The organism is Trinickia camelliae (genome assembly GCF_053525655.1).
Window position 1 is genome coordinate 1 of the sequence record NZ_JBCHAA010000026.1, and the last position, 54,961, is coordinate 54,961.

Here is a 54,961-nt window from a genome sequence, read left to right on the forward strand (position 1 = left end):
TTGCGTGCAGGGTGTGCAGGAAACCTTCGAAGGCAAGAAGGTGTCGGCGCATGGGTCGAGGTAGCCGGGTGACGGATGGTTCGATGCTGGCCGCTGGTATGGCAATCGGCGGCCGTCTCGCCCCAAAGCCCCGCTGAATGCCCGTGACGCTCTTCCGTCGCATTGGGCGGCAGGCGGCCATGAAGGGACACTCGTTCGTCGCACCTTGATCGTTGACAATTGTTGAGCACTGGTTGAAACGCCGGCATTGCCTGTCACCGAGCGCACACAACTGCAGCCTGTCGTGGGGCGCCGCTTTAGCACGAGTGGCGCGCGGCGGCACGCGCCAACGTTGGGGTGACGAAAAAAGGCGCGTCAAGCTGATCGCACAGCGTGACGCGCCAACCTGGTGCCACTACTGCAATTGGACTATCGAACCAGAAATCCGTAAGTCAGTGGATCGCGTTCATCCAGGATCCAGTTGGCAAAGCCGCAGACAAAGGCGTTGCCTTCGACCTCCGGGATGACAGCCTTGAAGTCACCCACGGTCGTTTCGCTCAGAACGCGCCCCTTGAACACGGTGCCAATGATGGACTCGTTCACCAGCGTCTCGTCCTTCCCCAGCTCTCCACGCAGGTACAACTGCGCCACGCGACCACCTGTTCCAGAGCCAGTCGGAGACCTGTCGACCTCACGGTCGGCAAAGACGCAGCAATTGGCTTGCGTCGAACCGGGGTGTCGCGGCGCGTCGGCAATGATGGTTCCGTAGATGTGGTTGATTTCAGGAATATACGGGTGTTCAACCGGGAACGCCTTGTTAGCAGCCGCCTTCACCTCCGCACCGAACCGGATGAGCTCTTCGACTGAGGACTCCCGCACTTCGAGACCGTGCGGCTGGCCGTCAGTGTAAAAATAGAACGCCCCACCGAACGCGATGTCGCCGGTAACCGGCCCGAAAGACGGCGTCTCCACCGTGACGTCCCTCTTCCAGATAAAGGACGGCACGTTGACGAACCGGACATTGCCCGCGTGCTCACCGTCCCACTGCACGAATGCTTCGATGAACCCGCATGGCGCATCGATACCGACGCGCGTTTCGGGTGTCTGACGTTGCACCCATCCCAACTCGACTGCTGCCGTCGACAACGCAATAACACCGTGCCCGCAGTGATCGCTATACCCTTCGTTGTGCAGGAAGATGATGCCGAAATCTGCGTTCGGGCTAACCGGTTCTGTCAGGTAACCACCGTACATATCTGCATGGCCGCGGGGCTCGAACATTAGGGCCTTGCGGATATCGTCGGCATTCTCCTTCAGCCATGCGCGCCGCTTAACGATGGTATCGCCAGGAAGACGCGGTAGACCACTGGTCACGATGCGGAATGCTTCACCGCCGGTGTGGACTTCAACAGTCGAGATGGTGCGTGAGATTTTCATGTTTACTTCGGTGAAGTCAGTGAGGCTCGTGCTTTACTCGCCGTACGGAACCGGCAAACCACTCTTGATGGTGTACACGGTGGTCGGTGCACCCTTGAGGTCGCCATACTCGTCAAATGAGTATGTCCCGGCGACGCCCTTGTAGTTTTCCTTCGCGAGTTGAGCGGTCAGTTTCGCCTTGTCGGTCGTCGTCCCTGCTTTCACCATTGCATCGGCGAGCATCTTCACACCGTCGTAATAGCTGACGGCGTAGACTTGCGTATCGGTGTTGTAGGCCGCCTTGTACTTCTGCAGGAACTCGCGGCCGGCAGCCGACTTCTCGAGCGCGATACCGCCCTGGGCGCAGTAGACGATGGATGCTGCATCGCCAGCAACCTTACCCATGTCAGCCGAACAGATGCCGTCGCCGCCCAGCAGTTTGGCGCGCAGTCCACGCTCGCGCATCTGCTTGGCCATCGGCGCGCCCTGCGCTGCATAGCCTCCGAAGAAGATCACGTCAGGATTCTTGGCCTTGATGTTCGTGAGAATCCCGAGGAAGTCCGTTGCCGCTGAATTGGTGAACTCCTGGTCGACAATCTGGATACCGTTTGCTTTGGCAACCTTGATGAACTGCTCGGCGACGCCTTGGCCGTAAGCGGTGCGGTCGTCAATAACAGCCGCCGTTTTAGCCTTCAGCGTTTTTGCTGCAAACTGACCCATCGTGCCGCCGAGCTGCTCATCGCTCGCGCCGATCCGGAAAATGTTCTTGAAACCCTGCTTCGTCAGTGCCGGATTAGACGCAACCGGCAAGATGGGAACGCCTCCGGTGTTGAAGACGTGCGACGCCGGAATTGCGACCCCCGAGTTGTACGGCCCAACGACGGCGATCACCCCGCTGTCGACTAGCTTCTGCGCAACCTGCACGCCGATTTTTGGATCGGCCTGGTCGTCTTCCGAGTCCAGTTTGAAAGTCACCTTTTGTCCCGCAACGGTGATGACAGTCTTGTTCAACTCGTCGACGGCAAGACGCGCGCCGTTCTCGTTGTCCTTGCCGTTCGGCGCTTGCGGACCGGTGAGCGGAGCCGAATGACCGATGGTTACAACGACTTGAGCACTTGCAGACAGGGTGAAACCAGCGGCCATCAAGGCGGCCATTGTTGTTACGAGACGGCGCATACCAAACTCCAAGTGGACCAAAGGAGAAACCAGATTAGTAGAAAGTGGGTTGAAACTCAATCAATTTCAAAAATAATCTGAACTTTTTGGTCCTATAAAAACCAATGTACGCGAACGTGGCCCATAGACGGTCAGTGAGCGCTGCGCGGCTGTCTCTTTTAAGAGTCGGCAAGCGCCAGGCGTGCGACCCGGCAAGCAGCCAGATCCCACGCAGCACACCCGACACTTTTGAAGAGGATCGGTGCATTGGGTCTCAATTCCCCAGCAAGTGCATTGGCAAGCGGCGAAACCGAGTTCCAGTCGACCTTCGCCTGGATTAGGTCTCCTGCTTCGTGCCGCGCGCCAACCGGGTCGTCTACGACCACGAAGCTGCCATCCACCGTTACCTTTGCGATTTCTGCCGCGTCCGGCGTGAATGCGCCGACGCCGACGACCAGGCGACCCGGCCACGCCGGTTCCGTGTAGACCGGCGACTTGCTGGTCGTAAGCGTAATGACCACGTCGAAGCTGTCCGGGATTCCATCGCCGACAAGAGCAGCCAGATTCGGTGCCACCGGGCGAGTCCGTTCCACAAATTCTTCTGTTTCTGCCTGCGAGACGCCTTTGGCGAAAAGTTTGGCTTCCGGGAAAGTCACCGCGAGCGCCTCGGCGTGATTCGTCGCCTGCTTGCCAGTGCCGATGATGAGGATTTCGCGCGGCGCTGTAACGTGAAGCGTCTGGATACCCAGCGCGGTAACCGCCGCAGTGCGCCTTCCTGTGACGGTCGGCCCGTCGAGAACGAACAGCATTTCGCCGGTGTGCGCGTCACATGCGATCACCTGACCGTGGATAGTCGGCAACTGACGCCTTCCGTTCGAAGGGCATACGTTCACCAGTTTGTGGATAGCGATGTCTTCCGCGCTGGATGGCATGGACAACATGAGCCCCCCATCCTGCATCGGAATGGACAGGCGTTCGGGACTCACGATTCGCCCGGCACCGTACTCGATGATGGTCTCGCGAAGTACGTGCATCAACTGTGGATAGCCAAGCAGGGCGGCGGTTGCTTGAGCATCAAAGTTTCGGGTGGTGAGAGAAGTCATTGCTGGCTCGACTATGGAGGTAAGGGATCAGGGATACGCGCTTGCGGCACGATCTAATTGGATGAAAGACAAGCCACTCTGAACTGGACTCCACTTGAGCAGTTCGACACAGGGGCGTCTCAAGTGGATCAAATTTATACCAATAAAACGATGCGTACAATCAAAATTCTCGATCTCTCAGCTAATTCTGGCCACTTAAACACCACTTAGGCGTACATTCGGCGCTAACTAGTCGCAAAATGAGGCCAATTTCGGTGCCACTCATGTGGGGTCGCGAAGGGCGTACCTTCACCCAGTCAAGCGAGGCGGCAGATAGCTGGCGCTCAAGTGGTATATTGGGGAACCACATAGCATCCCCGAGAACGACGATGGCTTCCACCCGCATTGAGTTTGAAAGCGACTTCCGACCGTTGCAGATTTACGAACAGGTCTCGGAAAAAATCCGTGCGGAAATCCGTTCGGGCCGATTTCTTCCTGACGCGCGCCTGCCATCCGAGCGCGAACTGGCTGCGCTTTTTGGCGTCGGGCGGCCGGCGGTTCGTGAAGCGATCGGGGCTCTGCAAAACGAGGGGCTCGTCACGACAAAACGAAACTCGGGAACGTATGTCGCCTCGACAGCCACTCAGATACTGGCTGCAGCGTCACCGGCAGAAATGGCCGAGTCCGGCCTGGCTTCCGATTTCAGTCCCTCCGCGACCTTGGACGTAAGGCTAATCCTCGAGCCCGCCATTGCCCGCCGCGCGGCAGCATATAAGAAGCGCGATCTCCAGGCGGAGTACTACCTGTCGCAGATGGAAACGCTAACCGACGTAGCGGATGCGGAAGAACGCGCGCTGTGGAACAACAGCGACCGTCTCTTTCATCGGCAACTCGCGGTGATGACGGGCGACGCATTGCTGATCAAGATTGCAGAGGAAATCGCTGCAACGATGGACCAGTCGCTCTGGAAGCGACTTAAAGATGACGGTATCTATGACCCAACCCGAATTCGTCTTTATGTAGCTGAACACCGCCTGATTTACGAGGCTATTGTCACGGGCAACGCCGATGCGGCAGCGTTCTACGTGGAGCAGCACATTCATCGGGTTCAGCGGGACATCGCGCCGCAATAGAAGCACGCCGATATGTGTAACTGAGGAAGACAGGAGCACTGAGCGTCCGTTTCAGGATGCTCAGACTGTCTCCTTCGGGTCGACTACGGCCTGCCTCATCAGTCCGTTCGACCAACTGCGAAAGCTCGTTAACGCACTCCCAATATGCCCCCATTCCCCTCGGGAATGACAGCTATCGCCTCGCACCCTCTACTGCACATCAACGCTCGCCGCCAACATAGCGCCATCCAACACCCTTTGAGGATGACGCAATGAGCAAGCTCTTCAGTCAGACAAAAGTCGGACATTTCGATCTGCAACACCGTGTGGTTCTCGCACCGCTTACGAGAATGCGTACCGAGCCGGGCAACGTCCCGGGCGATCTCATGGTGGACTACTACACACAGCGTGCAACGGACGGCGGCCTGCTGATTACCGACGCGACGGCCGTATCCCAGCTCGGCATCGCTTACGTCGATGCGCCCGGGATCTACACCGAGGAACAAGTCAAGGGCTGGAAGCGCGTGATCGATGCCGTTCACGCCAAGGGCGCACGCATCTTCCTGCAGATGTGGCACGCGGGCCGCCAGGCGCATCCTGCCAACACCGGCGGCGTCACACCCGTCGCCCCGTCGGCGCTGCGTTCGCTCGAGCATGCTGCGATTCGCGACGAAAGCGGCGAGGTTACCGAGGCCGAACTGGTCGTGCCTCGCCCGCTCGAGACCGCGGAAATCCCCGTTATCGTCGAGCAATTCCGTCGCGGCGCCGAACTCGCGAAGCAGGCCGGCTTCGACGGCGTTGAGCTCCACGCCGCCAATGGCTACTTGTTCGAGCAATTCCTGCTCGACGGCACGAACCATCGCAATGACGAGTACGGCGGGTCGATCGAGAACCGCGCGCGCTTCCTGTTCGATACGCTCGACGCAGTCGTTTCCGTGTGGGGTCCCGCTCGCGTGGCCGTCCGTCTTTCGCCGAGCGGCACTTACGGCACCATGTCCGATAGCAATCCGCATGCGACGTTCGGCTATGTGGCGGGCCGGCTCAATCAGTACGACCTCGCCTACGTCCACGTGATCGAACCGCGCATTCGCGGCATTGTGGAGAAGGAGAGCACCGACGCGGACGTCTCTTCGAAGGACATTCGCCGCATCTACAAGGGCACGATCATTGCTGCCGGCGGCTTCAACGGCCAGAGCGCGGAGCAGATCGTTGTCGATGGCCATGCCGATCTCGTCGCCTTCGGCCGGATGTTCATTGCGAACCCCGATCTTCCGGAGCGACTGCGTACCGGCGCGCCGCTCAATCGATACGATCGCTCGACGTTCTACGGTGGCGACGCGCGGGGCTACACCGACTACACATCGCTGTCGGAAGAAGCCGCAGCCTGAACGTTTTGCAGGCCAAGGGCGGCGCAGTGGTCGTTGACCCCGTCGCCCTTGACGGTCGTCGCGCCCAGCTGCGCCGTTATATTCCGAAACCAAATAAAAATGGGATCTCAATCCTGCACCGCTTCGAATCACCAGTCGTCTTTAGACCCCTCTGCATGAATGCGGCCGTGTTCGTCGAGCCCGGCCGTCCAGCGCGGCATTGCCCGCTGGAATGAATCTTATGCCTCGCCCGGCACTACCTCGCTGATCTTCCCCTCGCTAGCATGTTCTGCATCGACTCAGGGCCGCATTCCAACGGCAGAGGCCTGGAACGGCTAGCACACTCGGAGGAACGATGAAGATCAGCGCAATGAATATGGGCTTTGGTGCGCACGTCGAGGAGGCCGATCTGACCTCGTTGACGCACGACGATGTGGATCGGTTACGTACGGCGCTACTCGAGCACGGCTTGCTGGTCATCCGGAATCAGAAGCTTTCGCCTGCCGAGCAGGTCAGGATGTCGGAGGTCTTTGGCGCGCTCGAGACATTTCCGCCCGGCGAGGGACAGTTGGCCGACTATCCGCAAATCTTTCGCGTGGCCAGCCGCCCCGCGCAAGGTCATACGAACGTTGGCCGCTACTGGCATTCTGACGGCTCCTTCCGTGCAGAGGCCACGCCTATCTCGATCTGGTATCTGGTTGCGCAACCGGCGATTGGCGGCGAGACGCTTTTTGCCGATCTGCGGGAGGCGTACAGGGCCTTGCCGGATGAGAGGAAGCCAGCAATCGATGGTCTTATCACGCTGCATCGAAACGGGATAAAACATCCGCTCGTCATACGGCATCCATCGACGCGCGAGCCGTCGCTCTACTTCAATGTCGGCCTAACCGGTGGCGTCGTGGGCTATACGCCCGAACAGTTCATGGCATTGCGGACCGATCTGAACGATCACCTTTCCCGCGCAGGCGCCGCTTATGTCCACCACTGGCGCGAAGGCGACGTCATCATTGCCGACAACTTCCGGGTTGCTCACCGCGCTACGCCGATCTCGGTGGATCAGCATCGCGTTCTGGATCGAACGACGATACGGGCTGATGGCGTGTACTGGGGCAAGGCGCAGAACTGAAGGCCCGTGGCTCGGGCTTGCTGCCCGAGCGATGTCGTTATTTATTGCGCGGGCTTTTCGGCAAACAGAAACCGGCTGAGTGCGAGCAGCGGGAACAGCATGCCGGCGACCGCGACCCAAGTCCAGCCACCGTGCTTGTACAGCGTGCTTGCGATGGCGGAGCCGACGGCCCCGCCGACGAAGACGCTTGTCATGTAGATCGAATTCAGACGGTTGCGGCTGTTCGGATCGAGTTGGTAAATCTCGCGCTGGCCCAGGACCAAGTTCATCTGCACCGCGAAGTCGAGCAACAGGCCGGTGCCGACGAGCCCGAACACGCCGAGGCTGGGAACCAGCATGGCCGGCAGATAGCCGATCGCCGCCAGCGCGAGCGCGAACGCCGTGGCGCGATGCGTGTGACCCGCATCGGCGAGGCGCCCGGCGATGGGGGCAGACGTCGCGCCCATCGCGCCGACCAGCGAGAACACGGCGACCGCCGTCTGCGACAGATGGTAGTGGTTCGTCAGCTCGATCGGCACCGCGGTCCAGAAGAGACTAAATGAGCCGAACAACAGTCCTTGGTACAGCGAGCGCTGGCGTAGCACCGGCAGCGTCGTGACGAGGTGCTCGAGCGAACGGATCAGTTCCAGATAGCTTGCCGAATGGTTGGGGCGCCGGCCCGGTAGCGTCAGTGCCAGCAGCACGGTGACGATCGTCATCACGACAGCGCCGAAGCCGAATACCGCGCGCCACCCGAACTGTCCTGCGATGAAGCTCGAGATCGGACGCGAGAGCAGAATGCCGAGCACCAGCCCGCTCATGATTGAGCCGACGACGCGGCCGCGCGTCTCGGCCGCCGCGAAATGCGCGGCGAGCGGAATCAGCAGCTGCACTGCCACCGACGTGAAGCCGATCAACAGCGAGATCCCGAGAAAGAGACCCGGCTCGTCCAGCGTCGCGGCGGCAGCGAGACTCGCAATCGACAGCACCGCGCTGATGATCATCAGCCGCTTGTTGTCGACCAAGTCGCCGAGCGGCACGAGAAAGAACAGCCCGGCGGCGTAGCCGATCTGCGTGAGCGAGACGATCAGGCTCGCGGTGCCTTCGGACATGTGCAGGTCGGGGGCGATCAGCGAAATGATCGGTTGCGCGTAGTACAGGTTTGCGGCAATCGCGCCGCAACTGAAGGCGAACAGCAGGATCAGGCTGCGCGCCATCGTCGGCGCGGTGCCGGCGCGGGCCGGGGAAGCGAGGTTGGTGCTCATGGGACTCAGTCTCGTATCGGTTTGACGGGCAATGTGTGGCGAGAGCCTGCCGCGACTTGCGATGACGCGAGGCTGCCAATCAAGCGCGGGGGATGGCGAAATTTTCGGTGGATGTGCGGCAGTGCAGAAGACAGGTTCGGGCAATAGATGGCATTCCCGGGCGGAATACCGGTGCGTTCGCCGAAGGGACCGCTAGAGATGTCCCAGCAAGACGATGGTGACGCTCAGCGTCACGGCGGATAGCAGGCTCGAAGCGACCAGCGTCGTTCCCGCAGACGCGTCGCTGACGCCGTACGGCAAGCCAAAGAGAATGCCGAAAGAACCACAAGGGATCGCCGCGAGCAGGATCGCTTGTCCGGCGATAGCCTTCGGCACGGCTAGCAGGCTGACGAGCGCCAGCGCAATCAGCGGTTGCACGACGTTACTCAACACAATGCCGAAACCCGCCTGCGCGTCGAGCTTGAACGGCTGTGCCGCGAGCACAAGCCCGGTCGAGAACAGCGCGAGGCCGGCCGTCGTGCTTCCGATGATGTTGAGCGACTGGGACAGGAGATCGGGCAGCGTCAACCCGCAGAGCGACACGAGCACGCCTCCAATGGGGGCGAGCACCACAGGCTTGAGGAACGTGTTGCGCAACGCCTTGACGAGCAATCCGTTGGTTTGCCGGGCATCGTTCGAGCGGGAGGGCGTTGCGGAACGCGCACGTTCGAGCAGAAGGAGCGCCGCCGGCGACATGACCACTGCCGCCGTCGTGACGGCGATGGCGACGGTCAGGTCGCTTTCCGGGCCGTACACGGCGCGCAGCAGAGGCAAACCCACCGACGCGAAATTCGGCATGCCGATCGTGACGGCCCTCACGGCGGCGGTGGCGGGATCCGACTTGAACACGAAGCGGGAGGCCAGCAGGGACACAAAATAAGGCACCAGCATCACGCCGACCAGCACGGCGATCAGCACGGCATGCTGGGCAAGGCTCGCCCGCTGCATCCTGGCGGTATAAAGAAACAGCGCGAACGGCAGCGCATAGTCCACCAGCATCGTGTTGATCGACGATAGCGGCATCGCGCCTTGTTTGACTCTCCCGGCAAAGTATCCCGCTCCCATGGAGAACAGGAATGGGATTAGCGCACTTGCGATTTTGGAAATCATGATGGTCACCTCTGGCCAGGCCTGCTAAGCGTCGCGACCACGCCATGACTGGCGGTGGTCGCGGCCGCTTTGCTTTAGCCTTGCCAACCTTGGAGAAAGTCGACCAGAAGCCGATTGACGATTTCCGGCTGCTCTTCATGCGGCAGATGCCCTGCACGCGCTATGGCATGGGTGACGACGTCGCGAGCCATGCCTTTCCACACGCTCGCCATGTCGAACATCTTGCCCACCGCATAGAACTCCTCGCCCCACAGGGCGAGCGTCGGCGCCTGAATCAACACGTCCGCATCTTCCATGTCCTGGGCGACGTCGATCGCGTTGGCGCGGTAGTCCGACAGGGCGCCACGCACGGCCCCCGGTGCTTCGTAGGCGCGCACGTAGGTCTCGAAGGACTCGCCCGAGATCGTGTGCGGGTCGTAGGTCCAGTCGGAGAAGAAGTGCCGCAGCCACGCACGCTCCTTGCCTGCGATCAGGGCTTCAGGCAGATCGGGAACCTGATGGAACAGGAAGAACCAATACGCGCGCGCGATCCGTGCGTCGATTGACTGGGCGACGACGCGCGTCGGCACGTTGTCCATGACGACGAGGCGATCGACCGCTTCAGGATGGTCCTTCGCAAAGCGCGTCGCGACCCGCGCACCGCGATCGTGGCTCACGAGCGCGACACGTTCGATCGACAGTTCGCGCAGAAGCGCGCGCAGATCGTTCGCCATCGACCGCTTGTCATAGCCGCCGGCGGGCTTTTCCGTTTCGCCATAGCCGCGCAGATCCGGCGCGATGACGCGGTAGTGCTGCGCAAGCACGGGGATTTGATGCCGCCATGCGTAGTGTGTTTCCGGAAAGCCGTGAAGCAGGACCACAGGCGCGCCTTCGCCCGCTTCGACATAGTGCTGGCGGATTCCGTTTGCCGTAATCGTGTGATGCGTGACTTCGGGCTGGCTCATGATCAGCTCCCGAAATAGACGGACTGCAAACCCGGGATCGCGGGGGCAGGGGCGGTGCTGCTGCCCGACGAAGTCGAGCCGGATACCGGTGCGCCATAGCCGCTGCTTGCCTGCGCAGCGTGAAGGGCCGCGACACGCTGCTCGGCGGCAAGCAATTCGGATGGGTACGTGGCGTCGGATGTCGTGCCGCGGTAACCAGCCTGTTGCAGTTCGGCCAGTTCAGCTCGCACCTGCTGGCGAGTCAGACCGGATTGCGCAAAGGCCGCGGCCGGCAGGGCGGTGGCGACGGTGAGCAGTGAAGCAATGAGGATGCGTTTCATGATCGATTCTCCAATTAGGGATCCGGTCAGCGCGTTCGATGAGGTGAACGTCGACCGGTTGGGAATCAGTCTATTGAGCCGCATCCGCGCAATTAAGCCGGTGGCGTAGATAAAGATTTTTGATGGCGCTGCACGGAATCCGCACGCGCCAGCGCCTCGATGCGCGCAATTGCGTCGCTCAAGGACGACGAGAGCGTCGAGCGCAGGTGCTCGAGCAGCGTGCGGACCTTGGCATCGAGATAGCGGCGCGAAGGGTAGACCGCGAATACGGTGAACGGCCTGAGGCGATAGTGCGGGAGCACGCGCACGAGCTTTCCGTCAATCAGATCGTCGACGACCGTGTACGTCGCGAGGGTGCCAATGCCAGCCCCCTGCAGCAGGGCTGCCCGCATCACATCGGGGACATTGACTTGCAGCGGCGACTTCGAAATGTTCAAGATTTGCGCGTCCGCTTCGCTTTCGATATGCCATTCGTCAGGCGGCGACACGGGCGATTCGAGCATGAGCAACGTGTGAGCACACAGTTCCTCGCGCGTGCGAGGCGTGCCGTGGCGTTTCAGATAGTCAGGCGAGGCCACCATGACTGCGTACGCCGAGCCGAGTGCCTGCGCGACGTACACAGAGTCGGGAAGCTCCGTGGCCGAGATCAGTGAGAGGTCATATCCCTCCTCGACCAGATTGGGCATGCTTTGTTCGATCTTCAGTTCGACGAAGACATCGGGGTACGCCTGCCGATAACTGGTCAGCGCCGCGGCCACCATGCTCTGTGCAAGGCCTGGTGCGCAATGCAGTCGCAACCTGCCGGCTGGAGACACGCCTGCGGTACGGGCCTCGTCGGTTGCCGAATCGATGGCGGCGAGGATCGCCTTGGCGCGCTCGTAGAAGCGTCCACCGGGTTCGGTGACAGAGAGATGTCGCGTCGTGCGATGCAGCACGACGGTCTGCAACTGCTGCTCCAGCGTCGTGACCGCACGAGAAACTTGTGCAGCCGTCGCGTTGTTTTCTTTCGCGACGGCGGTGAAGGAACCGGTTTCGACGACGCGGACGAATATCCGCATATTGCTGACGATATCTGTCATTGCGTTCCCGAACGAAGAGAGCACGCCTATGCCTGCCTGGAATGAATGTTATGTGCCTGGCGAATCTTCTGCCAGCGTGACGCCACGCGCATCATCTGGGCATCACGAATTTCCTCGTTTGAAGAAGATCATGAGCACGTTCCCGTCGTACACGATCGAGACCGCACCGGCCACTTCCAAAGCCGGTCTGGAAGACGCAAAGAAGAAGTTTGGTTTTGTGCCGAATCTCCAGTCTCACATGGCAGAGTCACCCGCGCTCCTTGCCGGTTACGCCGCACTACAAGGCCTCTTTGCGAATAGCACGCTTACCCCGGAGGAGCAGCAGGTCGTCTACATGACCGCGAACTTCGAAAACAATTGCCACTACTGCATGGCCGGCCATTCGGTACGTGCAGGGATGATCAAGATGGATCCCGCTGTCATCGCCGCACTGCGCGCCGGCGAGCCTCTGCCTGATGCGAAGCTTGAAGCCCTGCATCGCTTCGCGACGGTCGTCTTGCGCGAACGCGGCTTTGCTTCTGACGCCGATGTGGAGGCATTTCTCGCCGCTGACTACACACGCAGAAACGTACTTGAAGTAGTACTGGGCGTGGCCGCGAAAGTCATGAGCAACTATACGAACCACATCGTCCACACTCAGTACGACCCGTTCATGAAGGGTAACGAGTGGACGAAGCCGGTAACGGCCGCGGCGTGAACCTTGCTCGCGGCACATCGAAATTTTTTGGAGGTCTCGCAACATGACCAACTCAACCGCAAGAAAGCCTGATGAGCTGGCTATCCCTTATCAGCTGCCTCAACCCTCTGACATGTCACGCGACATCGTGCATCCGGGAATCCTCGACAAATGGCTGGAGGACGATAACCTTTGGGTGCCGATGACGCCGACTGTTTCGTTCAAGCCGCTGCTTCTCAGCGCGAGCCAGGGCTACTACGTCAATCTGCTTAGAGTGCGCCAGTCCGGCGTGCTCTCGCGCCACCGGCATACCGGGCCCGTTCACGCGATCGTTTTGCGAGGCAGATGGTATTACCTCGAGCACAACTGGGTCGCGGAGCAGGGTGGCTACGCACACGAGCCGGCAGGCGAGACGCACACCTTGTACGTACCCGAGGACGTCACAGAGATGATCACGTGGTTCCACGTCACGGGCGGGTACACCTATGTCGATCCCCAAGGCACAGCAGTGGGATACGAAGATGTGTTCACGAAAATCGAAGCGGCTCGCAAGCACTATGAAGCGATCGGCCTCGGCGCCGATTACGTCAAGCAGTTCATTCGCTAAGCGTATTCGTTTCGTACGAACTGCAACGGAGGATTTTCATCATGGAACGACGAACTGTTGACGTGGCTGGCGTACCGGCCAGCTATCTGAGCGCCGGTGACCCGGCAAATCCCGTCTTGCTGTTGCTGCACGGCACCTATTGGAGCCGGGTATGGCAACCGGTGCTCGACGATCTGGCCGCCGCCGGGCTACGCCCCATCGCGGTGGATTTCCCTGGCTCCGGTCGCTCGGGTGGCGAGTTGACCGTTGCGGATGCCTCGATTCCCGCTTTGGCGGATTGGCTGACGCGTTTCGTGGATGCGCTCGGTATCGTCGGACCGGTGGGCGTCGCGGGGCACGACATTGGCGGGGGCATTGCGCAGCAGGTGTTCGTCGACGGCAAGATCGAGGTCAGCAAGCTCGCACTTGTCAACGCGGTGATGTTCGATTCGTGGCCGGTGCCCGGCGTTGCCCGGTTCCGCGATCCGGCTGTGGCCGCTGCGACGACAACGGAGGATATCCTTGCCGCCCGTCGCAAGTCAGTCCTCACGGCGCTGGCCAGGCCAACAACGGAAAGCGAAGTGGCCGAGTATCTCGAACCGTGGACGGACCCGCGCGTTGCACGGTCGTGGCTCGCCTTGGCCGGTGCGGCGGACAATCGTTACACGATGGAATTGTTGCCGCGCCTTCGCGCGTCGCATAAACCGAAGCTGCTCGTCTGGGGTGAAGACGACAGCTTCCAGCTCGTCGAGCACGCGGAGCGTTTCGCCAAAGAGATCCCGAACACGCAGCTTGTCCGGATTCCCAAGGCGGGCCACATCCCCATGGAAAACGACGCTGTCGCAGTGGCTCGTGCGTTGGCCGGTTTCTTCATCTGACGCAGGCACAGGAGAACACCATGCAAACGAATCTGGAAAGCTATTTCACTGCCTACCGCAATCTGAAGATGACACGGGATGCGGACGGCGTGCTGGTGGTGCAATTCCATAGCGATGGAGGCCCGCTCACATTCACGGCGGAGGCCCACACGGACGTTGTCGATGCGTTCTACCGGATTTCGCAGGACCGGGCGAACAAGATCGTCATCCTCACCGGGGCAGGCGGGGACTTCATGACCGGAGTTGACTGGGCAACGTTCAAGGATGTCTCCGATCCCGACGTTTGGAGTCAGATCCATGACGAAGGTGTTCAGGTCCTGGAAAACATTGCCAATATCCGCGTGCCGGTCATCGCGGCCATCGAGGGGCGCGCCCATATCCACTCGGAGTATGTTCTGCTCGCCAACGTCATGGTTGCTGGCGAAGGCGCGACCTTCCATGACATGGGCCACTATGCTGCGGGTGTCGTGCCTGGCGACGGCATCTTTACCACCTGGAGCTATCGAGCGGGAGCGGGGCGGGCGGAAGCCTTCCTGCTCAATGCGCAGCCGATTACGGCGGCCGTCGCACATGAGTGGGGAGTGGTCGCAGAGGTCGTGCCGGACGGCCAGGCGCTGAGCCGCGCGCAGGAATTGGCGAGGCAGTATTTGAAAGCGCCCGAAGTGGCACGTCGCAACACGCGCGTACACTTTATTTGGCCCTTGAAGCAACGCATCGTGCAGGAAGTTGGCTATGGATTGTCGCTCGAAGGCGCCTCCGCAGCCGCCCTTGTGAAAACCATGCAGGCGAAGAGCTGACTGCAACGAGCGGCGCGCGAGCAAAAGGGCGCATCAAAGACGATAATAGGCACCGCGTCGACAAGTCGACTTGTCGACGACACCGTGCCGGCACTGCTGCGGCGATCTGCTGAACCCTTCTCGGAATCGAGGTTTGCGATGAAGCACTTCTGCCGAAGCACCGTTGTCCGTTCTGCGTTCATCATGTCGCTGAGCATGGCGGCCGGCATCGGGTCGCTGTGCGCGCCAACACTCGCATGGTCCGCCCAAATCAACGACCAGACCGACCCGCAGACGCTCATCCAAACCGTGACGCAGCAAGTCCTGGAGGACGTGCGCAAGCAGGCACTCACGCCCGACGACATCCCGCGCATCATGGATATCGTGGACCGGGACATCCTCCCCTACGTCGACTTTCGCCGCACCACGCAGTACTCGATGGGCCGCTTCTGGCGCACAGCGACACCCCAGCAACAGGACCAGGTGGTCGAGCAGTTCAAGCAGTTGCTGATTCACACGTATTCCGGCGCGATCGCGCTGGTCAACACGGATCAGAAATTCCAATACCCGCCTTCGCCTGACGCGTCGAGCGGCACCGACGCGGTGGTGCGTACGGTCGCTCCGGGCAAGAGCGGCCAAATTTCGATCGACTACCGGCTATACAAGTCGCCGCAAGGCTGGCGCGTCTACGACATCAACGTGCTCGGCGCATGGCTGATCCAGACCTACCGGACGCAATTCAACGACAAGATCCAGCAAAACGGCGTCGACGGACTAATCCAGTTCCTCACCGACCGCAACAAGCAACTCGCGTCAGGCGGTCAGTAAAACGCGTCGTTACCAGCCGTTACAGAATCGACGTCATCGTTTCACCTGTCCGGCGGACGAGTTCCTAGAATTCCTCAGACTGTTGCGCGGCACTCCCTGCCGCGGCAAACAGTCCCGTGCCACGCCACCCTGCCTGCGGCCGGGGTGGCGTAATCGATTCCAACCATGCACAAAGGAATTCATATGACTCGCCTCTCGCTTAGCGCGTTTATTGCCACGTCTGCCGTCAGCCTCTGCGCCCTTGCGTCGAGCGCCTACGCGCAAACCCCGGCACCGTCTGCCGCACCCGGCGCACACGAACTGCATGCCGCCGACAAAGCCTTCATCGCCGACGGCACCCAGAGCGTTGCAACCCAGCGCGATGCCGCCCGCCTCGCCGATTCGCGTTCCAGCGACCGCGAGGTGAAGGCTTTCGCCGAGAAGCTGGTGGCCGACTACACGAGCCTCTCCAACTCGATGCGCGCGGCAAGTCCGCGAGGCGTGGACGTGCCGCGCGACGACCCGGAAACGGCCGTGCTCGAGAGCATCAAGAATCTGCGCGGCGCCGATTTCGACAAGACGTATATCGAGCAGGTCGCGCTGGGCGGCCAGCAGAAGACACTCTCGGCTTTTCAGGCGGAGATCGCCGCTGGCCGCGACGAGGGGTTGAAGAAGGCCGCGCGGGAAGCGCTGCCTGTGATTCAGGCCGATTACGCGAAGGCGCAGGAACTGGCGAAGCGCAAGCATCTCGCCGGCTGATATTCAACCTCGCTGTCGATCTTGCCAAGCCGGCGCGTGCGTTGCACGCGCCGGGTTCATTACAAGAGCCTCACACGGCGCTCACGGTTGGCACATCCAGTTTGAAAACGATTTCGGCGAGCTTGTATTGGAATCCTTAGTATTCCGCCAAGATCAGTTTGACGCTAATAGCGCATGAACTCACTTGTCCTGGATGAGCCGGCCAAGTGGAACAAGCGGTCCGACCGGCATCAGTTCGTAGGTCATGTGACCGTCGGCCACGAGCGGCAGCGCATGCAGCGTCGCCCGGGCTTGCTCGACCGACTCGACGTTCATCAGAAAGATCGGACCGGCGTTCTCACGAAACCAGAACTGCTCGACCTTGCCGTCAAGATAGAGCTTGAGCGTGGCCGGAACCTCGTGAGGCAAGTGCTGCTGGAGCTTGTCGGGTGTGAGGGTCGGTTGTGCGGATGCGATGGCAAAGACTTTCATGAGCGACCTCCTTGGTCAATCTTCGTTGCGGTGAATAACGGGGAACAACAGGGATCACTGTAGTCATCGGACACAAAAATCTGTATCGTCGTAAATGACAACTTTGGGGTCATTTACGCCATGCGCATCGCCATACTCGCCTTGGAGGGTCTGTTCGATACGGGCCTCACCGTTTTGCTCGACGCGTTCGGGCTCGCCAATAGCTTCTCGGCCGCGCAAATGGGCGGAACCCCCCATTTCGACGTGTCGATCGTGGGCGTGCGAAAGAAGGTTCGATCGGCGCACGGGCTGGCCATCCCCGTGCAGGCCATCACGCCAGGCTCGAGGCCGGACTGGGTGGTCGTTCCGGCGCTGAGTACCGGGACGCCGGATCGGTTGATCCCGGCTCTCGGAAGACCAGACGTGAATCAGGCCAAGGCGCAACTTCTGACATGGCACGCCGAAGGCGTGCTGATCGCCGCGTCCTGCATCGGTACTTTCCTGGTGGCGGAAACGGGACTGCTCGATCATCGCGAAGCGACGACCACCTGGTGGCTCGGTCCGTTGTTCCGGCAGCGCTACCCCAACGTGTTGCTCGACGAATCTCGCATGCTGGTGCCGTCGGACGTTGGGGTGACGGCCGGCGCCGCGATGGGGCATCTCGATCTCGCGCTCTGGCTGATACGCCGAGCCAGCCCGAAGCTGGCCGCGCTCGTCTCGCGCTACTTGCTCGCCGACATACGCTCGTCGCAAGCGCCGTACATCATCCCCAATCATCTGGCTCAGGCCGATCCGCTCATTCAGCGCTTCGAACTGTGGGCGCGAGACCATCTCAAGGATGGGTTCTCGCTGCAGGAGGCCGCCCGTGCGCTGGCGACGAGTGCGCGCACGCTGCAGCGGCGCTGTCAGGACGTGCTTGGCAAATCGCCGCTTTCGTACTTTCAGGACTTGCGGATCGAGCATGCGCAGTCTCTGCTTCACGGCAGCGGCCTGGACGTGGAAGCGATCGCGGCCGAGGTGGGTTACGCCGACGGCGCGACGCTGAGAACGCTTTTGCGCCAACGCCTCGGCAGAGGCGTACGCGATCTTCGTGACGATCTGCGCTGATCCCGAAGCGCGCAGCGGATCGCCTACACTACAGAACCAACGGATACCGTCGTCCCACGCAGCGACCCGCCATGGCGCACATCTTCTTCGCGGCTTCGATTCAGCGGCATATCGCAACGCCCGAGCGTGAGGTCGGGGCGCGCACGCTGGGCGAAGCGCTCGAAACCGTCTTTGCGGAGCAACCCCGGCTGCGCGGCTACATCCTCGACGATCAGGGCGCGCTGCGGCAGCATCTCGCCGTGTTCGTCGACGGCCGGCGGGTGCGCGACCGGCAACATCTGTCCGATGCGCTCGGCGAGGAAAGCCGGGTTTACGTGGTCCAGGCGCTGTCGGGCGGATAAGTTGGCCGGATAAGTTGGGCAAATAAGCGAGGCCACACACTCGAGGAGACACTCGACATGAGCGATCGATTGCTTGTCGCAACCCGCAAGGGGCTGTTCGTTCTGGAAGCCGATGGCAAGGGCGGCTGGACGCTCGGGGAGCCGCATTTCATCGGCGAGCCGGTGAGCATGGTGCTGGCCGATCCGCGCGACGGGACGCTCTATGCGGCGCTCAATCTCGGCCACTTCGGCGTGAAGCTGCATCGGCGGCGCGCGGGGAAGGCGGATTGGGAAGAGTGCGCGGTCCCGGTCTACCCGCCGAAGCCCGCCGACGAGGCACCTATCGGTGACGGCGCGAGCGCAAGCACGCACGCGACGAGTGAAGACGCCGGCCCTGACAATGCAAACTCTGCGAACGCCGAGCCCACCCCGCCGAGCCCACCCTGGACGCTTCAACAAATCTGGTCGCTCGAAACCGGCGGTCCCGAAGAGCCGGGCGTCTTGTGGGCCGGCACGATTCCCGGCGGGCTCTTCCGTTCCGGCGATGGCGGCGACACCTGGGTGCTCAACCGCGCGCTGTGGGATCGCCCGGAGCGCCGCGAATGGTTCGGAGGCGGCTACGACGCGCCGGGCATCCATTCCGTGATGGTCGATCCGCGCGACAGCCGGCACGTATCGGTTGGCATCTCATGCGGCGGCGTCTGGCAAACCGCCGACGGCGGCGCGAACTGGCGCGTGACGGCCGATGGCATGGAGGCCGACTACATGCCGCCGGAGCGGCGCGGCGAGGCCAATGTGCAAGACCCGCACTGCGTCGTGCAATGCGCGGCGAACCCCGATGTGATGTGGACCCAGCATCACTGCGCGATCTTCCGCTCGACCGACGGCGCGGCGCACTGGCAGCGCATCGAAGCGCAGCCTTCGAGCTTCGGCTTCGCGGTCGCCGTGCATCCGCGCGAGCCGGATACCGCGTGGTTCGTGCCCGCCGTCAAAGACGAGCGCCGGATCCCGGTGAACGGCCAGTTCGTCGTTACGCGCACCCGCGACGGCGGCCGCACGTTCGAGCGTTTCTCAAGCGGATTGCCGCCTGCGCCGGCCTATGACCTCGTGTATCGGCACGGGCTCGCGGTCGACGACTCCGGCGCACGCCTCGCGATGGGCTCGACCACCGGCGGGCTATGGACGTCCGATGACGGCGGCGAAAACTGGCATTTGATTTCAGCGCATTTGCCGCCGGTTTATTGCGTCCGCTTTGGATGAAAGTACGCCACCGCTCGTAAATAAACAGTTCGCAGTTGCATGGCGTTTCAGGAAGAGGTGAGATTTCACGCGTAGTTAAACCACTGATAAATAGTGAGGGACCACACTATGGCGATCGCAAGGCAAGTCATCACGTCGATCCGGCCCGATGGCACCGATATGCTGGGCACCAAACGCCTGGCCATCAAAATCGCGGACGAGAGCATTGTTTCCGGCTCGCTCCTGACCGTCGAGACCAATCAATTTTGTGTGCTCAAATCGCGCGGCGCCGTGCTCAACGTCTACGAGACTGGGCAATACGCGCTCGCCACGCCCGACAAGCCGCTGCTTGGCTCGATCACTCAGGGTTTCTTCGGGGGCTCGTCGCCTTGGGTCTTCGAGGTCATCTACATCAACCGGACCAAGCTGCTCATCCGCAACCAGGGCATTGCCACGAGTTCGGAGATGGCGGAAATGGCGTACCAGGTCGACTACTACATTCACATCGATTCGAAGGAATCGGCGCTCGACCTGATTGCCCATCTTCCCTTCAACGGCCCCGTGATCGATACCGACGAGGTTGCCGCGTATGCGGGCCCGGCCATCGAGCAGGCGATCAACCAGGTCGTCCAGGTCACGAAGATGGAGAACATCAACGAGCACATCACCGAAATCCGCGACTCGGTGAAGATGCATCTTTCGGACTTCCTGAAAACGTTCGGCATCATGCTGCACGATCTCAAGGTCCTGATCTTGCCGAAGGATGAACGGATGCGCGAGTTGATCTCGCTGCAGGCCCTTGGCCTCTCGCCCTTGGAAGCCGTTCGCTACTACCTCGCGTTGAAGATGGCCGAGAAGGGTCTGGTGTCGGCGCCCAACGCGGCGGCGGGCTTGCCGTTCAATATTGGCGCTCCATCTACGGGGATATTTTCCGTAGCGGGCGAAACGGGGCTTCCCGGGAACCCTCAATCATGAACGCACAGTTCTACGATGAAGGTGTGCTCCGCCAGACCGCGATCAACCTCTTTTACGGTTGGGGCTACAACTTCTACCGCACCGAGAACCAGCTGCGCGCGGACGATCAGCTCGTGCGCAGCAAAGCGTCGTGGTTAATCGGCTTGGCGCGCGGGAGCGTCGAGCGTGCGGAGGCGGATTACCGACGCGAGTTCATTCCCGCGCCTTCTCGCGAGAAGCCCTTTCCGGATCCGTCGGTCGCGGCGGCGGCCCAGAATCTCGAACGCTTGGCGGGCCGCATCGGCATGGTCGGCGGCCGGCTGCAATCGCAGCCGGTGCCCGAGAACGACCGCATGACGCAGCGCTATCGGCAGGAAGCGGAGACGCTCAAGGCGTTGATTCGCTGCGACGAGCGGCTCGTCGGCCAGTGCTCGCTGTTGCACGCGATGCTCGATACCCGCGGCGGGGTATGGATGCTCGAGCATTCGATGGAGATCGAAGAAGGGCTGACGGCGATTCAGGAAACGCTGCGCAAACGCGAGGCGGTGTTGCTCGATCGCGTGGAGTAGTGCGCTTGGCGTAGTGCATTACTGACGAGCACGGTCCGTCCTCTGCGACGGACTGTGCTGCAAAATCGTTCAATACTTTCGGCAAAACCTTCCCTAGCATGCTCTCCAGGATGTGTTCTTCGGGAGAGAGGAATTGTTAGTGCGAACGGAAGCAGGGCAAACGGAAGCAGGCGCTTCGAGCAAGACGGAGGTTTCGCAGAAGCCGGAGCGTTGTGTCATCGTCGTGGACGAAGCCTTGTCGCCGGGTAAGGCGTCGAATGCTGCAGCCGTCGTCGCGTTCACGCTCGGGCAGCGGCACAGCCATCTCGTGGGCGCGCCATTGCGCGAGCATGACGGTACGGCGCATCCGGGTCTCATCCCGATTGGGATTCCCGTGCTCAAGGCCACGGCGCAGCAGCTGAGCGAGCTTCGCCACAAATCGCTCGCGCACTGCGATGTGGTGGATTTTCCGTTACAGGGACAGGCCACCACCGATTACGATGCGTTTCTCAACGCGCTCCACGCGCTGTCCGGTGAGGTGCTCCAGTACCTCGCAGTCGGTCTGGTCGGACCGAGGAACCGGGTGAGCAAACTGGTCGGCGGCTTTTCGCTGTTCGCATGATGGCTGCCCACATCACCGCCGAACTCAACGGGCAGATCTGGTCCATCGGCATCAATCGCCGGGATAAACGCAACGCGCTCAACGGCACGATGTTCGATGCGCTTGCGAATGCGCTGCGACTCGCGCAGGACGATGTGCGCGTCCATTGCGTGCTCCTGCACGGGACCAGCGATTGCTTCTGCTCAGGCCATGACACAGCCGCATTCGGCACGCTCTGGCCGCAGGCCGCCGACGGTGCGGTGACGCGCTGCATCAAGGCGTTTGCCGATCAGCCCACGCCGCTCGTCGCCGCCGTCAGCGGCGCGGCGGTGGGCTTCGGTGCGACGATGCTGTTGCATGCCGACTATGTGGTCGCCGGCGAAAGCGCGATGTTCCGCTTTCCATTCGCCGACCTCGGCATCGTTCCTGAAGCCGGCGCGACGGCCTTGCTGGCTCGCCGGGTCGGTGATCTCGTCGCTCGCGACTGGTTGATGAGCGGTCGGCCGATAGGCGCGGCTGAGGCGTTGCAACGTGGCTTCGTTTCGCGCGTGGTGCCTGACGCTCAGGTGCATCAAACCGCCAGCGACTACGCCGCGAGCCTCGCTTCGAAACCGCCGAGCGCGCTGCAGGCTACGCGGCGTCTGTTGCGGGAGGGCGCCACGCTGTCGGCCGGAAAAGCGATCGAGAGCGAGCTTTCCTATCTCAATGCCTACATTCCGGCCGTTTCCTGGAGATCGATTCCCCATGCGTAGAGTTCATGTCGTCCACGCCCATCCGGAGCCGCGCTCCTTCTGCACGGCAATGGCTCATGAAGCCCGGCGCCTGCTGGAGTCGCGCGGCGACGACGTGAGCTTTTCCGACCTGTATGCGCTCAACTTCGATCCCGTCGTCCGCGCGAGCGATTTCACCGAGCGCGCCGACCGCGACTATCTCGTCTACGCATTGGAGCAGCGTCACGCGCTCGCGCGCCATGCCGTTGCGCCCGACATCCAGCGTGAGGTCGATGCGCTCCTGAGCAGCGACATCCTGATGCTGGTGTTCCCGCTCTACTGGTTCTCGGTGCCTGCGCTCATCAAGGGATGGATCGACCGCTGCTTTCTGTCCGGCGCACTTTATGGCGGCAAGCGGATCTATGGTCGCGGAGGCATGGCCGGCAAGCGGGCCGTGGTCTGCGTCACGCTTGGCGGACGAGAGCATATGTTCGGTGCGCAAGCCATCCATGGCGAGCTTGCAGGAGGCATGCTGCGTCATCTGCTGCAGGGAACGCTCGGGTATGTGGGCTATGAGGTGCTCGAGCCGTTCTTTGCGTGGCATGTCCCTTACTGTTCACCGGATGAGCGGGCGGACACGCTTTCGCGGTGGCGCGTTTTCGTCGAAAGGCTCGACGAGCGGCGATCCATGACGATGCCGCGGCTCGAGGACTATGATGAGATTTTTCGTCCGCTCTCACAGGCTGCATCGAGATGAAAGCCACATTGCCGACGCCTTCCGTCAAGCTCTGGCGCGCGCCGGACGTCATGGATGCCGTCATGCTCAGGGGGCAGTTCGTCGGCCACCGGTATCCGCCGCACACGCATGAGACGCATTGCCTCGCGGTGATCACGGGAGGAACCCTCGCGGTCGAGGTTCGCAACGAGCGGCGCATGTGCCGTCGTGGCGACGTGATCGTCATCGATGCGGATGTGGTGCACTCCGGCGTTGCCGCCGGCGATGGTCATTGGAAGATGCGCGTCGAGCACGTGCAGCCGGCAGCGCTCGCTGCTTATTGCGAGCGGCTTGGCATTCCTCGGCGCGAACGGTTCGAAGTGACGAGCGCGTTCATCGTCGACTCGGAATTGTCGCGCCATCTCTACGGCGTGAACTGGTGTTCCGAAGTCGACGACGATCCATTCAAACGCAGTGAGGCGCTCGCTTGCGCTGTCGTTGGCTTGCATGCGCGACACGCGGTACGCGCTCCCGATCTGCCCGTCGTGCACAGCGAGCCTGCACTGGTTCGCGCGATCAAGAGCCGTCTGCGCGAAGACTTCCACGCGCAGTTGACGTTGTCGATGCTTGCCAGCGAGTGTGGTGTGACGCCTTTTGTGCTGCTGCGCGCGTTCGAGCGGGAAGTCGGACTGAGCCCGCATGCCTTTCAGCAGCAGGAGCGCGTGCGCCACGCGATGCCCATGCTGCGAGCCGGCAGACCGATTGCTGAAGTCGGCGCGCGAACCGGATTTGCCGATCAGTCGCACTTCACGCGCGTCTTCAAGCAACAAACCGGCGTGACGCCAAAGGTCTATCAGGCCGCGTTTTCATAGTCTTTCGGCGAGGGCGAACACGCTTCATCTACGACGGCATGGAATCCAGAAAGACGTAGAGCGCGGCAATCCTGCCGTCACGAACGATGATGACGTCCACGCCCGTATAGTCCGGCGCCTCGCCACGCGGACCCGAACCCCAGTTCAGGCGCCCCGCATTGTGCAGCGCCTGCGCTTTGCCGTGCGGCGCATAGGCAAAATGCGGGTGCGTCGCGCGGAGGTCTCCTGCGAATTTGTCGAGCGCGTCGTGCCCGACGATCGCACCCGGAGGCGCGTAGACCACACAATCTTCCGTATAGAGTTCCTTGATGGCTGCGCGACGACGCTCGGCGTCACCTTCGCCAAAGACCTCTTGAAGGTTGCGATAGAGCAGTTCATGAATACGATCGTTCATTGCGATTCTCCTTGCTGATCGACGACGGGTTAGGCCGCGTCGGGGTGTATGGATTACTTGGAAATGGGTGATTGCATCGCCTTACTGAGCCAGCGCCATGGTCTTTGCGATGGCCGCGACGACAGCCGGCCGCGTCAACATCGCTTCGTGCCAGCGAGCGACGAACGGAACCTTGTCGAGCGTCGCGCCAATTGACTGATGACGCCACACCCACCCGAAATGGGCGATGTCCGCGATGCTGTACTCCTCGCCGGCAGCGTACCGATGGCGCTCGAGCGCTTGATTGAGCACGCCCAGGGTCCGATCGACTTCCGCAAGCGCTCGCGCCTTTGCTTCGGGTTGCGGCGACGCCTGGATCGCGACCTGGAATGACTGCAGGAACGCCGGACTGAGGCCGGAGGCGTGGAAGAACAGTTGCTCGAAGACCTTGCCGCGCTGGGGGCCTTCCTTAGGAAGCAGTTGCCCGGTCTTTTCCGCGAGGTAGACCAGGATCGCGGCAGACTCGCTGAGTACCACGTCGCGGTCTCCTGACGCGCTTCGGTCGACGAGAACCGGGACCTTTGCGTTGGGATTCATGGCCTTGAAGGCGTCGGTCTTGTGCTCGCCCTGGCGCAGGTCGACGGGGACGAGCCGATAGTCGAGCCCCATCTCTTCCAATGCGATGGGAACCTTGATGCTGTTGGCCGTAGCGAATGCGTGAACTTCGAGCGTGGTGCTCATGAGAATGACCTTCGTGGTTTGATCGTTAGTGAGGGCGCTTAAAGCGCTGTAACGAGACAAATCTATGGGAGCGTGCTAGTTTTCGAAATAGAAATGATTGAAAACCATCGTTGCAGGATTGTCGATGTCAAGACTGCCGGACTTTGAAGGGTTCGCGATGTTCGCGAAGGTTGCCGAAGAGGGGTCGTTTGCCGCCGCAGCGGCGGCGATGGGCGTCTCGGTCGCCACCGTTTCCAGGGCGGTCACTCGCCTGGAAGAGCGGCTGGGAGGGCGGCTTTTCAACCGGACTTCCCGGCGGCTGGCGCTCACGGACTACGGCCATACGCTTGCCGAGCGAGCCGCGAAAATCTACGCCGACGCCGAGGAGGCCGAGGACTTCGCACGCGAGACCTCGAGCCGGCCGCGCGGCCTGGTCAAGCTCGCCGCTCCGCTCTCGTTTGGCGCTCGCTGGGTCGCTCCGCTGTTGCCCGAGTTCTTCGAGACCTACCCGGGCATTGCCATGGATCTTCATCTCACGGATGTCCATGCCGATCTGATCGGGGAGGGCTTCGACGCCGCACTGCGCATCGCCATTCTGGAAGACTCGTCACTGGCGGCGCGTCTCATCGCACCCGTGCGCCGGTTTGTCGTGGCGTCGCCTGCCTATCTGTCCCGCTATGGCCGACCGCAGCATCCACACGACCTTGGCGCCCACCAGTGCCTGACTTACGTCAACAGGAACAAGCGCGACGTTTGGCGTTTTACCCACCAAAGCGGCGAGGAATGCACGGTCACACCAACCGGGGCATTACGGGTAACCAGCGTGGAGGCATTACTGCCCATGCTTCTCGCGGGACTGGCCATCGCGGAGCTGCCCGAGTTTGTCGCGACACAGCACTTCGTGGACAAACAGCTCGAACCGATTCTGACGGATTGGCGATTGCCCGAAGGGGGGCTGTATTTCGTTACGCCGACGGCTCGCGCACGACCCGCGAAGGTGAGCGCGTTGGCTGATTTCTTCATCGCCAGACTTGCCGCAGCGCAATGGAGCGCAGAGACGCTGATGGGTTGGGAGCCGCCTGACCATCGCGTCAAATGATGGTGCCGTCCACAACGTCTGCGATGCGCGGGCATTGACGAATTCATCTTCGGCCATACTGTCGAAGTCACGTTGCTGGAACTCATCATCATGAAGATCATTTGCCTCGCAGCGGCCGGGGTCGTGCTCATCGCCGGTTGCGCTTCCTCATCGCCGCCCGCGAACAATCAGAACACCAGGGTAGTTCCTCCCGAAACGGATACCTACATGCTGCATGCTCCCGGCGGTTCGACGCCCGGTGGCGCCACGTCAAAGCCGCCGCGGCTCAGCGTCGGTGTCAGCGATCCGAATACGCAATTGATTCTGCCGTGGTTCCTCAATGACATTATCAACTTCGTCAATTACCACTAGTCTCGCTGCGGCTTGCTGAACAGAGTCACGGGTAGTCCCCATACCAGCATAGCCGCTGATCTGGCTGCGCCCGTGAACCCTGGCTACGATGAGGCGACGTTCTAGTCGATCAACATCAACAATCACGGAGCCCATCATGAAGCGTTTTCATATTGCACTGGCCGTTGCGAATCTCGAAGCGTCGATCGCCGACTATAGTCAGCGGCTCGGGCAGCCGCCTTCGGCAGTCGTGCCGGGGCAGTATGCGATGTGGCGTACCGATCTGCTCAACTTCTCGATCAACGAGAAGCCCGAGCGTGCGGGGCAATTGCGGCATGTCGGATTCGAAGACGATGCCGTGGAAGGCTATTCGAGCAGTGTCGATGTGAACGGTCTCGAATGGGAGCTTTTCTCGGCAACGGAGCAGGACCGGCGCATCGTCAGCGCTTATGGTGTTCCCGTGAAGAAGTGAGGTTGGGCGAAGGTCTGCTGCCAAGGGATGTTCGACGTCGCCACGTAGATCATTGACAACTTGAACAGGAAAAAACGAAATGAAAATGGATGCGTTTGCGTTCGGGACGACCAATTGGTTAGAGGTCGAAAGGACAGAGCACCGAGGCGAAACCGGCGTAGCGCATTGGCGTACGCGATTTTTCGGTGAGCAGCCGAATCAAATCCGTGTGCGGATGGTGGAGTATTCCCCCGGCTACCTTGCCGACCATTGGTGTCAAAAAGGGCACATTCTTTTCTGCTTGGAAGGCGAACTGGAAACGACGCTTGAAGATGGACGAAAATTCGTTTTGACAGGCGGCATGAGCTATCAAGTTGGGGACAACGCGGAGGCGCATCAGTCCTATACGAAGACGGGTGCCAAGCTCTTCATCGTTGACTGAGCTGCTGCAGGTTCGTGGTGGCGACTCGTGGCGACGTGTGGCAACATCGCGGTGATTTTCAAATCATGTTAGGCCTCGCGCAGGCCCACACACGTCAGGAGAGCTCATGTTCGACCACGTCAAATTCGGAGTCAGCGACTATGCCGCGAGTAGAACGTTCTTCCTCAAGGCACTCGAACCGCTTGGCGTAATCGTTGTCGGGGAGGGGGAGCCGACGTACGGTATCGAGCTTAGCCAACCGGGGCCGGCTTCACAGGCTTCGTTGTGCTTGTACCAAACCGAGGAGAAGCCGGCGCCTCTTCACTTGGCGTTCGCGGCTGGGAATCGCCAGCAAGTCGATGCTTTCTATCGCGCGGCTCTGGAGGCGGGTGGCAAAGATAATGGTGCGCCTGGTCTGCGCCCGCGCTACCACGCGAACTACTACGCAGCGTTTGTCATTGGTCCGGACGGGCACAACGTCGAAGCGGTTTGCCATCAGCCCGAGGCTTAACGCTTCCAGTTGAATCGCATTCGTTCCCGGCAATCACAACTGTTCTTCTGTCGCGGGCATTTACCCAAACGGTTGGCTTACACACAATTGCCTCAACTACCGCGGACTACGGTTTTCGGTCGGTCAAGGGGGGAATGATGTGAGGCTCACCAACTGCCTGCCTCCATAGGCTTCTCAATCGGGCAATCGCGAGAGCGTTTGCCTGGGATATTGCGTTGCTGTGGCATCCATCGCTCCCCTTACTCGTACTTATTGAGAATTGGAGCATGTATGCAAAACGATATCCTCACCCAAACGTCGTCGCGCCGCCGGTTTCTTGGCGTAGCAGCGGCGACCGCCGTTGCGGCTTCATTGAGTCAGCTCGCTTTCGCAGAGCCGAATCGATCCCTCACTGAAGTCGCACAGTCGACCGATGGCGACAAGACCGCTATTCGTCCCCTTCGCGTGCACGCGTCGGAATCGCAACTCGATGACTTGAAACGGCGTATCAAGGCGACCCGCTGGCCTGAGCGGGAAACGGTCACTGACGCGTCGCAAGGCGTGCAGCTCGCGACGATGCAGAACCTCGCGCGTTATTGGGCGACTGGCTATGACTGGCGCAGAGTTGAAGCGAAGCTGAACGCTCTGCCGCAGTCCGTCACCGAGATCGATGGGCTCGACATTCACTTCATTCACGTCCGTTCGAAACATCAGAATGCGCTGCCGGTCATCGTCACGCATGGGTGGCCCGGCTCGATCATCGAGCAACTGAAGATCATCGATCCGCTGACCAACCCGACGGCCTATGGCGGGAGTGCATCGGACGCCTTCGACGTCGTGATTCCGTCGCTGCCCGGCTACGGCTTCTCAGGCAAGCCAACCACAACCGGCTGGGATCCTGCTCGCATCGCACGCGCCTGGGTCGTTCTGATGCAGCGTCTCGGATACCAACGATATGTGGCGCAAGGCGGCGATTGGGGGAATGCCGTCACGGAACAGATGGCGCTCCTCACGCCGCCGGGACTGCTCGGCATTCACACCAACATGCCCGCTACCGTGCCGGACAACATTGCAGATGCACTCAAGTTCGGCGACCCGGCTCCCGCCGGCCTTTCTCCTGACGAGAAACACGCGTTCGATCAGCTCGACTTCTTCTACAAGCACGGTCTCGGCTACGCGCAGGAGATGGCGGGCCGGCCGCAGACACTGTATGGGATCGAAGATTCGCCTATCGGCCTCGCGGCTTGGATGATCGACCACGATGCCGCCAGCCAGGCTCTGATTGCCCGCGTGTTCCAGGGGCAGTCTGAAGGCCTGAGCCGAGACGACATCCTCGACAACGCGACGCTCTATTGGCTCACGAACACGGGCGTTTCTTCGGCTCGCCTGTACTGGGAAAACAAGCTCAACTTCTTTGCCCCGAAGCACGTTGCCATCCCGGTCGCCGTCAGTGTCTTCCCGGATGAGATCTACGCCGCCCCGCAAAGCTGGACAGAGAAAGCGTATCCCAAGCTGATTCACTTTAACCGCCTCCCCAAAGGCGGTCACTTCGCGGCCTGGGAGCAACCGCAAACGTTCTCTGAAGAACTTCGCGTGAGTTTCCGTTCGCTGCGTTCGATGTCGAGCTGAACGTCAAGGCGCGGGCAACACCGTTCAGGTTCGCCCGCAGCCCGCTCGCCGGCATGGGGAGCGATCTCCCCGCGCCTTACGACAATTAAAGGATTCATGTTCGCTGCCGATATGCAGATTCGGGTCTATTGCGTTCAATCGCCTTTTTTGTCGTCATGGCCAACTATCCGCATTCTGGCTCTCACATGGGGTCCCCGGTCCGGTCAGCGGTTCGCTGGCTGCTATCCGGCCTGATCGGTTTGCTGCTGCTGGGTGGTTGCCACCAGCAAGACGCCACTGACGCCAGTGCGGCCCCGCCGCACCGAACCAGCATTACGGCATTGATATGGGCGCCGGACTGGCCCGAGCAGATGCTTCAGATCGCGGCCGAGTTCAGCAAGCTCAATCCCGATGTTCACGTGGACGTTCAGTTCATGATCGGCAATACGGTCGAAGAGAACATCAAGCCCCGCGTCGCCGCCGGCACGCTGCCCGATCTATTGAGCGTTAACCCCAACGCCTATTCGGCCGAGCTGGCCGATCAAGGCGTCCTCGCCGACGTCAGCCAGACATCGGCGTGGAAGAACATGCTCGCTCCGCTCAAGCGGGACTGGACCAGCCGGCGCGGCAAAGGGTTCGGCATATCGGGCGGCGTCGCGACGACGATGATCTACTACAACCGCGGCATGTTCGCCAAAGCGGGGATCGAGAAGCTGCCGACGAATTTCGACGAGTTCCTGCGCGTGTGCGCCCAGCTCAAACGTGCGGGATACACGCCGATCATGTTGAACGGCGGTTTCCCGAACATGCTCGGCAACGGGCCGTTCGCCTCGGGCTTCGCCAACGACGTCGTGGCGCACGAGCCCAACTGGAAAAACAAAATGGCCGACGGCACGCTGGATCTCGACACGCCCGAAGTCGCCGATATCTTCGCCAAGATGGCGCTGCTGCCTGAACGCGGCTACGTGCAGGCTTCGTTCATGACGACCGGCTACGACGACGGCATGCGTCTTTTCAAGGACGGCAAGGTGGCGATGGCGTTTCAAGGCAGTTGGGCGGCTGGCCTTCTGCTGCACGGCAATCGCTTTCCGGTCGGCGTGTTCATTCCGCCATGGAATGCACGCGGCGAGCCGATGGTTCCTGTGCTCGGCAGCGAGACGGGCTTTGCCGTGAGCGAGACGCCCAACAAGGCGGCAGCGATGCGCTTTCTGGAATTCATCGCCGGCCAAGGCTTCCCGATTCTGCAACGCAAGCGCCATAACATCTCCCCGTTCCAGAACAACGCGGGTATGGCCGTTAGCGACCCGGAAATCGTCGATTACACGAATGCGGTCAGCCGCTATTCGGTGACCGCGAGCCCCTACTATTCGGCGCTGCCTTCGAACACGCTCGAGTCGCTGCATGGATTGATGCAGGACGTGCTGCTCAAAAAAATGACGGCCAGCGAGGCAGCGAAGCGCCTCGATGAATCGGTCAAGAATGAAGCGAAGATGCACTACAAATGAACTCAATCCCCGGGTTGCTGCGACGCGTTATCGACTCCTTCTCGCAGGACTTGCTTCGTCGTGTCGAGATTCGCTACCGGCTGATTGCCGCGTTCATCTTGCTGGCGCTGCTGCCGATCTTCATTTCGGGTTGCATCTCGTATGTGAAGTCGATCGCGGCGATCAAGGAGAACGCGGAGATATTCTCGAAGGAGGTGGTCAAGCAGGTATCGAGAAACATCGAGTTGCGCATGCAGCAGATCGAGACAGAGAGCAATCTGCTGGTGCTCTCCAATCGGGTTCAAGGCGCGCTTGCCAGGGCCGCGAGCGGCAACGCCAAGGAGCAAAGCGAGGCGCGCCAGGACATGGCGCGGCTGCTCCTCGATCACTACGGATCGGTTGATTTCATCAACCAGAAATATCTGCTCGACAAGAACAACCGGATTCTGGACACACAGGCGTTCGCGCAATTGACCGGGGGCGTGACGAGCCTCGTCAAGCGGGCGCAGGACGGACATGAACGCGCTTACTGGGGCAGTTACGACGACGGCGTCGGACAACAAAACCTCGGGATGGTGCGCGCCATCATCGACAAGAGCAGCAACGAGCAGCTCGGCAATCTGGTGCTGATCGTTCGCCCCGAGTATTTCTCGACGATATTCAACGACGTCGCCACGGGCAGCGGCACGCAAATCTACATTCTCGATGCGAGCGGCAACAAGGTGATCATCCGGGCCGACGACGCATCGGCCGACACCGACGCGATGCCCGAACCTGGACTCATCGAGAACATCGCGCACAACGCGACAGCGGGCACGGCGCGCAGCTTCGTCGCGTTCGCGGGAAAGCGCGGGGGACGTTACCTGTCGGCGTACGCGAGAATCCCCGGCACGACCTGGTTCGTGGTCAGCACCATTGCGGAAAGAAAACTGACCGTCGAGGCGCAAGCGGTGCGGAACCAGATCGTGCTGGTCGGCATCTCGGGGTTCCTGCTGTCGATCTTCCTGGCCTACTTCATCTCGCACAGCATTTCCGCGCCGCTTAGGGAGTTGGTGCGTAAGGTGCACGATACCGGCGACGATGCCGGCGCCCAACTCGACGAAGAGGGGCAAGCGCAAACCGCAGCCGGTGCACAGGATGAATTGGGCAGGCTCGCGCAGCGCTTCGAAATCATGCGCCGCGCGATCAAGCAGAAGATCCAGAAAATCAACGAGATCAACGCCTCGCTCGAGCAGACCGTCATCGAACGAACGGCGGAACTCGTCGCTAGAGAGCGAGAGTCGCGCACGCTGATCGAGAACTCGCCCGATACCATTGCCCGCTACGATCGCGAGTGTCGCCGCGTCTACGCCAATCCCGCATTCTGTGCCGTCGCGGGGTGCAGTCTTGCCGAAGCGCTCGGCAAGCGGCCCTCGGAGCTCCCTGGCGGCCCTAACGCGCTCGTCTATGAAAAGATCATCAGCGAAGTCATTGCCAGCGGTAAAAGCACGCAATTCGAGCTGAAATGGGCCGGCAAGGACGGGCAGCAACAATGCACGCACATCCGCATCACGCCGGAGCCCGACCGCTCCGGCAAGGTGAACTCCGTATTGGCTGTCGGCCGCGATCTCTCCGACCGGATGGCGTTCGAGGCCACCATCTGGAAGCAGGCCAATTTCGACGCACTGACGGGCCTGCCGAATCGCCAGATGTTCCATGAGCGACTCGCTCACGAAGCCAGACAGTCGAGCCGCTTCGGGCAGCGCATGGCCTTGATGCTGATCGACCTCGACCGCTTCAAGGAGGTCAACGACTCCCTGGGTCACGACATGGGCGATATTTTGCTGATCGAGGCCGGCAAGCGGATCGGCTCGTGCGTGCGCCAATCGGATACGGTCGCCCGACTTGGCGGCGATGAGTTCACCGTTATTTTTCCGAATCTCGACGACACCGAAAGCATCGAACGGATCGCGCGGACCATCATCGGCAAACTGGCCGAGCCGTTCAATCTCGGCGCCGACGAGGCTTTTATATCCGCCAGCGTCGGCGTCACGGTCTACCCGGACGACGCCAGCGATCTCGACGTGCTGTTCAAGAACGTCGATCAAGCGATGTATGCGGCCAAGAACGCCGGGCGCAATCGCTTCAGCTACTTCACGCCCGATATGCAGGTGGAGGCCGAAAGGCGCCTGCGGCTCACCAACGATTTGCGCATCGCTTTGCCCGGCAAGCAGTTTCAGCTCTGCTACCAGCCCATCGTCGATCTCGCGACGGGGCAGGTTTGCAAAGCCGAGGCGCTGATCCGCTGGCTGCACCCCGAGCGCGGCACGATCAGCCCGCTCGATTTCATTTCCTTGGCCGAGGATACGGGCCTCATCGTGCCCATCGGCGATTGGGTGTTCAGGCAAGCCGTGCATCAAGCGCGGCAATGGCGCGATCAATTCCATCCGTCATTTCAGATCAGTGTCAACATGTCTCCGGTCCAGGTTCGACAAGACAGTCTGCTGTGCGCGCGATGGTCCGACTACCTTGCGCGCGAAGGGATGCCGGGTCAAAGCGTTGCGGTGGAAATCACGGAAGGGCTGCTATTGCAGGCCGAATCGAAGATCGATGAGAAGCTGCTGACCTTCCGCCGCTCGGGCATCGGAATCTCGATCGACGACTTTGGGACCGGTTACTCGTCGCTTGCCTATCTCAAGCGCTTCGATATCGACTACCTGAAGATCGATCGTTCGTTCGTCCATAACTTGAGCTTTGACGAAGACAACCAGGCGCTTTGCGAGGCCATGGTCGTGCTCGCGCACAAGCTAGGGCTTCAAGTCATTGCGGAAGGGGTGGAGACCGCCGAGCAACGGGATTTTCTGAAGGCTGTCGGTTGCGATTTTGCGCAGGGCTTTCTTTACTCGACGCCGGTTCCGCCGGAGGAGTTCGAACTGCTGGTGTGGCCGCTGCTCGCGGAGCGGGCCGCTGATGCTCAGGGGTGAGGGCAGAGGTACACTCCGATCCATTCATAACGAAAACCAAGCTAACGATGACACATCCTAACGCCGAGTTGATTCAACGCTTCTACGAGGCCTTTCAGCGGCTCGACGCCGAGGCGATGGCGGCCTGCTATGCCGACGACATCGTCTTCAGCGATCCGGCGTTCGGCGAATTGAGCGGGGAACGCGCACGCGATATGTGGCGCATGTTGGTGCAGCGTGCGCGGGAGTTTTCCTTGACGTTTGGCGAGGTCGAGGCGAACGAGGAGGCTGGGAGTGCGCAGTGGGTTGCGCGTTATCGGTTCGGTCAGACCGGCCGCGTGGTGGTCAATCGCATCGAGGCGCGCTTCGTGTTTCGTGATGGGCTTATCGTCGAGCATCGCGACAGTTTTGATTTGTGGCGCTGGGCGCGCCAAGCGCTCGGTTTTAAGGGGGCCGTGCTTGGTTGGACGCCTTTTGTGCAAAGTGCAATTCGTGCGCAGGCGGGGAGGGGGCTTGATGAGTTTCAGGTTAAGCGGGGGTGAGGCTAGCCGCTCACGCGTTTCGTCCTAAGCTCTTGTATGGCGTTGGCACAATGACGCGCTGAACTAGTCGAACTAGCAAAGCGAGTACTTCTGTGTTGCGGTGGGATTGCATTCGGCGAACCTGCTTCTAGTGAACATCTAATCCTTGAATAGTGCTCGCCTTGGGCGACTCTGTACAGAACTCATGCGACTTGCTCGTGTCGACGGTGGTATCGGCAACCAGCCTTGGTTCGAGGAGAGACGATAAAAAGATGCCGCAAACGATCTACTGTTGGCGCTGCGAGATGGATGTACCGATGCTCACTGAAGACGAGTGGCAGTTGGTTAATCCGGAAACGTTGCTTGAGCAGATAAAGCAATATCGAAAAGAGACGGGGGCATCTTTAGCGGAGGCCTATCGGTACAACTCGGGTCTTCCGGCTCTAGTGGCCTACGAACGAATTACAGGATTCCGTGAGAGCAATGTAAGCGTATTGATGCATCACCGCCTTCAGCTATACGGTCCTGCATGCACTGCTTGCGGCAAACCGCTTCGCACGCCCATCGCGAGCTTTTGTGCGGCGTGTGGTGCAAGGCGTGCAGACTGACTCACATTATTTGTGACTGCATTCACGGCGGAGTTGCGTATTTGAACGGCCGTTTTGCGGAACCGTGAATGACGCAATCGGGTCCCGTGCTGCCGACCGCTAGTGGGCAAAGTGCGGCCAGTTTGAGCTACTCAAGAGAGGTTTGTGAAGGTCCGCTTCGAGGCCGACAGGGGACGGACGCTAATGATGCATTGGCTCGCAATTCGTCGGCCAATGCCGCCGTTAGTGTCACGATACAATTACGTCCGGAATGCTTTTGATGCTGGACGTTTGTCGTTAGCCGGTTGAACTGGTTGCTTATTCGTTGGGAGGGGGAAACAGCATGGACCGCGCTCCCAATGATTGAATCACCTATTGCTTGCATTTATAAATAATCGGGAGCTCCATGGCACAAGCACCAACATCAAGCGCCTCATTGGATGAGCAGGGTCATCGACTCCTTTGGTTCCTGGTTGCTTGGCTTCCAAACGTAAAACCGGATGACCCTCGAACGTTTGTCAGCTACAAAGAAATTCACGACGCGCTGGGGCTTCACCAACAGGGGCCAACCTATGGTGAGAGTCTGAAGCAGCAAGGACTGAATTCGCTAGCCGAATGGTCTATGACAACGGGTAAGCCCGGGATCACTGGCTTGATTATCGACAAAACGACGTTAATGCCAGGTGATGGATATTTCAAATTATTTGGTCGGAAACCGGATGACTTTGGCTGGTGGCGATCTGAAATAGAGAGATCCAAAATTTTCCCCTGGGAATCTTACCTCACGGGGGACGATGTGGCATCGGAAGCTGTCAGCGGTGAGGGCTGGAGCAAAGATGAACTGCGTGCATCAGTCATGGCATACATTGAGATGCAGCGGCTTGATCGCGCAGGAACGCATTTCAGTAAGCGAAAGTACTACGACGACCTAGCTGCAAAGTTTGGTAGAACAGCAAAGTCGTTTGAGTACCGGATGCAGAATATCTCCTACGTCCTTGCTCTCATGGGGCGTGATTGGCTGTCCGGTCTGAAGCCAGCTAAGAACGTCGGCGCGAATGTCGCTGCGCAGATTGAGGAATTAATTGCTGAGGTGGAAGAGAAATCGATCACGCCGGTCGTCGCGTTTGAGATTGCCGTCCGAGAGAACGTGAAGAAGAAGCAACTTACTCTGCCACAGGGGAGTCGCGTTCCGAAGGCAGTCACGTTATCCGTCACCCAGTACCAGCGCGATGCATCGGTGAAGGCATGGGTCTTGAGGCAGGCCAATGGAATCTGTGAATGTTGCAGCCAACAAGCTCCGTTCAGCGGCTCCGACGGCCTTCCGTATCTTGAGGTTCATCACGTCAGGAAACTTGCCGAAAAGGGGTCCGATAGCACGGAAAATGCCGTGGCCGCATGTCCTAACTGCCACCGTGAGCTTCATTATGGGGAAAATGCAAAGGATCTGGTTGAGAGACTCTATAAAAATATCCCGCGCTTGAGGCGTGAATAACGAATCAGGGACTAAATTGGCGGATCGCTCGAGGTCGAGCGATAGGTCGAAGCGTCATCGGCGATCGTCTTGTGTTGAATTGGGAGCGGACGGTCGTGGATCGTATTTGAGTGGCTCAAACGGGTCGACTAGGGCCGACCGCATCTGGCAGACGGCGGCCAATACCTGCCGCCCGGCGTACGATCATGGATTGTCGACAATTGAGGCTTTAAGGTCCTTCTGAATCAGCCGTTATTGTATTGGTCCAATTCCCGTTCTTCGATCAGCTATCAATGAAATGCAAAGTGGCTGCGTGTTTGCTTTCTTCTGTCGCGCCGGCCGTGTTCGATGCCGGATTAGTCAGTGCCAACGTTTGCATTTCGGTCGCGACCGGCAACTTGCCGCGACGGAGTCGATGAGGTTCATCCAGAAGTGAACGCTCGAGGCGAATTAGAGAGTCGTTGATATTCCAAGAATTGAACACGGGGCGAGGTATATGTGATTAGATTCAGCGACGTTTTTGGCACCAAACGAAAAAGTGCCGCTATGAATGAAAAACGCTTGGCGCTCTACATGGGGTACGCGTTTAGCCACGGGATCAATGTTCAGCATCTTCTCGCGCCTGGCGAGTTGACTGTTCCGTACGTCGTCTACTGGGATAACGAAACGCCTACACCCGTCCCTTATCCCGCTGCGACCCAGCACGAGGCCGTTGCAAATGCGCGGTCAGCACGAGAACAGGCAGTCGGCGGCTCCGGATGGTCGTCTGGGCGAGAAGGGACGGTCGCTCAGAGTGACGGCTCACAGTTAGACGTTTTGTTGATCGAGGGTTGGGTACCGGGACTCGACGTACCACTCGAAATGTTCGTGTATTACAGGAAGGAACCGTTCAGGCTGATCCACGGATTCATGTGGAAAGAACACGCGCAAGCGCGACAGGAAGGTCAATCCTTCATGGTCGACTTCAAGCGCGGCATCTTGATGCAACCGTTCGGACAGCAATGCATGGAAGACATTGAAAACGCGGAGCGCATCTAGTTCGTGAGGTGATAGTCGTCCACTACTCGAGCACTTACGCCGGGTACGAGGATCGGAAGCGTCCGAATTGGACAGCCTGCTGCGCGCGCGATGGTCCGACTACCTCGCGCGCGAAGGGATGTCGGGCCAAAGCGTTACGGTGGAAATCACGGAAGGGCTGCTATGCCGACGACATCGTCTTCAGCGATCCGGCGTTCGGCGAATTGCGCGGGGAACGCGCACGCGACATGTGGCGCATGCTGGTGCAGCGTGCGCGGGAGTTTTCCTTGACGTTTGGCGAGGTCGAGGCGAACGAGGAGGCCGGGAGCGCGCAGTGGGTTGCGCGTTATCGGTTTGGTCAGACTGGGCGCATGGTGGTTAATCGCATCGAGGCGCGCTTTGTGTTTCGTGACGGGCTCATTGTCGAGCATCGCGACAGTTTTGATTTGTGGCGCTGGGCGCGGCAAGCGCTCGGTTTTAAGGGGGCTGTGCTTGGTTGGACGCCTTTTGTGCGAAACGCAATTCGTGCGCAGGCGGGGAAGGGGCTTGATGAGTATCGCGCTAAGCGGGGGTAAGGTTAGCTGCCCACGCGTTTCGTCCCAACGCCTAACATGACGTTCGCTTGGTGCTGCGCTGAGCTGCTCGGACGTTCAAACGTCGGCTCCACCGCAGCAAACGACTCGTCAGCGACCTTCCTCGAACAGTTCACCGAACAGCTCCTTGGCCTTGATCTTGACCTTGATCTTGGCGTCGGCCGGGGATTCCCGCCCAACGGGCGCGATTTCGTAGACTCGCCGCGCGCGCTTTCCGGACTGCTCGGGCCGGGAGAGCAAATACCCCTTCCTTTCCAAGCCATGCAGCATCGGATATCGATACGGATCTGCCCAGTGAGGCAGGCCACTTTCTAACCCTGCGCGGGAGCCGATCCCGCCGGGATCGCTCTCGCTTCATTGGAGCGATTCATGTTTGACGAGAGTTGGCGTAGCCAACTCCTAAGGCGGTTGCCCCTTAGTTAAAGCGCCGCGAACTGACGCCACCTGTCACCGATTGATCCTTTCGAGCGTGCCTTTGACCCATTCAAGACTGGGCGAGTGTAACGCCTCAATTTAAAGTTTGGGCTCCTATCCACACATCGAAAGAATCCATCAAATGAAACACTATCTGATTGCAGTTCTCATCGCCGGTTCGGCTTCCATGTCCGTCTTTGCGCAAACTCCGGCGCCTGCGCAGTCCGCCAACGACAGCGCACAAATCACTCAAGCTGGGATCCCGGCACAGAATGGCGAATGGACGTCCCCACAAAATCAACCGGTGATGGAAAAGACGCGCACACAGGTTCGTCAGGAACTCGTGCAAGCTCAGCGTGATGGCCAGCTAGCAACGCTCAACTCGACCGTCTACGCGCATCCATAATGTATCTACATCCCGTGAATCGATCTAAATGGCTAAAGCGCGTGGTCATCTATGCCGCGACCGCAGTTTCAATGGGACTGCTTCTCGCGGGCTGCGCATTGCCTGCCACGAACTCGGCCGACGGATGTGTCGGCCCGCCAGAGTTTTGCAATACGTACTTCGGTAGCTGAGCAGTTGCGGCACGTTCCCGGTAATGCGGAATGTGCCGCTTCAGTGCTGGCGCACTGGCTTGCGCAGCCTGAATCTGCGCCGGATTCGCGAACGGACGCCACCGTTTGCAGATTGATCCTTTCGAGCGCGCCTTTGACCCATTCACGACTCGTCGGGCGCAACGCCCCAATTTAAAGTGGGGGCTCTTATCCACACATCGAAGGATCACTAGCATGACGTCCCAAACCATGACTGCAAACACCGAAGCCGAAATCCGCCACATTTATGAACGCTGGCATGAAACGATCCTGAGCCGCGATCTGGACGGCCTGATGGCGCTCTATGCCGAGGACGCCATCCTTGAAACCCCTTTGATCCTGGTGACTTTGAAAGACAGCACTGAGGGTATCTTGAAGGGCAAAGCGCAAATCCAGCCCTTCTTCGACGCGGGTCTTCGCAAACTACAGAACGACCTTGGCCGCTGGTATCGAACGGGGACGTTCTTCTCCAATGGCCGGCAACTGACCTGGGAGTATCCGCGCGACACACCGCACGGCGATCAGGTTGATCTTGTCGAAGTGATGGACATCGAGAACGGGTTGATTGCCCACCATCGTGTCTATTGGGGATGGGTCGGCTTCAAGGCACTCGTTGCCGGCTTGAATAAGCCGGCTTCATAAACACGCTCGACCCGGCGCTGCAAGCAGCACATTCATGTAGCGCCGGGCCCCGGCGGTTGTCCCCTATCGACGTCTTACCGGGTAAGCCCTTAACGAGTATCAATGAACCTCGACGGAGAGAAACATGAAGCGAGAAATTATCCGCGTAGAACCCTTGTCAACGTATCTCGAGCGCTGGAAGGCGCCCACATCGGCGGTTACGCGACACGGCGGCCTGATCTTCGTATCTGGCTTTCCTCCGTTTGATCCGGCGACTGGAGAGGTAATCGACGCACCCATCGAAAGACAGACTGAACTTGTGCTTGAGCAGTTGAAGCTGTGTGTGGAAGCCGCCGGCTCCTCATTGGAAAACGTCCTGAAGTGTAATGTCTACTGCACGTCAGTCGATCAGTTTGCGGCGGTAAATGCCATCTATGCAAAGTACTTTCCAAAGGACCCCCCAGCCAGAATTTTCGTCAACGTGCCGGCCTGGCCAGGACACTTTGACATTGAAATCGACTGCGTCGCCGCAGTGCTATGAGTAGGCGCAGACGGGCACCTGCCCGGCAATCGAAACACATTCCTAGCTGGAGAAATTTAATGTTAGAACCATTGCACACAAGGCTACGCCGGCTGCTCACGTCGACATCGTCATGGTTCTCGCGCCTGGGCGGCATCGCGTCGAATCACTAGGATCGTCAACGCACGACGACAAGCTTTGGGAAACCGACGTAAAAGGAACTGTGATCACCTGTGTGGTTTGCGAAACCAGGTTTGGTCAGATATCCACGCGGTTCAGTGAAGCTGTAAATGGTCCGCTTCGGCACTTCGTGCCAGCCGATGTTAAACGCAAACAGCTTTGGGAAGAACTGCAACTCGCTGTACGGCAGGTTGTCGTGAATCCACCATGCCATCGACTGCCATGTGATTCCCGTATCGATCCTGTCGGCCAACCACGGCACGACTACGGACGTGAGGGCGCCCATGCCGTTCTTGTTGCGATGATCCCAGATGTGCCTCGCGGCGTTTTTCTCATTGGAGGCACAACTGAGCCGGTGCCGGCAGCCAAATTCGTTCACCTGCTGAGAGCGGTAGCCTGAGCGAATCGCCAGACGACCAAATGTGGCTTGCAAAGGCTCAAGTAATTGGGTGCAGAGCTCGCGGCCAGATCGCACGGCAGCCGCCGGGTCATCAGGTAAATTTTGAAAGCCCCCAATGGCAGCGATCTCGCTGTGCAGGAAGTCGCGCATAAAAAAAGACGGAGACAATCTGGTACGACCGAAGTCCTCTGCGGTTCTCACGGACCAGTGCTTTTTCATCACAAGCTCCAGGATAAGAGCCCCAACTTTAAATTGAGGCATTGCGCTCGACGAGTCGTGAATGGGTCAAAGGCGCGCTCGAAAGAATCAACCTGTGCCAAGCTTTCAGTTGGCGCCGAAAAAGGACAATGTCATGCAGTGTCAGCAGGACCTTTTCGAACCCGATCCGATCTCACTCGTTCGCGACGAGGAAGGCGGTATCCGCTATTTGCCGGTTCGAATAAGCAAGAGTGAAGCGGACCGCTGGTTTGGTCTGCTGCTGACAAACACCGACTGGGGCGCTTATCGCCGGATGATGTACGACCGGGAGGTCGCCGTACCGCGCCTTATAGCAGGCTGCACGGACAATGGAAGTGCTGAGTTGCCTGAGCCGCTGGCAGATGCGTTCGCCGAGGTGCGCTTGTTGGTCGAGGCACCCTTCAATTCGGTCGGATTGAATCTCTATCGCGATGAAAAAGATAGTGTTGCTCTACATAGCGACAAGGTCGAAAAACTCGTCGTAGGTCAGCCAATTGCCGTCCTTTCCCTTGGCGCCACTCGTCGAATGTCGATTCGCCCGAAGACAGGGCCCGGACGAGTAAGACATATTGATCTGGAGGCGGGCAGCGTCCTGGTCATGAGCTATGAGTCGCAACTGACTCACGAACATGGAATCCCCAAAATAGCGCGGCCTTGTGAGCCTCGCATTAGTCTGGCGTTTCGATGCTTTGATTCCTAATGGGGATTGTCAAGTTGAAGCGCTATTCAACCATCTGAATGTGCGCTTCTCGCTCGTTTCAACGGGCATCGAACGGTAGGCCGCTCAACAATTACTTAAGCGTCTGAAGCGGCCGTATCGACAGGCGAAAGTACGTGAATGACGCGCTTCGCGATCAGATGTTTGATCTTCGCACCGTACTCGCCCACGTGAGGGGAGGCCAGATGGGCCTGAAACTGCGAATAGTCGTCCCACTTCTCAACGACGACGAAGCTGTCCTGCCCAAGCGCAATCGGAGTTTCTTCAACGTTCACGGGATCGAAGAAGGCGGCGTATTCGATGCATCCATTTCGGCGCGTACTGGAACGGTGTTCGCGCGATATGCAGCGAGCACTTCGTCACGATGGCCAGGGAGCGTGGTGATAAAAGCGAGAACGTTAATCATCGGGTCCTTCGGTTAGGTTTCAAGGAAGATCCGGAAGGACGACAACCTAGCTGACGCTGGTTGCCGCCCGTACCGGGCGCTGCATGAGTGCTCAGCGTGCTTATGAAGCAGGCTTGTTCAAGCCGGCGACGAGTGCCTTGAAGCCGACCCATCCCCAATAGACCCGGTGGTGGGCAATGAGCCCGTTCTCGATGTCCATCACCTCGACAAGATCAACCTGATCGCCGTGCGGTGTGTCGCGCGGATACTCCCAGGTCAGTTGCCGGCCATTGGAGAAGAACGTCCCCGTTCGATACCAGCGGCCAAGGTCGTTCTGTAGTTTGCGAAGACCCGCGTCGAAGAAGGGCTGGATTTGCGCTTTGCCCTTCAAGATACCCTCAGTGCTGTCTTTCAAAGTCACCAGGATCAAAGGGGTTTCAAGGATGGCGTCCTCGGCATAGAGCGCCATCAGGCCGTCCAGATCGCGGCTCAGGATCGTTTCATGCCAGCGTTCATAAACGTGGCGGATTTCAGCATCGGTGTTTACGGTCATGGTTGACTCCAAATAAAAATAAAAAACAGCTTCCGTTTAATCAAACTTGTCACGACGCAATCGCGGCACCGTGACAGCGACAAATCTGTTACGGATGGCTGTAGATCGCGTTCCAGTCGGCCTTCGAGATGGCCGGGCGTCCCGCATCCGATGAGCCATTGGCGACACCGCCAACGCCTGTTGCATCGTTTTGTGCTGCCACCTTGGCTTCCGCAGCCTGAACCTGCTCCGGATAAGTGGTGTTGTCGCCATCGCCGGGGTGGTAACCAGCATTTTCGAGCTGGATTAGTTCGGCGCGTACCTGTGCACGGGTGACAGGGGCGTTCGATTGGGCAAACACGGCAACCGGAGCAGCAAGGGCGACGGCAACGACAACGGCTTGAATAAGGGACTTCATCTGGCGATCCTTCGATGTGTGGGTAGGAGCCCCAACTTTAAGTTGAGGCGTTGTGTTCGCCCAGTCGTGAATGGGTCAAAGGCACGCTCGAAAGGATCAATCGGTGACAGGTGGCGTCAGTTCGCGACGCTTTACCAAAGGGGCGGCCGCTGCTGTGGTTTCGCGGGGAAGGGGCGGTCGACCCGTCTACCGGGCATCGCCCTACGCGTCCCGTCGATTTCCCCACCTCGAGCACCTCCGGATCCGTCCCGGGCTCGCCGCTAGGCGAGCGGTACCCGCCAGCACGAGCTTTCTGACTAGATGCAAAAGCGTCGCGAACTGACGCCACCGTTCACAGATTGATCCTTTCGAGCGCACCTTTGACCCATTCACGACTCGTCGAGCGTGACGCCTCAATTTAAAGTTGCGGCTCCTAACCTCACATCGAAGGAATCAATCATGGAAAAGATCGAAAAAGTTCTCGCCTCAGGCACCACCCACGCCGCGATCAATCGCGACCCCAACGTCAAACCCGGCGCCCTCGACCTCACGCTGTCGGCGCCCGGCGTTGAAAGCCTCGAGTTCATCGCCGCCGACCTGCACCCGAGAGCCGAGCAGTTGTTTGCGGGCGCGTGGGCGGCCTGTTACACCACGGTGTTCGGGAGGGTGGCCTCGCTGAAGAAGGTCGCGCTGCCGTCCGACTATTCCGTGGACATCGAGGTAAGCATTGGGTCCTCTGGTGCCGGGTATTGCCTAGGCGCCCAACTCACCGTCCGCGTGCCCGGTCTGGCAACGGAAATCGTCGAGGAAGTCGCGCAGCTGACCCATCAGCACTGCCCTTACTCGAAGTCTGTGCACGGCAACATCGAGGTCATCACGAACATCGTCACGGTGTGATCGGATAAGGCGCGCACGTCTCACCAAACGTTTTTGCACGTCGGTATTTGTGCATATGCATCGCTTGGCCGTTGCGCATTGTCGCTCTTCATGCGCGACGGCCACAGCATCGGATGGGGCGTGGTTTATTTACTTAAGTAGGAAGGAAGCAATGTTCAGTCACGTAGTGGTCGGTACCAACGACCTGAATAAAGCAAAGCGCTTTTACGATGCGGTGCTAGGCGCGCTCGGCTATGGTGAAGGCCTCAGCGACGATGACGATGTGCGCCGGCGCTATGTCTATCGCACCAACACCGGGCTTTTTATCGTCACCCAGCCGATCAATGGTCAGCAGGCTAGCCCTGCCAATGGTGGAACGATTGGCTTTGCCTGCCAGTCGGCCGAGCAGGTCGATCGGTGGCATGCCGCCGGGGTCGCCAACGGTGGAACTTCGGCTGAAGCGCCACCCGGCGTGCGTAAGACCGCGTCTGGCGGCCTCTATCTCGCCTATCTGCGCGATCCGGACGGCAACAAGATCGGCGCCCTGCATCGCGCGCCGGACTGAAGCGAACAACGGCGCCAAAAGCGCGCTCGATCGGCGGCGACCATAGCGGCACGCGGGCGCCGCCGCAAGAACTCTACGGTGCGAAATAGCAGGGGCCGGTGAAATTGACAACTGGTTGTAGTCTATAAGGCAGCGGCCCGGCGTTCTTTGTATTGCGATTTATCGCACGTCGAACGAGCGCTTAACGGTCATATGCCGCTATCAATGGGGTTGTCCGATATGGAATACCAGACTGACTGGCTCACCCGATTCATGGAACTCGTGACCGTCACCGGGAAACTGCAAACTCGGTGCGCGTTGGGAGCGCCGTGGGCAAAGAAATACACCCAGGCCGGACCTCAAGAAATACCGTACCACATCATATTGACCGGCACGGCCTTACTCGAGAATTCGGATGATAGGGCAACCTACGAATTACGGGCGGGCGACATCGTGTTGCTGCCGCACGGTTCGGCGCATGTGCTGCACGACGGCAGCGGCGCGCCACCGGTGCCATCCAAGGAACGCGCTTCGGGCAGTTTTCTTGTTAGCGAAAATGGCGGCACTGGCGAGGCGCTGGACATGTTGTGCGGGCGATTTTTCGTCGCGCCGCCTCATGACCGGTTAATCCGAAGCTATCTACCATCGGCACTCGTGGTGCGTACCGAAGACATTGGCATCGCTGCACAGAGCCTGCCGCAGGCCGAACGTCTGAGCCGGCTCGTCGCGCTGATGCGGGCCGAATCGATGGACAACGAAGTGGGCAGTGGCGCGATCCTGAACGCGCTTTCGTCTGCGCTGTTTGCGTTGACGTTGCGGGCGGCCGGTGAGGCCGGTCACGCACGTACCGGCGTGCTGGCGCTCGCCGCCCACCCAAGGCTCGCGCCTGCGGCCGCTGTCATGTTCAGCGACCCAGCGCGAGCGTGGACGCTTCCGGAACTGGCCGAACTATGCTGCATGTCGCGCGCCACGTTCATGCGGCATTTCCAGGCGAGTCTCGGCTGCTCCGCGATGGATCTGCTGACCGATATCCGAGTCAGCACCGCCGCGAACGCGTTGCGAAAATCCACATCGTCCATCGAAGCGGTTGCCGATCAGGTCGGGTATCAGTCGGTGTCTGCGTTTGGGCGCGTGTTTGCTCAGCGGATGGGGATGACGCCGGGCGACTGGCGGCAGCAAGCGCTTAAGGGCGGTGCCCCCCGGGTATCGGACGACGAGGCAGACGCAGTTAGCTGACGCGATCGCGGGGGCGAGTGAGGTTGATCCTTTCGAGCGAGCCTTTGATGCATTCGCGACTCGGCGAACGTAACGCCTTAATTTACAGTTGCGGCTCATATCCACATATCGAAGGAATCCAAAATGAGCCGTATCTCCGTACCCGACGTCGCATCCGCCACGGGTGCCGTTGCCGAAGCCCACGCCGCGACCAAAAAAGTAACGGGTGGCGTTGTTCCGAATCTGTTTGCCGCGGTCGGCGCCTTGTCCCCCGATGTCCTCAAGGCGTATATGAACGCTGAAGAGATCCTCGGTGCAGGCACGCTAGGCGGTAAGGATATCGAAACAACCAAGGTTGTCGTCAGCGAATTAAATGGCTGCGACTATTGTGTTGGCGCGCACGTCATGATCGGGAAAATGGTGGGGCTTTCACCGGAATCGCTCAAGCAGATCCGCGCAGGCAATCCCACGGGCGATGCAAAGCGTGATGCGCTCGTGCAATTCGTACGGCTCCTTCAGCAGAGCAGCGGCACGATAACCGCCGAGCAGTTTGCGGCAATCAGGGCGGCCGGTTACACCGATGCGCAACTGGTTGAAATCGCGCTCGCGATCGCACTGACAGTGTTCACCAATACCTTCAATCGCATCAACGACACGACGCTCGACGTGCCGCGCGCGGATTGATGTAGAGGGCAACGCAACGAAGCTGAGTGCGTTCGACGGTTCGACCGTCAGGTCGTCCGTCAGCACCGAAACCTGTAAGCACGTGCATCTGCACCCAATTGGAGTGTCACTATGTGGATCGTCAGGATCGCACTCAGAAGACCCTATACGTTTATCGTCCTCGCGCTGCTGCTCGCCATAATCGGGCCGCTCACCGTGCTGCGTACGCCGACGGATATCTTTCCCAATATCAACATTCCGGTCGTCAGCGTCATCTGGAACTATAGCGGCCTGCCGCCGAACGAGATGGGCAACCGGATCACCGGCAACTTCGAGCGATTTACGCTCATCACGGTCAACAATATCGAGCATATCGAATCGCAGTCGCTCTCGGGCGTTGCGGTTATCAAGTACTTTTTTCGTCCTGGCACGAACATCGATCTGCCGGTGAGTCAGTTGACGGCGGGTGCACAAACGTGGCTCAAGCAATTGCCGCCAGGCATCACGCCGCCGCTTATCGTCTCCTATAACGCCTCCAGCGTCCCCATCATCCAGCTGGCGCTTTCCAGTAAGACGATTCCGGAGCAGGGTCTCTTCGACCTCGCCAACAATTTCGTCAGAACTCAGCTCGTTGGCGTTGCGGGCGCATCCATTCCGTATCCGTACGGGGGGCGTGTACGCCAGGTGCAGGTCGATCTCGACCAGCAGCAGTTGCAGGCGCGCGGCGTTTCGGCCGACGACGTGGTCAACGCGATCAACGCGCAGAACCTGATCATTCCCGCCGGCACGCAAAAGGTAGGAGAGTTCGAGTACAACATCAAACTGAACGGCAGCCCGGTTGCGGTTCAGGACCTCAACGACCTGCCGATCAAAACGGTCAACGGCACGCTCGTCTACGTCCACGACGTTGCGCATGTGCGTGACGGCGCGGCGCCGCAGACCAACATTGTCCGCGTCGATGGCCAGCACGCGTCGCTGATGACGATCCAGAAGACAGGCACCGCGTCGACCCTCGATATCATCGGTCAGATCAAGGCGCTGCTGCCGTCCGTGCGCAACGCGTCACCGTCCGCGCTCGACATTCAGCCGATCGGCGATCAATCGGTATTCGTCAAGTCGGCCATCAGCGGCGTGGTCCGTGAAGGCGTGATAGCCGCCGCGTTGACCGCGCTCATGATCCTGCTCTTCCTCGGAAGCTGGCGCTCGACGCTCATCATCACCATTTCGATCCCGCTGTCAGTGCTCTGCTCGCTGATCGGGCTGTCGCTTCTCGGCGATACGATCAACATCATGACGCTGGGGGGACTGGCGCTCGCCGTCGGCATTTTGGTCGACGATGCCACGGTCGCCATCGAAAGCATCAATGCCCATCTCGAGCGTGGCGCTGAAGTCGAGACGGCCGTCCTCGCAGGCGCTCAGGAAATCGCCGTGCCGGCATTGGTCGCTACGCTGTGCATATGCATAGTTTTTGCCCCGATGTTCTTCCTGTCCGGCGTCGCGCGCTATCTGTTCGTGCCGCTGGCGGAGGCGATCGTCTTCGCCATGCTCGCGTCCTATGTGCTCTCCCGCACGCTGATCCCCACCCTTGCGAAGTACTGGCTGCGGATGCACGAGGGGCACGACGCGGAGCACGGCTCGCGCAATGCGTTCGTCAGACTGCAGGGTGCCTTCCAGCTTGGCTTCGAGACACTGCGGCTGCGCTACCACCAGCTCCTGGCGCGCATGATTGCACGGCGCCGCGTCTTCATCGCGGTGTTTCTCGGCTGCATGCTGGCGTCCCTTGCGCTCGTTCCGTGGCTCGGCAGCAACTTCTTTCCGTCGGTCGACAGCGGTCAGATCAAGCTGCACCTGCGCGGCCATGCTGGGCTGCGGGTCGAGGAAACCGCAGGACTCACCGATGAAGTCGAGGCGACCGTTCGCAAGACAATTCCGGGATCCGAAATATCAAGCGTCGTCGACAATATCGGCCTGCCGGTGAGCGCCCTCAACCTCTCGTACAGCAACTCCGCACCGACTACCGCCGCCGATGCCGACATTCTCATCACGCTGAAAGAGAAGCATCGTCCGACCGCGGACTATGTGCGTCAGTTGCGGGCATCGTTGCCGCAGGCGTACCCGGGCGTGAGCTTCGCTTTCCTGCCTGCCGACATCGTTAGCCAGATCCTGAACTTCGGCGCCCCGGCGCCAATCGATATCCAGGTCAGCGGATTCAACGTCGAGGCCAACGACGCGTTCGCGCAGCGACTGCTGTCGCAGGTGCGGCACGTGTCGGGCATTGCCGATGTGCGCATCCAGCAGGACCTCGACTATCCGGAGTTCGACGTCAACGTCGACCGCAGCCGCGCGCAGGATGTGGGCCTGTCGCAGCGCGAGGTGGCCAACGACCTGCTGTTCACGCTGACGGGCAGCTTCCAGACCAACCCGACGTTCTGGCTCGATCCGAAAAACGGCGTCTCCTATCCGATCGTCACCCAGACGCCGCAGCCGCAGCTCGATTCGCTGGACGCGCTTCGCAACGTGCCGCTCACGGCCGCAGGCGGCCAGCCGAATATCCTAGGGGCAGTCAGCACGATCAAGCGCAGCGTGGGACCGGCTGTGGTCTCGCACTACAACGTGAAGCCGACGATCGACATCTACGCCGCCGTGCAGGACCGCGATCTCGGTGGTGTTGCAACCGACGTCAACAAGATCGTCGATGCCGCGAAAAAGGACCTGCCGCGCGGCTCGTCCATCGTGGTGCGTGGCCAAGTGCAGACGATGCATACGTCCTTCACGGGCCTCTATGGTGGTCTCGCTTTCGCGATCATGCTCGTCTATCTGCTGATCGTCATCAATTTCCAGTCCTGGACCGACGCCTTCATCATCGTCACGGCGTTGCCCGCCGCGCTGGCCGGCATCGTCTGGATGTTGTTCCTGACCCGCACGCCGCTCTCCGTGCCGGCGCTCACCGGCGCACTCATGAGCGTCGGAGTCGCGACCGCAAACAGCATCCTGGTGGTGAGCTTCGCCCGCGATCGTCTGCTCGAGGTGGGCGGCGATGCGTCGAAGGCAGCGACGGACGCCGGCTTCGCCCGCTTTCGCCCCGTACTGATGACGGCACTCGCGATGGTCATCGGCATGGTGCCGATGGCGCTGGGCCTCGGCGATGGCGGCGAACAGAACGCGCCGCTCGGCCGCGCCGTGATCGGCGGGCTTGCCTTCGCCACCGTCGCCACGCTGTTCCTGGTGCCCGCCGTGTTCAGCCTGATTCACGGCGGCGAGAAGAGGGCGCCGGCACCCGGCTCCACCCAACAACGAGTATTGGATAGGGAGTTTGAACATGAGTGAAAATCAACTGCAGCGGCGCAAGCTGCTGCCGCTGTGCGGCGCACTCCTCGTGATCGGCACGATCGCGTGGGGCATCTGGTCGCGTGACAGTGCCGAGGCGGCGCTCGTCAAGGTCACCGCCGACGAGGCGCTGCCGACCGTCTCCGTGATCACGGCCGCCGCCGGTCCCGCCGACGAAGCGCTCGTGCTGCCCGGCACGGTGCAGGCCGAATCCGAGACGCCGATCTACGCGCGCACCAGCGGCTATGTAAAGCGCTGGTACACCGACATCGGTACGCGCGTGAAGGCGGGGACGCTCCTGGCCGAGATCGACTCGCCCGAAGTCGAACAGCAGCTCCGCCAAGCGAAGGCTGACCTGGCAACAGCAAACGCGAACAACCTCGTTGCGCAGCAAACGGCGAAACGCGTCCACGCGTTGCTGCCGACGCAATCGGTTTCAGCCGAGCAGGATGATCAGGCCACCAGCGATGCCACGGCCAAGGCCGCGCTCGTGGCCGCTGCCGAGGCGAACGTCGAGCGTCTGACTCAACTGGTCGGGTTCGAGCGGGTCGTGGCGCCCTATGACGGCGTCGTCACGGCGCGCGAAACCGACGTCGGCAACCTCATCAATGCCGGCAGCGGCAGCGGGCCGGAACTCTTCCGCGTTGCCGACACCAGCAAGCTCAGGATCTATGTCCAGGTGCCGCAGAGCTACGCGGCGCTCGTGAAGCCCGGCGTCACGGCTACGTTGCAGTTCCCGGAATACCCGGGACGGACTTTCCCGGCGAACTTCACGCGCTCCGCCGACGCAATCAATCCGGGAGCGCGGACCCTGCTCGTCGAGCTCGAAGCCGACAACGCGGGCGGTGAGCTGTTCCCAGGCGGCTATACCGAGGTCCACTTCAAGGTGCCGGTCGCGCAGCGCGGCGTGAACATTCCAGCCAACGCGCTGCTGTTTCGCGCCGAAGGGGTGCGCGTGGCGAGCCTCGCAAGCAGTGGCCTCGTCACGCTGCATACGGTCACGCTAGGCCGCGATTTCGGTCCGATAGTCGAAGTCACGACCGGGGTGGCGCCGGGCGAGAAGATCATTCTCAACCCGCCTGCTTCGCTCGCCGACGGCGAGCGCGTGCGGGAGCAGAGCGATCGCAATGCGGCGCCGGGAGGCCGGTCATGAAGCGACTTCTGAAACGCAGCGTACCGCTCGTCGCGTGCCTGCTCTGCGCCTGTGATTTCGCGCCGACCTACGTGCCTCCAGCCGTTGCGACGCCCACCGACTTCAAGGAGTCCGCGGACTGGACGCCGGCGACGCCAAGGGATTCGGCGCCACGCGGTCAATGGTGGATGATCTTCCAGGACCCGGCGCTCGACCGGCTGGAAGACCAGGTGAGCGCCGCGAACCAGAACCTGAAGGTTGCCGTCGCTCAGTATGACGAAGCACGCGCCGACGCAAGGACGGCGCAGGCCGACTATTACCCCACGCTCGACGCGAGCGGGTCCGCATCGCGCCAGGGCTTGTCGCGCGAGGTGGCGAATCCGTTGCCGAGCCGGTCCTTCAATAACTACAGTCTCGGACTCGACTTCAATTACGAAATCGACGTCTGGGGACGCGTGCGCAACCAGGCGAAGGCCGGCGTGGACCGGGAGCAGGCCAGCGCCGCCGATCTCGCAACGGTGGATCTGAGCCTCCATGCCGAGCTCGCCAGCGACTACTTCATCCTGCGCGGCGACGATGCCGAACAGGACGTGCTCGACCGAACGGTCGAGAACTATCGCAAAGCGCTGGAGCTTACGCAGGCAAGGTTCAACATCGGGTACGCGGCCAAGCCGGATGTCTCCGCTGCCGAGGCGCAGTTCGAAAGCGCCACGACACAGGCCACTGAAATCCGGCTGAAGCGCACGAACCTCGAACACGCCATCGCGATCCTCACGGGACAGCCGCCGGCGGGCTTTGCGCTGCCTGAAAACAAGCTCGATGCAACGCCGCCCGACATCGCGCCGGTACTGCCGGCCGCTCTGCTCGAACGGCGTCCCGACGTCGCGGCGGCGGAACGCCGGGTCGCGGCCGCCAATGCGGACATCGGCGTCGCCAAGGCCGCCTATTACCCGGCCTTCAATTTGAACGCGCTTCTCGGTCTGGAGGCCGCCATGCCGAACCACCTATTCACGGCGCCTGCAGAAGCGTGGTCACTGGGCCCTTCCGCCGTAGTGAACCTCCTCGACGGCGGCAAGCGTCATGCGCTCAATGACCGTGCCCGCGCTTCGTATGACGAGGCGGCGGCGCAATACCGCCAGACCGTGCTCGATGCGTACGGCGAGGTCGAAGACAGTCTCGCTTCGCTGCACCTCCTCGCTCGCGAGGCCACCAGCCAGCAAGCCGCCGTGACCGCCGCTGCGGATTCGACGGCACAGGCGACGCATCTCTATTCCGGTGGGCTGGCCAACTACTACAACGTCATCGAGGCGCAGAACATCGAGCTTGCCGCGCGACTGACGCAGGTCGACATAGCGACGCGCCGGATGACCGCCGACGTCTCACTCATCAAAGCGCTTGGCGGCGGCTGGCAGCGCAAGGACGCGCAGACGCCCGCCACCACTACCGACTAGGTTGCTTTGCTTCATCGCCGAAACGATCCCTCTTTGCAGGCGGACGCCGAGTATGGATACCATCAGAAACATGAAAGCCTTTGTCGCAGTGGCGGACACGGGCAGCTTTACGAAGGCGGCACATCAGCTGTCAGCGACGCTGACTGCGATGTCGCGCTCGGTCACCGAGCTCGAAGACCATCTGCGCACCCGGCTCCTGAACCGCACGACGCGTCGAGTCGCAGTGACCGAAGCTGGCCAGCGGTATTTAGAGCGTTGCCGCGAGATTCTCGCATCCGTCGCTGCAGCCGAGGCGGAGGCTTCGGACGCCCACGCCATTCCGGCAGGGACAATCAGGATTCATGCGACGCCGAGCATCGGCCAGAACTACGTTATACCCGCGATTGCCGCCTATCAGGCGCGCTATCCGGAAGTCACCGTCGACCTGACGCTGTCGCAGCACGTGCCGGACCTTCTGGAAGAAGGCTACGACGTGGCAATCCGCTTGTCGCCCGATACGCTGCCGGATTCGAACTTCATTTGCCATCATCTGGGGGCTATCCGCACGGTCCTGTGCGCCGCGCCGCACTATCTGGAGGTCCATGGCATGCCTCGCACCGTAAAGGATCTAACGAGCCATGCGTGTCTGCAACTGACGTTGCCCTTGTTTGCGTCGGACCGATGGCGGCTCATGGGCCCGGACGGAGAGCGCGAATTCCAGCTTCCCGCCAGCCGCTTCAAGGTGAACATGTCCGAAGCGATGGCGGCGGCATTGCACGAAGGCATGGGCATCGGAACCCTTCCGACGCTCGCCGTCCGTTCCGCTTTGCGAGCGGGATCGCTGGTCAGGGTGTTGCCCGACTACTATCTGCAGGAACTCAATGTCTACGCGGTTTACGCTTCCCGGCAATATCTCGATGCAAAGATCAGGACGTGGATTCAGTTCGCCCGTAAATGGATAACCTACGCGATACGCGCAGACGACATAGACATTGCCGGTACGCCTGGGCACGACGTTGAACCGGGACTGCCGCGAACCACGGCAAGCGTGCGGGATGGCGGCTCGGCGGACTTCGCGCGGCCCGTTTCCACCGCTTCGATGCCGGGTAGCGTGCTCGGAAATCCGGCTATGTCTACGCTCCCCCGAGTACCGTGAGATGCATCTCACGCCGTTCGACAAAACCCAGCGTCCGATAGAGCGCGATGGCGGCGTGGTTCAGTTTGAACACATGCAGAAAGGGTGTTTCGGCTCTCGCGCGGATGGCCGCAATCAGCAGCCTCGTCAGGCCGGCCGCATGACCTTGTCCTCGAAATTCGGCATCCACACAGACGGCACTGATTTCGGTATATCCGTCGAGCCGCATGCGCTCACCCGCCATTGCGGCCAGCGTGCCGTTTCTGCGCACGCCGAGATAATCGCCGAGTTCGATGGTGTCCGGGCCAAACGGCCCAGGCTGCGTTGCAGTGGTCAGGGCGAGCATCTCAGGCACATCACGCTCGGAGAGCCTGACGTGCTCCCAGGCACTCGTGGGGTCGAGCTTGCCTTGCCAGATCATCTGAAGCAGCGTCGTATGCGTGATGACGGAGAGCCCGGCCGGAGGCAGGACCTCGCCCGGGGTAACCAAAGCAACCGGACCGTGCGCCTCGATCAATCCACGCAAGGCTTCGAAGGATGCCGGACTGGCATCGGCCATGGCAGCAAAGCGCGACATGGCTGTCGGAAACCGCAGTGCTCGATCATCCCCGAATGCAAAGCGGCGCTGCTTGCTGGTGAGCGCATTCCATACGACGTCGTCGAGCGGGTGCTCGCTGCCGGTATCTTTCCTTGCTGATGCCTTAGACATTCCTTGCTCCTCCATTGAAGGTTTTCTGTCGCGCAGAATAGTCTTAAACCGGCCGGGGAAATAGCCTCGCAAATGACATTATTCGAGGCATTTACGCCATGCGTATCTTCGTTTTTCCCTTGGATGGCGTGTTCGATACGGGCATGGCCGTGGTACTCGACGCAATCAGGATCGCGAATGGGCTGGCCGCGGTTGCGCGTCCCGGCGAGCCACGGCCGTTCGACGTCGAGTTGGTCGGCCTCCGATCCCGAATCAGAACGGCGCTCGGCATGAGCGTCCCCACAAAAAAGACGCACAGCATGCCGCTGCCGGACTGGATCGTGGTGCCCGCGATCAGTGCCGGAACGCCTGATGCTTTGGTGCAATGTCTCGAACGTCCGGCCGTACGGGATGCCGGCGCACAGTTGCGTCGTTGGCAAGGACAAGGTGTCCGAATCGCCGCCGCTTGCATAGGGACTTTCGTCCTCGCCGAATCGGGCCTGCTCGACGGGCAGGAGGCGACCACGACATGGTGGCTCAGCCCGTTATTCCGAAGCCGCTACCCTGAAGTTCGCCTCGACCAAGACCGCATGCTCGTCCCTTCGGGGCCGTTCGTGACCGCTGGCGCGGCGATGGGGCATCTGGATCTCGCGCTCTGGCTGATTCGGCAAGCGAGCCCGGAATTAGCCACGCTCGTGGCGCGGTACATGTTGGTCGACGGACGGGTATCCCAGGCGCCCTATATCATCCCCGATCACCTCGCACATCGTGATCCTCTCATCGAGCGATTCGAGCGATGGACACGCGCGAATCTGGCGAGGGGATTCTCGCTGCAGGGGGCCGCGCATGACCTCGCAACGACCCCGCGGACGCTG

The 54,961-nt window shown here is 60.5% G+C and carries 59 protein-coding genes and 1 pseudogene (1 of these 60 cut by a window edge); 43 read left to right on the top strand and 17 right to left on the bottom strand.

The genetic code is table 11. The features are described from left to right. Positions 1–408 precede the first annotated feature (408 nt). The 3 genes from lhpH to lhpI form a co-directional block, all read right to left on the bottom strand. Positions 409–1,416 (bottom strand): trans-3-hydroxy-L-proline dehydratase, encoded by a 1,008-nt coding sequence (lhpH, locus tag AAHK20_RS31030; protein WP_449185336.1) that lies wholly within the window; start codon positions 1,414–1,416, stop codon positions 409–411. A 33-nt stretch (positions 1,417–1,449) separates the two neighbouring features. Continuing rightward, complete coding sequence (locus tag AAHK20_RS31035; RefSeq protein ID WP_449185337.1) at positions 1,450–2,571, bottom strand: branched-chain amino acid ABC transporter substrate-binding protein; 1,122 nt, start codon at positions 2,569–2,571, stop codon at positions 1,450–1,452. Between the two features lie 158 nt (positions 2,572–2,729). Next, complete coding sequence (gene lhpI / locus AAHK20_RS31040) at positions 2,730–3,653, bottom strand: bifunctional Delta(1)-pyrroline-2-carboxylate/Delta(1)-piperideine-2-carboxylate reductase (protein WP_449185338.1); 924 nt, start codon at positions 3,651–3,653, stop codon at positions 2,730–2,732. A gap of 368 nt (positions 3,654–4,021) precedes the next feature. Between lhpI and AAHK20_RS31045 the strand changes: the two genes are divergently transcribed. The 3 genes from AAHK20_RS31045 to AAHK20_RS31055 all read left to right on the top strand — a co-directional run bounded on the left by AAHK20_RS31045 (position 4,022) and on the right by AAHK20_RS31055 (position 7,237). Next, positions 4,022–4,765: a FadR/GntR family transcriptional regulator gene (locus tag AAHK20_RS31045; protein ID WP_449185339.1), complete on the top strand. Its 744-nt coding sequence runs from the start codon at positions 4,022–4,024 to the stop codon at positions 4,763–4,765. A 251-nt stretch (positions 4,766–5,016) separates the two neighbouring features. Further along, on the top strand, positions 5,017–6,132 hold the full coding sequence (locus AAHK20_RS31050; RefSeq protein WP_449185340.1) for an alkene reductase: 1,116 nt from the start codon (positions 5,017–5,019) through the stop codon (positions 6,130–6,132). 334 nt (positions 6,133–6,466) lie between these two features. Then, the gene (locus AAHK20_RS31055; protein ID WP_449185341.1) at positions 6,467–7,237 is read left to right on the top strand and encodes a TauD/TfdA dioxygenase family protein; all 771 of its coding nucleotides are present in this window, start codon (positions 6,467–6,469) and stop codon (positions 7,235–7,237) included. A 41-nt stretch (positions 7,238–7,278) separates the two neighbouring features. On the opposite strand, the gene AAHK20_RS31060 is transcribed toward AAHK20_RS31055, so the two are convergent. The 5 genes from AAHK20_RS31060 to AAHK20_RS31080 form a co-directional block, all read right to left on the bottom strand. After that, on the bottom strand, positions 7,279–8,481 hold the full coding sequence (locus AAHK20_RS31060) for an MFS transporter (protein WP_449185342.1): 1,203 nt from the start codon (positions 8,479–8,481) through the stop codon (positions 7,279–7,281). A 192-nt stretch (positions 8,482–8,673) separates the two neighbouring features. Beyond that, positions 8,674–9,630 (bottom strand): AEC family transporter, encoded by a 957-nt coding sequence (locus tag AAHK20_RS31065; protein ID WP_449185343.1) that lies wholly within the window; start codon positions 9,628–9,630, stop codon positions 8,674–8,676. A 74-nt stretch (positions 9,631–9,704) separates the two neighbouring features. Further along, positions 9,705–10,574 carry an alpha/beta fold hydrolase gene (locus AAHK20_RS31070; protein WP_449185344.1) on the bottom strand — a complete coding sequence of 290 codons (870 nt, stop codon included), beginning with the start codon at positions 10,572–10,574 and terminating at the stop codon, positions 9,705–9,707. A 2-nt stretch (positions 10,575–10,576) separates the two neighbouring features. Then, the gene (locus AAHK20_RS31075) at positions 10,577–10,894 is read right to left on the bottom strand and encodes a DUF4148 domain-containing protein (protein WP_449185345.1); all 318 of its coding nucleotides are present in this window, start codon (positions 10,892–10,894) and stop codon (positions 10,577–10,579) included. 92 nt (positions 10,895–10,986) lie between these two features. Next, on the bottom strand, positions 10,987–11,973 hold the full coding sequence (locus AAHK20_RS31080) for a LysR family transcriptional regulator (RefSeq protein WP_449185346.1): 987 nt from the start codon (positions 11,971–11,973) through the stop codon (positions 10,987–10,989). Positions 11,974–12,103: 130 nt separating this feature from the next. On the opposite strand from AAHK20_RS31080, the gene AAHK20_RS31085 reads away from it, so the two are divergent. The 6 genes from AAHK20_RS31085 (at position 12,104) to AAHK20_RS31110 (ending at position 16,455) form a co-directional block, all read left to right on the top strand. Continuing rightward, positions 12,104–12,670, top strand: a complete 567-nt coding sequence (locus tag AAHK20_RS31085) for a carboxymuconolactone decarboxylase family protein (RefSeq protein ID WP_449185400.1) — start codon at positions 12,104–12,106, stop codon at positions 12,668–12,670. A 43-nt stretch (positions 12,671–12,713) separates the two neighbouring features. Beyond that, the gene (locus tag AAHK20_RS31090) at positions 12,714–13,256 is read left to right on the top strand and encodes a 2,4'-dihydroxyacetophenone dioxygenase family protein (RefSeq protein WP_449185347.1); all 543 of its coding nucleotides are present in this window, start codon (positions 12,714–12,716) and stop codon (positions 13,254–13,256) included. 41 nt (positions 13,257–13,297) lie between these two features. After that, positions 13,298–14,113, top strand: coding sequence for an alpha/beta fold hydrolase (locus AAHK20_RS31095; RefSeq protein ID WP_449185348.1), 816 nt, complete (start codon positions 13,298–13,300; stop codon positions 14,111–14,113). A 20-nt stretch (positions 14,114–14,133) separates the two neighbouring features. Beyond that, complete coding sequence (locus tag AAHK20_RS31100) at positions 14,134–14,910, top strand: enoyl-CoA hydratase/isomerase family protein (RefSeq protein ID WP_449185349.1); 777 nt, start codon at positions 14,134–14,136, stop codon at positions 14,908–14,910. A gap of 195 nt (positions 14,911–15,105) precedes the next feature. Beyond that, a complete protein-coding gene (locus tag AAHK20_RS31105) occupies positions 15,106–15,717 on the top strand; it encodes an MlaC/ttg2D family ABC transporter substrate-binding protein (protein WP_449185401.1) in 612 nt (203 codons plus the stop codon). 183 nt (positions 15,718–15,900) lie between these two features. After that, positions 15,901–16,455 (top strand): DUF4142 domain-containing protein, encoded by a 555-nt coding sequence (locus tag AAHK20_RS31110; protein ID WP_449185350.1) that lies wholly within the window; start codon positions 15,901–15,903, stop codon positions 16,453–16,455. A gap of 180 nt (positions 16,456–16,635) precedes the next feature. Here the strand turns inward: AAHK20_RS31110 and AAHK20_RS31115 are convergent, their stop codons facing one another. Further along, complete coding sequence (locus tag AAHK20_RS31115) at positions 16,636–16,926, bottom strand: hypothetical protein (protein ID WP_449185351.1); 291 nt, start codon at positions 16,924–16,926, stop codon at positions 16,636–16,638. 120 nt (positions 16,927–17,046) lie between these two features. Here AAHK20_RS31115 and AAHK20_RS31120 point away from each other — a divergent pair, with 120 nt between their 5' ends. From AAHK20_RS31120 to AAHK20_RS31160, 9 genes are all read left to right on the top strand, one after another. After that, the gene (locus AAHK20_RS31120) at positions 17,047–18,012 is read left to right on the top strand and encodes a GlxA family transcriptional regulator (RefSeq protein WP_449185352.1); all 966 of its coding nucleotides are present in this window, start codon (positions 17,047–17,049) and stop codon (positions 18,010–18,012) included. Between the two features lie 71 nt (positions 18,013–18,083). After that, positions 18,084–18,353, top strand: a complete 270-nt coding sequence (locus AAHK20_RS31125) for a MoaD/ThiS family protein (RefSeq protein ID WP_449185353.1) — start codon at positions 18,084–18,086, stop codon at positions 18,351–18,353. A gap of 57 nt (positions 18,354–18,410) precedes the next feature. Continuing rightward, positions 18,411–19,592: a WD40/YVTN/BNR-like repeat-containing protein gene (locus AAHK20_RS31130; protein WP_449185354.1), complete on the top strand. Its 1,182-nt coding sequence runs from the start codon at positions 18,411–18,413 to the stop codon at positions 19,590–19,592. 108 nt (positions 19,593–19,700) lie between these two features. Further along, on the top strand, positions 19,701–20,546 hold the full coding sequence (locus AAHK20_RS31135) for an SPFH domain-containing protein (RefSeq protein ID WP_449185355.1): 846 nt from the start codon (positions 19,701–19,703) through the stop codon (positions 20,544–20,546). Further along, the gene (locus tag AAHK20_RS31140; RefSeq protein WP_449185356.1) at positions 20,543–21,094 is read left to right on the top strand and encodes a hypothetical protein; all 552 of its coding nucleotides are present in this window, start codon (positions 20,543–20,545) and stop codon (positions 21,092–21,094) included. Before AAHK20_RS31135 ends, AAHK20_RS31140 begins: the two co-directional genes overlap by 4 nt. Positions 21,095–21,233: 139 nt before the next feature. Next, positions 21,234–21,695, top strand: a complete 462-nt coding sequence (locus tag AAHK20_RS31145; RefSeq protein WP_449185357.1) for a DUF2000 domain-containing protein — start codon at positions 21,234–21,236, stop codon at positions 21,693–21,695. Beyond that, positions 21,692–22,426 (top strand): enoyl-CoA hydratase-related protein, encoded by a 735-nt coding sequence (locus tag AAHK20_RS31150; RefSeq protein WP_449185358.1) that lies wholly within the window; start codon positions 21,692–21,694, stop codon positions 22,424–22,426. The genes AAHK20_RS31145 and AAHK20_RS31150 overlap by 4 nt, the downstream gene beginning before the upstream one ends. Further along, positions 22,419–23,141, top strand: coding sequence for an NAD(P)H-dependent oxidoreductase (locus tag AAHK20_RS31155; protein ID WP_449185359.1), 723 nt, complete (start codon positions 22,419–22,421; stop codon positions 23,139–23,141). The genes AAHK20_RS31150 and AAHK20_RS31155 overlap by 8 nt, the downstream gene beginning before the upstream one ends. Beyond that, positions 23,138–23,971, top strand: a complete 834-nt coding sequence (locus AAHK20_RS31160; RefSeq protein WP_449185360.1) for a helix-turn-helix transcriptional regulator — start codon at positions 23,138–23,140, stop codon at positions 23,969–23,971. The genes AAHK20_RS31155 and AAHK20_RS31160 overlap by 4 nt, the downstream gene beginning before the upstream one ends. Positions 23,972–23,999: 28 nt before the next feature. Here the strand turns inward: AAHK20_RS31160 and AAHK20_RS31165 are convergent, their stop codons facing one another. Beyond that, the gene (locus AAHK20_RS31165; RefSeq protein ID WP_449185361.1) at positions 24,000–24,365 is read right to left on the bottom strand and encodes a nuclear transport factor 2 family protein; all 366 of its coding nucleotides are present in this window, start codon (positions 24,363–24,365) and stop codon (positions 24,000–24,002) included. Between the two features lie 81 nt (positions 24,366–24,446). Then, on the bottom strand, positions 24,447–25,085 hold the full coding sequence (locus tag AAHK20_RS31170; protein WP_449185362.1) for a glutathione S-transferase family protein: 639 nt from the start codon (positions 25,083–25,085) through the stop codon (positions 24,447–24,449). 124 nt (positions 25,086–25,209) lie between these two features. On the opposite strand from AAHK20_RS31170, the gene AAHK20_RS31175 reads away from it, so the two are divergent. The 12 genes and pseudogenes from AAHK20_RS31175 to AAHK20_RS31230 form a co-directional block, all read left to right on the top strand. Then, positions 25,210–26,163: a substrate binding domain-containing protein gene (locus AAHK20_RS31175; RefSeq protein ID WP_449185402.1), complete on the top strand. Its 954-nt coding sequence runs from the start codon at positions 25,210–25,212 to the stop codon at positions 26,161–26,163. Between the two features lie 72 nt (positions 26,164–26,235). Further along, a complete protein-coding gene (locus AAHK20_RS31180) occupies positions 26,236–26,514 on the top strand; it encodes a hypothetical protein (RefSeq protein WP_449185363.1) in 279 nt (92 codons plus the stop codon). Positions 26,515–26,650: 136 nt separating this feature from the next. Continuing rightward, positions 26,651–26,965 (top strand): VOC family protein, encoded by a 315-nt coding sequence (locus AAHK20_RS31185; protein ID WP_449185364.1) that lies wholly within the window; start codon positions 26,651–26,653, stop codon positions 26,963–26,965. A 79-nt stretch (positions 26,966–27,044) separates the two neighbouring features. After that, complete coding sequence (locus AAHK20_RS31190; RefSeq protein ID WP_449185365.1) at positions 27,045–27,386, top strand: DHCW motif cupin fold protein; 342 nt, start codon at positions 27,045–27,047, stop codon at positions 27,384–27,386. A 106-nt stretch (positions 27,387–27,492) separates the two neighbouring features. Beyond that, entirely contained in the window at positions 27,493–27,876 is a 384-nt protein-coding gene (locus AAHK20_RS31195; protein ID WP_449185366.1) for a VOC family protein, read from the top strand. A 270-nt stretch (positions 27,877–28,146) separates the two neighbouring features. Further along, complete coding sequence (locus tag AAHK20_RS31200; protein ID WP_449185367.1) at positions 28,147–29,484, top strand: epoxide hydrolase family protein; 1,338 nt, start codon at positions 28,147–28,149, stop codon at positions 29,482–29,484. A 185-nt stretch (positions 29,485–29,669) separates the two neighbouring features. Next, a complete protein-coding gene (locus AAHK20_RS31205) occupies positions 29,670–30,968 on the top strand; it encodes an ABC transporter substrate-binding protein (RefSeq protein ID WP_449185368.1) in 1,299 nt (432 codons plus the stop codon). Further along, a complete protein-coding gene (locus AAHK20_RS31210; protein WP_449185369.1) occupies positions 30,965–33,910 on the top strand; it encodes a bifunctional diguanylate cyclase/phosphodiesterase in 2,946 nt (981 codons plus the stop codon). The genes AAHK20_RS31205 and AAHK20_RS31210 overlap by 4 nt, the downstream gene beginning before the upstream one ends. Before the next feature lie 47 nt (positions 33,911–33,957). Beyond that, positions 33,958–34,431, top strand: coding sequence for a nuclear transport factor 2 family protein (locus tag AAHK20_RS31215; RefSeq protein ID WP_449185370.1), 474 nt, complete (start codon positions 33,958–33,960; stop codon positions 34,429–34,431). 972 nt (positions 34,432–35,403) lie between these two features. Beyond that, positions 35,404–36,489, top strand: a complete 1,086-nt coding sequence (locus AAHK20_RS31220) for an HNH endonuclease (RefSeq protein ID WP_449185371.1) — start codon at positions 35,404–35,406, stop codon at positions 36,487–36,489. A gap of 525 nt (positions 36,490–37,014) precedes the next feature. Next, positions 37,015–37,506, top strand: coding sequence for a hypothetical protein (locus AAHK20_RS31225; protein WP_449185372.1), 492 nt, complete (start codon positions 37,015–37,017; stop codon positions 37,504–37,506). Between the two features lie 158 nt (positions 37,507–37,664). Continuing rightward, positions 37,665–38,060 (top strand): annotated as a pseudogene (locus AAHK20_RS31230) (nuclear transport factor 2 family protein); the annotation flags it as partial. Positions 38,061–38,168: 108 nt separating this feature from the next. Here AAHK20_RS31230 and AAHK20_RS31235 read toward each other — a convergent pair. Then, complete coding sequence (locus AAHK20_RS31235) at positions 38,169–38,348, bottom strand: hypothetical protein (protein WP_449185373.1); 180 nt, start codon at positions 38,346–38,348, stop codon at positions 38,169–38,171. Positions 38,349–38,634: 286 nt separating this feature from the next. On the opposite strand from AAHK20_RS31235, the gene AAHK20_RS31240 reads away from it, so the two are divergent. From AAHK20_RS31240 to AAHK20_RS31250, 3 genes are all read left to right on the top strand, one after another. After that, positions 38,635–38,898, top strand: coding sequence for a DUF4148 domain-containing protein (locus tag AAHK20_RS31240; RefSeq protein WP_449185374.1), 264 nt, complete (start codon positions 38,635–38,637; stop codon positions 38,896–38,898). A gap of 398 nt (positions 38,899–39,296) precedes the next feature. Beyond that, on the top strand, positions 39,297–39,728 hold the full coding sequence (locus AAHK20_RS31245) for a nuclear transport factor 2 family protein (protein ID WP_449185403.1): 432 nt from the start codon (positions 39,297–39,299) through the stop codon (positions 39,726–39,728). 124 nt (positions 39,729–39,852) lie between these two features. Next, complete coding sequence (locus AAHK20_RS31250) at positions 39,853–40,248, top strand: RidA family protein (protein ID WP_449185375.1); 396 nt, start codon at positions 39,853–39,855, stop codon at positions 40,246–40,248. A gap of 157 nt (positions 40,249–40,405) precedes the next feature. Here the strand turns inward: AAHK20_RS31250 and AAHK20_RS31255 are convergent, their stop codons facing one another. Then, on the bottom strand, positions 40,406–41,026 hold the full coding sequence (locus tag AAHK20_RS31255; RefSeq protein ID WP_449185376.1) for a hypothetical protein: 621 nt from the start codon (positions 41,024–41,026) through the stop codon (positions 40,406–40,408). 61 nt (positions 41,027–41,087) lie between these two features. Here AAHK20_RS31255 and AAHK20_RS31260 point away from each other — a divergent pair, with 61 nt between their 5' ends. After that, positions 41,088–41,744, top strand: a complete 657-nt coding sequence (locus AAHK20_RS31260) for an alpha-ketoglutarate-dependent dioxygenase AlkB family protein (RefSeq protein ID WP_449185377.1) — start codon at positions 41,088–41,090, stop codon at positions 41,742–41,744. A gap of 95 nt (positions 41,745–41,839) precedes the next feature. Here the strand turns inward: AAHK20_RS31260 and AAHK20_RS31265 are convergent, their stop codons facing one another. The 3 genes from AAHK20_RS31265 to AAHK20_RS31275 form a co-directional block, all read right to left on the bottom strand. Then, the gene (locus tag AAHK20_RS31265; RefSeq protein WP_449185404.1) at positions 41,840–42,106 is read right to left on the bottom strand and encodes a putative quinol monooxygenase; all 267 of its coding nucleotides are present in this window, start codon (positions 42,104–42,106) and stop codon (positions 41,840–41,842) included. A gap of 162 nt (positions 42,107–42,268) precedes the next feature. Next, positions 42,269–42,700 carry a nuclear transport factor 2 family protein gene (locus AAHK20_RS31270; protein WP_449185378.1) on the bottom strand — a complete coding sequence of 144 codons (432 nt, stop codon included), beginning with the start codon at positions 42,698–42,700 and terminating at the stop codon, positions 42,269–42,271. An 88-nt stretch (positions 42,701–42,788) separates the two neighbouring features. Further along, a complete protein-coding gene (locus AAHK20_RS31275; protein ID WP_449185379.1) occupies positions 42,789–43,097 on the bottom strand; it encodes a DUF4148 domain-containing protein in 309 nt (102 codons plus the stop codon). A 438-nt stretch (positions 43,098–43,535) separates the two neighbouring features. Between AAHK20_RS31275 and AAHK20_RS31280 the strand changes: the two genes are divergently transcribed. The 8 genes from AAHK20_RS31280 (at position 43,536) to AAHK20_RS31315 (ending at position 53,419) form a co-directional block, all read left to right on the top strand. Continuing rightward, on the top strand, positions 43,536–43,973 hold the full coding sequence (locus AAHK20_RS31280) for an OsmC family protein (protein WP_449185380.1): 438 nt from the start codon (positions 43,536–43,538) through the stop codon (positions 43,971–43,973). 151 nt (positions 43,974–44,124) lie between these two features. After that, positions 44,125–44,517, top strand: coding sequence for a VOC family protein (locus AAHK20_RS31285; protein ID WP_449185381.1), 393 nt, complete (start codon positions 44,125–44,127; stop codon positions 44,515–44,517). A gap of 219 nt (positions 44,518–44,736) precedes the next feature. Next, positions 44,737–45,732: a cupin domain-containing protein gene (locus AAHK20_RS31290; RefSeq protein ID WP_449185382.1), complete on the top strand. Its 996-nt coding sequence runs from the start codon at positions 44,737–44,739 to the stop codon at positions 45,730–45,732. A 123-nt stretch (positions 45,733–45,855) separates the two neighbouring features. Then, positions 45,856–46,395, top strand: coding sequence for a carboxymuconolactone decarboxylase family protein (locus tag AAHK20_RS31295; RefSeq protein WP_449185383.1), 540 nt, complete (start codon positions 45,856–45,858; stop codon positions 46,393–46,395). Between the two features lie 111 nt (positions 46,396–46,506). Then, complete coding sequence (locus AAHK20_RS31300) at positions 46,507–49,701, top strand: efflux RND transporter permease subunit (RefSeq protein WP_449185384.1); 3,195 nt, start codon at positions 46,507–46,509, stop codon at positions 49,699–49,701. Continuing rightward, positions 49,694–50,854 carry an efflux RND transporter periplasmic adaptor subunit gene (locus AAHK20_RS31305; RefSeq protein WP_449185385.1) on the top strand — a complete coding sequence of 387 codons (1,161 nt, stop codon included), beginning with the start codon at positions 49,694–49,696 and terminating at the stop codon, positions 50,852–50,854. The genes AAHK20_RS31300 and AAHK20_RS31305 overlap by 8 nt, the downstream gene beginning before the upstream one ends. Next, positions 50,851–52,284: an efflux transporter outer membrane subunit gene (locus tag AAHK20_RS31310; protein ID WP_449185386.1), complete on the top strand. Its 1,434-nt coding sequence runs from the start codon at positions 50,851–50,853 to the stop codon at positions 52,282–52,284. The genes AAHK20_RS31305 and AAHK20_RS31310 overlap by 4 nt, the downstream gene beginning before the upstream one ends. 52 nt (positions 52,285–52,336) lie before the next feature. Next, the gene (locus tag AAHK20_RS31315; RefSeq protein ID WP_449185387.1) at positions 52,337–53,419 is read left to right on the top strand and encodes a LysR family transcriptional regulator; all 1,083 of its coding nucleotides are present in this window, start codon (positions 52,337–52,339) and stop codon (positions 53,417–53,419) included. Here AAHK20_RS31315 and AAHK20_RS31320 read toward each other — a convergent pair. Beyond that, the gene (locus AAHK20_RS31320; protein WP_449185388.1) at positions 53,397–54,107 is read right to left on the bottom strand and encodes a GNAT family N-acetyltransferase; all 711 of its coding nucleotides are present in this window, start codon (positions 54,105–54,107) and stop codon (positions 53,397–53,399) included. The two genes, AAHK20_RS31315 and AAHK20_RS31320, sit on opposite strands and share 23 nt — an antisense overlap. Positions 54,108–54,205: 98 nt before the next feature. On the opposite strand from AAHK20_RS31320, the gene AAHK20_RS31325 reads away from it, so the two are divergent. Continuing rightward, a protein-coding gene (locus AAHK20_RS31325) for a GlxA family transcriptional regulator (RefSeq protein ID WP_449185389.1) crosses the window boundary here: on the top strand, positions 54,206–54,961 show its 5' portion. The gene runs 207 nt beyond the window's last position; the window shows 756 of its 963 coding nt (coding positions 1–756); it begins with the start codon at positions 54,206–54,208; its stop codon lies beyond the right edge, outside the window.

What these genes read in the sequence shown, in the direction of transcription:
- AAHK20_RS31260 (WP_449185377.1), top strand. Translation starts at nt 41,088, where the DNA reads ATGGGTCAAAGGCGCGCTCGAAAGAATCAACCTGTGCCAAGCTTTCAG.
- AAHK20_RS31245 (WP_449185403.1), top strand. Translation starts at nt 39,297, where the DNA reads ATGACTGCAAACACCGAAGCCGAAATCCGCCACATTTATGAACGCTGG.
- AAHK20_RS31130 (WP_449185354.1), top strand. Translation starts at nt 18,411, where the DNA reads ATGAGCGATCGATTGCTTGTCGCAACCCGCAAGGGGCTGTTCGTTCTG.
- AAHK20_RS31085 (WP_449185400.1), top strand. Translation starts at nt 12,104, where the DNA reads ATGAGCACGTTCCCGTCGTACACGATCGAGACCGCACCGGCCACTTCC.
- AAHK20_RS31250 (WP_449185375.1), top strand. Translation starts at nt 39,853, where the DNA reads ATGAAGCGAGAAATTATCCGCGTAGAACCCTTGTCAACGTATCTCGAG.
- AAHK20_RS31135 (WP_449185355.1), top strand. Translation starts at nt 19,701, where the DNA reads ATGGCGATCGCAAGGCAAGTCATCACGTCGATCCGGCCCGATGGCACC.
- AAHK20_RS31220 (WP_449185371.1), top strand. Translation starts at nt 35,404, where the DNA reads ATGGCACAAGCACCAACATCAAGCGCCTCATTGGATGAGCAGGGTCAT.
- AAHK20_RS31255 (WP_449185376.1), bottom strand. Translation starts at nt 41,026, where the DNA reads ATGAAAAAGCACTGGTCCGTGAGAACCGCAGAGGACTTCGGTCGTACC.
- AAHK20_RS31125 (WP_449185353.1), top strand. Translation starts at nt 18,084, where the DNA reads ATGGCGCACATCTTCTTCGCGGCTTCGATTCAGCGGCATATCGCAACG.
- AAHK20_RS31155 (WP_449185359.1), top strand. Translation starts at nt 22,419, where the DNA reads ATGCGTAGAGTTCATGTCGTCCACGCCCATCCGGAGCCGCGCTCCTTC.
- AAHK20_RS31290 (WP_449185382.1), top strand. Translation starts at nt 44,737, where the DNA reads ATGGAATACCAGACTGACTGGCTCACCCGATTCATGGAACTCGTGACC.
- AAHK20_RS31310 (WP_449185386.1), top strand. Translation starts at nt 50,851, where the DNA reads ATGAAGCGACTTCTGAAACGCAGCGTACCGCTCGTCGCGTGCCTGCTC.
- AAHK20_RS31055 (WP_449185341.1), top strand. Translation starts at nt 6,467, where the DNA reads ATGAAGATCAGCGCAATGAATATGGGCTTTGGTGCGCACGTCGAGGAG.
- AAHK20_RS31185 (WP_449185364.1), top strand. Translation starts at nt 26,651, where the DNA reads ATGAAGCGTTTTCATATTGCACTGGCCGTTGCGAATCTCGAAGCGTCG.
- AAHK20_RS31105 (WP_449185401.1), top strand. Translation starts at nt 15,106, where the DNA reads ATGGCGGCCGGCATCGGGTCGCTGTGCGCGCCAACACTCGCATGGTCC.
- AAHK20_RS31215 (WP_449185370.1), top strand. Translation starts at nt 33,958, where the DNA reads ATGACACATCCTAACGCCGAGTTGATTCAACGCTTCTACGAGGCCTTT.
- AAHK20_RS31320 (WP_449185388.1), bottom strand. Translation starts at nt 54,107, where the DNA reads ATGTCTAAGGCATCAGCAAGGAAAGATACCGGCAGCGAGCACCCGCTC.
- AAHK20_RS31080 (WP_449185346.1), bottom strand. Translation starts at nt 11,973, where the DNA reads ATGACAGATATCGTCAGCAATATGCGGATATTCGTCCGCGTCGTCGAA.
- AAHK20_RS31170 (WP_449185362.1), bottom strand. Translation starts at nt 25,085, where the DNA reads ATGAGCACCACGCTCGAAGTTCACGCATTCGCTACGGCCAACAGCATC.
- AAHK20_RS31140 (WP_449185356.1), top strand. Translation starts at nt 20,543, where the DNA reads ATGAACGCACAGTTCTACGATGAAGGTGTGCTCCGCCAGACCGCGATC.
- AAHK20_RS31210 (WP_449185369.1), top strand. Translation starts at nt 30,965, where the DNA reads ATGAACTCAATCCCCGGGTTGCTGCGACGCGTTATCGACTCCTTCTCG.
- AAHK20_RS31285 (WP_449185381.1), top strand. Translation starts at nt 44,125, where the DNA reads ATGTTCAGTCACGTAGTGGTCGGTACCAACGACCTGAATAAAGCAAAG.
- AAHK20_RS31150 (WP_449185358.1), top strand. Translation starts at nt 21,692, where the DNA reads ATGATGGCTGCCCACATCACCGCCGAACTCAACGGGCAGATCTGGTCC.
- AAHK20_RS31205 (WP_449185368.1), top strand. Translation starts at nt 29,670, where the DNA reads ATGGGGTCCCCGGTCCGGTCAGCGGTTCGCTGGCTGCTATCCGGCCTG.
- AAHK20_RS31115 (WP_449185351.1), bottom strand. Translation starts at nt 16,926, where the DNA reads ATGAAAGTCTTTGCCATCGCATCCGCACAACCGACCCTCACACCCGAC.
- AAHK20_RS31240 (WP_449185374.1), top strand. Translation starts at nt 38,635, where the DNA reads ATGAAACACTATCTGATTGCAGTTCTCATCGCCGGTTCGGCTTCCATG.
- AAHK20_RS31280 (WP_449185380.1), top strand. Translation starts at nt 43,536, where the DNA reads ATGGAAAAGATCGAAAAAGTTCTCGCCTCAGGCACCACCCACGCCGCG.
- AAHK20_RS31065 (WP_449185343.1), bottom strand. Translation starts at nt 9,630, where the DNA reads ATGATTTCCAAAATCGCAAGTGCGCTAATCCCATTCCTGTTCTCCATG.
- AAHK20_RS31035 (WP_449185337.1), bottom strand. Translation starts at nt 2,571, where the DNA reads ATGCGCCGTCTCGTAACAACAATGGCCGCCTTGATGGCCGCTGGTTTC.
- AAHK20_RS31235 (WP_449185373.1), bottom strand. Translation starts at nt 38,348, where the DNA reads ATGCTGCATGGCTTGGAAAGGAAGGGGTATTTGCTCTCCCGGCCCGAG.
- lhpI (WP_449185338.1), bottom strand. Translation starts at nt 3,653, where the DNA reads ATGACTTCTCTCACCACCCGAAACTTTGATGCTCAAGCAACCGCCGCC.
- AAHK20_RS31050 (WP_449185340.1), top strand. Translation starts at nt 5,017, where the DNA reads ATGAGCAAGCTCTTCAGTCAGACAAAAGTCGGACATTTCGATCTGCAA.
- AAHK20_RS31295 (WP_449185383.1), top strand. Translation starts at nt 45,856, where the DNA reads ATGAGCCGTATCTCCGTACCCGACGTCGCATCCGCCACGGGTGCCGTT.
- AAHK20_RS31315 (WP_449185387.1), top strand. Translation starts at nt 52,337, where the DNA reads ATGGATACCATCAGAAACATGAAAGCCTTTGTCGCAGTGGCGGACACG.
- AAHK20_RS31060 (WP_449185342.1), bottom strand. Translation starts at nt 8,481, where the DNA reads ATGAGCACCAACCTCGCTTCCCCGGCCCGCGCCGGCACCGCGCCGACG.
- AAHK20_RS31110 (WP_449185350.1), top strand. Translation starts at nt 15,901, where the DNA reads ATGACTCGCCTCTCGCTTAGCGCGTTTATTGCCACGTCTGCCGTCAGC.
- AAHK20_RS31175 (WP_449185402.1), top strand. Translation starts at nt 25,210, where the DNA reads ATGTCAAGACTGCCGGACTTTGAAGGGTTCGCGATGTTCGCGAAGGTT.
- AAHK20_RS31070 (WP_449185344.1), bottom strand. Translation starts at nt 10,574, where the DNA reads ATGAGCCAGCCCGAAGTCACGCATCACACGATTACGGCAAACGGAATC.
- lhpH (WP_449185336.1), bottom strand. Translation starts at nt 1,416, where the DNA reads ATGAAAATCTCACGCACCATCTCGACTGTTGAAGTCCACACCGGCGGT.
- AAHK20_RS31120 (WP_449185352.1), top strand. Translation starts at nt 17,047, where the DNA reads ATGCGCATCGCCATACTCGCCTTGGAGGGTCTGTTCGATACGGGCCTC.
- AAHK20_RS31305 (WP_449185385.1), top strand. Translation starts at nt 49,694, where the DNA reads ATGAGTGAAAATCAACTGCAGCGGCGCAAGCTGCTGCCGCTGTGCGGC.
- AAHK20_RS31160 (WP_449185360.1), top strand. Translation starts at nt 23,138, where the DNA reads ATGAAAGCCACATTGCCGACGCCTTCCGTCAAGCTCTGGCGCGCGCCG.
- AAHK20_RS31190 (WP_449185365.1), top strand. Translation starts at nt 27,045, where the DNA reads ATGAAAATGGATGCGTTTGCGTTCGGGACGACCAATTGGTTAGAGGTC.
- AAHK20_RS31100 (WP_449185349.1), top strand. Translation starts at nt 14,134, where the DNA reads ATGCAAACGAATCTGGAAAGCTATTTCACTGCCTACCGCAATCTGAAG.
- AAHK20_RS31090 (WP_449185347.1), top strand. Translation starts at nt 12,714, where the DNA reads ATGACCAACTCAACCGCAAGAAAGCCTGATGAGCTGGCTATCCCTTAT.
- AAHK20_RS31045 (WP_449185339.1), top strand. Translation starts at nt 4,022, where the DNA reads ATGGCTTCCACCCGCATTGAGTTTGAAAGCGACTTCCGACCGTTGCAG.
- AAHK20_RS31200 (WP_449185367.1), top strand. Translation starts at nt 28,147, where the DNA reads ATGCAAAACGATATCCTCACCCAAACGTCGTCGCGCCGCCGGTTTCTT.
- AAHK20_RS31270 (WP_449185378.1), bottom strand. Translation starts at nt 42,700, where the DNA reads ATGACCGTAAACACCGATGCTGAAATCCGCCACGTTTATGAACGCTGG.
- AAHK20_RS31195 (WP_449185366.1), top strand. Translation starts at nt 27,493, where the DNA reads ATGTTCGACCACGTCAAATTCGGAGTCAGCGACTATGCCGCGAGTAGA.
- AAHK20_RS31275 (WP_449185379.1), bottom strand. Translation starts at nt 43,097, where the DNA reads ATGAAGTCCCTTATTCAAGCCGTTGTCGTTGCCGTCGCCCTTGCTGCT.
- AAHK20_RS31225 (WP_449185372.1), top strand. Translation starts at nt 37,015, where the DNA reads ATGAATGAAAAACGCTTGGCGCTCTACATGGGGTACGCGTTTAGCCAC.
- AAHK20_RS31075 (WP_449185345.1), bottom strand. Translation starts at nt 10,894, where the DNA reads ATGAAACGCATCCTCATTGCTTCACTGCTCACCGTCGCCACCGCCCTG.
- AAHK20_RS31300 (WP_449185384.1), top strand. Translation starts at nt 46,507, where the DNA reads ATGTGGATCGTCAGGATCGCACTCAGAAGACCCTATACGTTTATCGTC.
- AAHK20_RS31165 (WP_449185361.1), bottom strand. Translation starts at nt 24,365, where the DNA reads ATGAACGATCGTATTCATGAACTGCTCTATCGCAACCTTCAAGAGGTC.
- AAHK20_RS31095 (WP_449185348.1), top strand. Translation starts at nt 13,298, where the DNA reads ATGGAACGACGAACTGTTGACGTGGCTGGCGTACCGGCCAGCTATCTG.